This is a genomic window from Deinococcus depolymerans (genome assembly GCF_039522025.1).
In the GTDB taxonomy this organism is placed as follows: Bacteria; Deinococcota; Deinococci; order Deinococcales; family Deinococcaceae; genus Deinococcus; species Deinococcus depolymerans.
The window spans coordinates 57,473-112,441 of the sequence record NZ_BAAADB010000007.1; the positions used below are offsets into that span (position 1 = coordinate 57,473).

The 54,969-nt window shown below is 69.1% G+C and carries 52 protein-coding genes and 1 tRNA gene (1 of these 53 running past the window's edge); 17 read left to right on the forward strand and 36 right to left on the reverse strand.

What is annotated here, in order from left to right:
* The 5 genes from ABDZ66_RS04705 to rpsL form a co-directional block, all read right to left on the reverse strand.
* Window positions 1-534, reverse strand: a 534-nt coding sequence (locus ABDZ66_RS04705) for a GTP-binding protein (RefSeq protein ID WP_343756656.1), incomplete at its 3' end; no start/stop codon positions are given.
* A gap of 754 nt (window positions 535-1,288) precedes the next feature.
* Window positions 1,289-1,711, reverse strand: a complete 423-nt coding sequence (locus tag ABDZ66_RS04710) for a hypothetical protein (protein WP_343756658.1) — start codon at window positions 1,709-1,711, stop codon at window positions 1,289-1,291.
* 140 nt (window positions 1,712-1,851) lie between these two features.
* Window positions 1,852-3,945, reverse strand: a complete 2,094-nt coding sequence (gene fusA, locus ABDZ66_RS04715; protein WP_343756660.1) for an elongation factor G — start codon at window positions 3,943-3,945, stop codon at window positions 1,852-1,854.
* Window positions 3,946-4,103: 158 nt separating this feature from the next.
* Window positions 4,104-4,574, reverse strand: a complete 471-nt coding sequence (gene rpsG, locus ABDZ66_RS04720) for a 30S ribosomal protein S7 (protein ID WP_343756662.1) — start codon at window positions 4,572-4,574, stop codon at window positions 4,104-4,106.
* A gap of 169 nt (window positions 4,575-4,743) precedes the next feature.
* Window positions 4,744-5,148, reverse strand: a complete 405-nt coding sequence (gene rpsL / locus ABDZ66_RS04725) for a 30S ribosomal protein S12 (protein WP_055363465.1) — start codon at window positions 5,146-5,148, stop codon at window positions 4,744-4,746.
* Between the two features lie 372 nt (window positions 5,149-5,520).
* Between rpsL and ABDZ66_RS04730 the strand changes: the two genes are divergently transcribed.
* A tRNA-Ser gene (locus ABDZ66_RS04730) sits at window positions 5,521-5,610 on the forward strand.
* Window positions 5,611-5,634: 24 nt separating this feature from the next.
* Here ABDZ66_RS04730 and ABDZ66_RS04735 read toward each other — a convergent pair.
* A complete protein-coding gene (locus tag ABDZ66_RS04735) occupies window positions 5,635-6,126 on the reverse strand; it encodes a hypothetical protein (protein WP_343756664.1) in 492 nt (163 codons plus the stop codon).
* 261 nt (window positions 6,127-6,387) lie between these two features.
* Here ABDZ66_RS04735 and hflX point away from each other — a divergent pair, with 261 nt between their 5' ends.
* The 3 genes from hflX (at window position 6,388) to ABDZ66_RS04750 (ending at window position 9,444) form a co-directional block, all read left to right on the forward strand.
* Window positions 6,388-8,109: a GTPase HflX gene (hflX, locus tag ABDZ66_RS04740; protein ID WP_343756861.1), complete on the forward strand. Its 1,722-nt coding sequence runs from the start codon at window positions 6,388-6,390 to the stop codon at window positions 8,107-8,109.
* 122 nt (window positions 8,110-8,231) lie between these two features.
* Entirely contained in the window at window positions 8,232-9,158 is a 927-nt protein-coding gene (locus tag ABDZ66_RS04745; RefSeq protein ID WP_343756666.1) for an endonuclease/exonuclease/phosphatase family protein, read from the forward strand.
* A 79-nt stretch (window positions 9,159-9,237) separates the two neighbouring features.
* Window positions 9,238-9,444, forward strand: a complete 207-nt coding sequence (locus tag ABDZ66_RS04750; RefSeq protein ID WP_343756668.1) for a hypothetical protein — start codon at window positions 9,238-9,240, stop codon at window positions 9,442-9,444.
* Window positions 9,445-9,524: 80 nt separating this feature from the next.
* Here the strand turns inward: ABDZ66_RS04750 and ABDZ66_RS04755 are convergent, their stop codons facing one another.
* From ABDZ66_RS04755 to ABDZ66_RS04780, 6 genes are all read right to left on the reverse strand, one after another.
* Window positions 9,525-10,196, reverse strand: a complete 672-nt coding sequence (locus ABDZ66_RS04755) for a M48 family metallopeptidase (protein WP_343756670.1) — start codon at window positions 10,194-10,196, stop codon at window positions 9,525-9,527.
* A 120-nt stretch (window positions 10,197-10,316) separates the two neighbouring features.
* Complete coding sequence (ypfJ, locus tag ABDZ66_RS04760) at window positions 10,317-11,180, reverse strand: KPN_02809 family neutral zinc metallopeptidase (protein WP_343756672.1); 864 nt, start codon at window positions 11,178-11,180, stop codon at window positions 10,317-10,319.
* A gap of 158 nt (window positions 11,181-11,338) precedes the next feature.
* The gene (locus ABDZ66_RS04765) at window positions 11,339-12,388 is read right to left on the reverse strand and encodes an ABC transporter ATP-binding protein (RefSeq protein ID WP_343756674.1); all 1,050 of its coding nucleotides are present in this window, start codon (window positions 12,386-12,388) and stop codon (window positions 11,339-11,341) included.
* Window positions 12,385-14,076 carry an ABC transporter permease gene (locus ABDZ66_RS04770; protein WP_343756676.1) on the reverse strand — a complete coding sequence of 564 codons (1,692 nt, stop codon included), beginning with the start codon at window positions 14,074-14,076 and terminating at the stop codon, window positions 12,385-12,387. Before ABDZ66_RS04770 ends, ABDZ66_RS04765 begins: the two co-directional genes overlap by 4 nt.
* Window positions 14,077-14,203: 127 nt before the next feature.
* Window positions 14,204-15,199, reverse strand: a complete 996-nt coding sequence (locus ABDZ66_RS04775; protein ID WP_343756678.1) for an extracellular solute-binding protein — start codon at window positions 15,197-15,199, stop codon at window positions 14,204-14,206.
* Between the two features lie 70 nt (window positions 15,200-15,269).
* Window positions 15,270-16,289 carry a D-alanine--D-alanine ligase family protein gene (locus ABDZ66_RS04780; RefSeq protein WP_343756680.1) on the reverse strand — a complete coding sequence of 340 codons (1,020 nt, stop codon included), beginning with the start codon at window positions 16,287-16,289 and terminating at the stop codon, window positions 15,270-15,272.
* A 541-nt stretch (window positions 16,290-16,830) separates the two neighbouring features.
* Here ABDZ66_RS04780 and ABDZ66_RS04785 point away from each other — a divergent pair.
* The 3 genes from ABDZ66_RS04785 (at window position 16,831) to ABDZ66_RS04795 (ending at window position 20,916) form a co-directional block, all read left to right on the forward strand.
* Window positions 16,831-18,552, forward strand: coding sequence for an ABC transporter substrate-binding protein (locus tag ABDZ66_RS04785; RefSeq protein WP_343756682.1), 1,722 nt, complete (start codon window positions 16,831-16,833; stop codon window positions 18,550-18,552).
* Window positions 18,553-18,830: 278 nt separating this feature from the next.
* Window positions 18,831-19,853 carry an ABC transporter permease gene (locus ABDZ66_RS04790; RefSeq protein WP_343756684.1) on the forward strand — a complete coding sequence of 341 codons (1,023 nt, stop codon included), beginning with the start codon at window positions 18,831-18,833 and terminating at the stop codon, window positions 19,851-19,853.
* Between the two features lie 43 nt (window positions 19,854-19,896).
* The gene (locus ABDZ66_RS04795; protein ID WP_343756686.1) at window positions 19,897-20,916 is read left to right on the forward strand and encodes an ABC transporter permease; all 1,020 of its coding nucleotides are present in this window, start codon (window positions 19,897-19,899) and stop codon (window positions 20,914-20,916) included.
* Between the two features lie 326 nt (window positions 20,917-21,242).
* Here ABDZ66_RS04795 and ABDZ66_RS04800 read toward each other — a convergent pair whose 3' ends face one another.
* The 7 genes from ABDZ66_RS04800 to ABDZ66_RS04830 all read right to left on the reverse strand — a co-directional run bounded on the left by ABDZ66_RS04800 (window position 21,243) and on the right by ABDZ66_RS04830 (window position 27,119).
* Complete coding sequence (locus ABDZ66_RS04800) at window positions 21,243-21,686, reverse strand: hypothetical protein (protein ID WP_343756688.1); 444 nt, start codon at window positions 21,684-21,686, stop codon at window positions 21,243-21,245.
* Window positions 21,687-22,562: a CAF17-like 4Fe-4S cluster assembly/insertion protein YgfZ gene (gene ygfZ / locus ABDZ66_RS04805; RefSeq protein WP_343756690.1), complete on the reverse strand. Its 876-nt coding sequence runs from the start codon at window positions 22,560-22,562 to the stop codon at window positions 21,687-21,689. It abuts the gene before it with no gap.
* Window positions 22,563-22,825: 263 nt separating this feature from the next.
* Entirely contained in the window at window positions 22,826-23,923 is a 1,098-nt protein-coding gene (gene hemA, locus ABDZ66_RS04810) for a glutamyl-tRNA reductase (protein ID WP_343756692.1), read from the reverse strand.
* Window positions 23,920-24,480, reverse strand: a complete 561-nt coding sequence (locus ABDZ66_RS04815; RefSeq protein WP_343756694.1) for a precorrin-2 dehydrogenase/sirohydrochlorin ferrochelatase family protein — start codon at window positions 24,478-24,480, stop codon at window positions 23,920-23,922. The genes hemA and ABDZ66_RS04815 overlap by 4 nt, the downstream gene beginning before the upstream one ends.
* 85 nt (window positions 24,481-24,565) lie before the next feature.
* Window positions 24,566-26,089 (reverse strand): uroporphyrinogen-III C-methyltransferase, encoded by a 1,524-nt coding sequence (cobA, locus tag ABDZ66_RS04820; RefSeq protein ID WP_343756695.1) that lies wholly within the window; start codon window positions 26,087-26,089, stop codon window positions 24,566-24,568.
* Between the two features lie 9 nt (window positions 26,090-26,098).
* Window positions 26,099-26,755, reverse strand: coding sequence for a hypothetical protein (locus tag ABDZ66_RS04825; protein WP_343756696.1), 657 nt, complete (start codon window positions 26,753-26,755; stop codon window positions 26,099-26,101).
* Window positions 26,756-26,813: 58 nt separating this feature from the next.
* Window positions 26,814-27,119 carry a hypothetical protein gene (locus tag ABDZ66_RS04830; RefSeq protein WP_343756698.1) on the reverse strand — a complete coding sequence of 102 codons (306 nt, stop codon included), beginning with the start codon at window positions 27,117-27,119 and terminating at the stop codon, window positions 26,814-26,816.
* A 53-nt stretch (window positions 27,120-27,172) separates the two neighbouring features.
* Here ABDZ66_RS04830 and ABDZ66_RS04835 point away from each other — a divergent pair, with 53 nt between their 5' ends.
* Complete coding sequence (locus tag ABDZ66_RS04835; RefSeq protein ID WP_343756700.1) at window positions 27,173-27,973, forward strand: GNAT family N-acetyltransferase; 801 nt, start codon at window positions 27,173-27,175, stop codon at window positions 27,971-27,973.
* A 221-nt stretch (window positions 27,974-28,194) separates the two neighbouring features.
* On the opposite strand, the gene ABDZ66_RS04840 is transcribed toward ABDZ66_RS04835, so the two are convergent.
* The 5 genes from ABDZ66_RS04840 to ABDZ66_RS04860 form a co-directional block, all read right to left on the reverse strand.
* Entirely contained in the window at window positions 28,195-28,476 is a 282-nt protein-coding gene (locus ABDZ66_RS04840) for a hypothetical protein (protein ID WP_343756702.1), read from the reverse strand.
* Between the two features lie 103 nt (window positions 28,477-28,579).
* Entirely contained in the window at window positions 28,580-29,473 is an 894-nt protein-coding gene (locus tag ABDZ66_RS04845; protein ID WP_343756704.1) for a P1 family peptidase, read from the reverse strand.
* Window positions 29,474-29,580: 107 nt separating this feature from the next.
* Window positions 29,581-30,597 (reverse strand): TerC/Alx family metal homeostasis membrane protein, encoded by a 1,017-nt coding sequence (locus ABDZ66_RS04850; RefSeq protein ID WP_343756706.1) that lies wholly within the window; start codon window positions 30,595-30,597, stop codon window positions 29,581-29,583.
* Between the two features lie 296 nt (window positions 30,598-30,893).
* A complete protein-coding gene (locus tag ABDZ66_RS04855; RefSeq protein ID WP_088246968.1) occupies window positions 30,894-31,562 on the reverse strand; it encodes a response regulator transcription factor in 669 nt (222 codons plus the stop codon).
* Window positions 31,563-31,729: 167 nt separating this feature from the next.
* Window positions 31,730-32,059 carry a hypothetical protein gene (locus tag ABDZ66_RS04860; RefSeq protein WP_343756712.1) on the reverse strand — a complete coding sequence of 110 codons (330 nt, stop codon included), beginning with the start codon at window positions 32,057-32,059 and terminating at the stop codon, window positions 31,730-31,732.
* A gap of 177 nt (window positions 32,060-32,236) precedes the next feature.
* On the opposite strand from ABDZ66_RS04860, the gene ABDZ66_RS04865 reads away from it, so the two are divergent.
* The 4 genes from ABDZ66_RS04865 to ABDZ66_RS04880 all read left to right on the forward strand — a co-directional run bounded on the left by ABDZ66_RS04865 (window position 32,237) and on the right by ABDZ66_RS04880 (window position 35,557).
* The gene (locus ABDZ66_RS04865) at window positions 32,237-33,121 is read left to right on the forward strand and encodes an alpha/beta fold hydrolase (RefSeq protein ID WP_343756863.1); all 885 of its coding nucleotides are present in this window, start codon (window positions 32,237-32,239) and stop codon (window positions 33,119-33,121) included.
* Window positions 33,122-33,206: 85 nt separating this feature from the next.
* A complete protein-coding gene (locus tag ABDZ66_RS04870) occupies window positions 33,207-34,244 on the forward strand; it encodes a sugar phosphate nucleotidyltransferase (RefSeq protein ID WP_343756714.1) in 1,038 nt (345 codons plus the stop codon).
* Between the two features lie 134 nt (window positions 34,245-34,378).
* Window positions 34,379-34,579: a hypothetical protein gene (locus ABDZ66_RS04875; protein WP_343756716.1), complete on the forward strand. Its 201-nt coding sequence runs from the start codon at window positions 34,379-34,381 to the stop codon at window positions 34,577-34,579.
* A gap of 246 nt (window positions 34,580-34,825) precedes the next feature.
* On the forward strand, window positions 34,826-35,557 hold the full coding sequence (locus tag ABDZ66_RS04880) for a YebC/PmpR family DNA-binding transcriptional regulator (protein ID WP_343756718.1): 732 nt from the start codon (window positions 34,826-34,828) through the stop codon (window positions 35,555-35,557).
* A gap of 67 nt (window positions 35,558-35,624) precedes the next feature.
* On the opposite strand, the gene ABDZ66_RS04885 is transcribed toward ABDZ66_RS04880, so the two are convergent.
* Window positions 35,625-37,130: an amidohydrolase gene (locus ABDZ66_RS04885; protein WP_343756720.1), complete on the reverse strand. Its 1,506-nt coding sequence runs from the start codon at window positions 37,128-37,130 to the stop codon at window positions 35,625-35,627.
* 142 nt (window positions 37,131-37,272) lie between these two features.
* On the opposite strand from ABDZ66_RS04885, the gene ABDZ66_RS04890 reads away from it, so the two are divergent.
* The 3 genes from ABDZ66_RS04890 to alaS all read left to right on the forward strand — a co-directional run bounded on the left by ABDZ66_RS04890 (window position 37,273) and on the right by alaS (window position 44,083).
* Window positions 37,273-38,307 carry an AfsR/SARP family transcriptional regulator gene (locus ABDZ66_RS04890; RefSeq protein WP_343756722.1) on the forward strand — a complete coding sequence of 345 codons (1,035 nt, stop codon included), beginning with the start codon at window positions 37,273-37,275 and terminating at the stop codon, window positions 38,305-38,307.
* Window positions 38,308-38,545: 238 nt separating this feature from the next.
* Window positions 38,546-40,672 carry a hypothetical protein gene (locus ABDZ66_RS04895; RefSeq protein WP_343756724.1) on the forward strand — a complete coding sequence of 709 codons (2,127 nt, stop codon included), beginning with the start codon at window positions 38,546-38,548 and terminating at the stop codon, window positions 40,670-40,672.
* 735 nt (window positions 40,673-41,407) lie between these two features.
* Complete coding sequence (gene alaS / locus ABDZ66_RS04900) at window positions 41,408-44,083, forward strand: alanine--tRNA ligase (protein WP_343756726.1); 2,676 nt, start codon at window positions 41,408-41,410, stop codon at window positions 44,081-44,083.
* Window positions 44,084-44,153: 70 nt separating this feature from the next.
* Here the strand turns inward: alaS and ABDZ66_RS04905 are convergent, their stop codons facing one another.
* From ABDZ66_RS04905 to ABDZ66_RS04925, 5 genes are all read right to left on the reverse strand, one after another.
* On the reverse strand, window positions 44,154-44,654 hold the full coding sequence (locus ABDZ66_RS04905) for a MerR family transcriptional regulator (RefSeq protein ID WP_343756728.1): 501 nt from the start codon (window positions 44,652-44,654) through the stop codon (window positions 44,154-44,156).
* Between the two features lie 100 nt (window positions 44,655-44,754).
* The gene (locus ABDZ66_RS04910; RefSeq protein ID WP_343756730.1) at window positions 44,755-45,966 is read right to left on the reverse strand and encodes an MFS transporter; all 1,212 of its coding nucleotides are present in this window, start codon (window positions 45,964-45,966) and stop codon (window positions 44,755-44,757) included.
* Window positions 45,967-46,215: 249 nt separating this feature from the next.
* Window positions 46,216-46,779 carry a class I SAM-dependent methyltransferase gene (locus tag ABDZ66_RS04915; RefSeq protein ID WP_343756732.1) on the reverse strand — a complete coding sequence of 188 codons (564 nt, stop codon included), beginning with the start codon at window positions 46,777-46,779 and terminating at the stop codon, window positions 46,216-46,218.
* The gene (locus tag ABDZ66_RS04920; RefSeq protein WP_343756734.1) at window positions 46,779-47,144 is read right to left on the reverse strand and encodes an MmcQ/YjbR family DNA-binding protein; all 366 of its coding nucleotides are present in this window, start codon (window positions 47,142-47,144) and stop codon (window positions 46,779-46,781) included. The genes ABDZ66_RS04915 and ABDZ66_RS04920 overlap by 1 nt, the downstream gene beginning before the upstream one ends.
* Before the next feature lie 16 nt (window positions 47,145-47,160).
* The gene (locus ABDZ66_RS04925) at window positions 47,161-47,415 is read right to left on the reverse strand and encodes a hypothetical protein (RefSeq protein WP_343756736.1); all 255 of its coding nucleotides are present in this window, start codon (window positions 47,413-47,415) and stop codon (window positions 47,161-47,163) included.
* Between the two features lie 35 nt (window positions 47,416-47,450).
* On the opposite strand from ABDZ66_RS04925, the gene ABDZ66_RS04930 reads away from it, so the two are divergent.
* A complete protein-coding gene (locus ABDZ66_RS04930) occupies window positions 47,451-48,443 on the forward strand; it encodes a metallophosphoesterase family protein (RefSeq protein WP_343756738.1) in 993 nt (330 codons plus the stop codon).
* A 226-nt stretch (window positions 48,444-48,669) separates the two neighbouring features.
* Here ABDZ66_RS04930 and ABDZ66_RS04935 read toward each other — a convergent pair whose 3' ends face one another.
* Window positions 48,670-50,037: an alpha/beta hydrolase family protein gene (locus ABDZ66_RS04935; RefSeq protein ID WP_343756740.1), complete on the reverse strand. Its 1,368-nt coding sequence runs from the start codon at window positions 50,035-50,037 to the stop codon at window positions 48,670-48,672.
* Window positions 50,038-50,237: 200 nt separating this feature from the next.
* Complete coding sequence (locus ABDZ66_RS04940; RefSeq protein ID WP_343756742.1) at window positions 50,238-51,098, reverse strand: sulfurtransferase; 861 nt, start codon at window positions 51,096-51,098, stop codon at window positions 50,238-50,240.
* Window positions 51,099-51,241: 143 nt separating this feature from the next.
* On the opposite strand from ABDZ66_RS04940, the gene ABDZ66_RS04945 reads away from it, so the two are divergent.
* Window positions 51,242-51,691, forward strand: coding sequence for a SufE family protein (locus ABDZ66_RS04945; RefSeq protein ID WP_343756744.1), 450 nt, complete (start codon window positions 51,242-51,244; stop codon window positions 51,689-51,691).
* Window positions 51,692-51,739: 48 nt separating this feature from the next.
* On the opposite strand, the gene ABDZ66_RS04950 is transcribed toward ABDZ66_RS04945, so the two are convergent.
* From ABDZ66_RS04950 to ABDZ66_RS04965, 4 genes are all read right to left on the reverse strand, one after another.
* Window positions 51,740-52,306 (reverse strand): hypothetical protein, encoded by a 567-nt coding sequence (locus ABDZ66_RS04950; RefSeq protein WP_343756746.1) that lies wholly within the window; start codon window positions 52,304-52,306, stop codon window positions 51,740-51,742.
* A 96-nt stretch (window positions 52,307-52,402) separates the two neighbouring features.
* Entirely contained in the window at window positions 52,403-53,002 is a 600-nt protein-coding gene (gene rdgB, locus ABDZ66_RS04955) for an RdgB/HAM1 family non-canonical purine NTP pyrophosphatase (protein ID WP_425544403.1), read from the reverse strand.
* Between the two features lie 123 nt (window positions 53,003-53,125).
* Complete coding sequence (locus tag ABDZ66_RS04960) at window positions 53,126-54,619, reverse strand: D-alanyl-D-alanine carboxypeptidase (protein WP_343756750.1); 1,494 nt, start codon at window positions 54,617-54,619, stop codon at window positions 53,126-53,128.
* 190 nt (window positions 54,620-54,809) lie between these two features.
* A protein-coding gene (locus ABDZ66_RS04965; RefSeq protein ID WP_343756752.1) for a 4Fe-4S binding protein crosses the window boundary here: on the reverse strand, window positions 54,810-54,969 show its 3' portion. It continues 854 nt past the right edge of the window; the window shows 160 of its 1,014 coding nt (coding positions 855-1,014); the start codon falls outside the window, past its right edge; it ends in the stop codon at window positions 54,810-54,812.

The window sequence follows — 54,969 nt, forward strand, 5'->3', positions numbered from 1 at the left end:
CTGCAGGGCGCTGCCCTTGACGACGGGGAGGTCGTCGCCGGGGAACTCGTACTTGCTCAGGAGTTCACGGACTTCCATTTCGACGAGTTCGAGGAGTTCTTCGTCGTCGACCATGTCGACCTTGTTCATGAACACGACGATGTAGGGCACGCCGACCTGACGGGCGAGCAGGATGTGCTCGCGGGTCTGGGGCATGGGGCCGTCGGCGCTGCTGACCACCAGGATGGCGCCGTCCATCTGGGCGGCTCCGGTGATCATGTTCTTGACGTAGTCGGCGTGGCCGGGGCAGTCAACGTGGCTGTAGTGGCGGGTGGGGGTGTTGTACTCGACGTGGGCGGTGTTGATGGTGATACCGCGGGCTTTTTCCTCGGGGGCCTTGTCGATCTGGTCGTAGGCCAGTTTTTCGATGGTGGGGTCCGAGGCGGCGGCCGTGAAGGTGATGGCCGCGGTGAGGGTGGTCTTGCCGTGGTCGACGTGACCGATGGTGCCCACGTTCACGTGGGGTTTGGTGCGTTCAAACGTTCCCTTAGCCATGTTCTTACTCCCTCCAAGAGGTGGACACACGCAAAACCGGCCCTTTGATCGGGTTCCCCCCGCGCATCCCGCAGGGTTCTGGTGGCGTGACCCACATTGGGTTGAATCTCGCCAGGGCGGTGTCCCGCCAAGCTGGCACGCTGCACCGGAATCTTTCCGTTCCTTCGCGGCCCGGTAACCCGGACCACTGGACCCGTGAAAAACACGGCGCACCGAAGAGTCAGGGTACAGGATTCCTGCTCCGGGTACAAGTCCCTTGCCCCGCCCGCACGGCCTCATACGGACTGCCGTTTGTTTCGCCGACAATCCGGAAGTTCACCGGATTGCCAGCTCCACGTCCGGAGGGGCGTTTTTCTCCTGCTCTGCGGCGCAGCTCTCCGAGTCGCATCCGCTCGGATTGAACGGGCTTTGCAGCCCATTCAATCGGAGTCCGTATCAGTCGTCGGCGCAGCGGCACCCGGGCGGGGCGCCGGTGACCACTGGGCGCCCGCAGCGCACCTGACAGTGCCCGGGGCGCACTCCTCCGGCGGCGTTCCGCACCGCGGGACGCTCCCTGCCCCGTGACCCGCCACCCGGAAGCACACCGGCCAACGCCACACCACGCCGCGCTGCTCCCACGCTGCGGCGCCGCGCTCCGGATCCCGATCAGGAGGGACCGCTGCCGGGGAAAGGAACACCCTACCCCTTCCCCCGCGGAGGCATCTGGCTCCACAGGACAGGGCAGGGTGTGTGCGCCCGGGAGCGGCGTGGTCGTTCAGCGGGTGGTGTAGGCGACCACCTGCCGGTCGAACGCCCCGATCAGCATGAAGATCCCCAGCACCGGACCGAAGGGCAGGGCCAGCAGGCTCAGCACCCCGAGCACGATGGCCGACACGCGGCCCCAGGCGCGGCCCTCGATGACCGCGCGGCGGGTGAAGTACAGCCACAGGATCAACGCTGCGGTCAGAGCAAATGAGATCCACAGCACCAGGGACACCTGCGCGTCGTCCAGGCGGATCGGGGCACTCCCCTGCCCCATCATGTCCAGCATCTCGTTCAGGGTGGACCCCGCGAAGGGAATGGAGAGCAGCGAGAATCCGTTGTAGAACAGCGCGATCAGCAGCGGGACCGTGATGAAGGACAGCCGGGGTGGGGTCGGCAGCGGCTTCTGCGCGGCGGGATCAGTGGGCGTGGTCATCGCTCCCCAGAGTAACGCGCAGGACCAGGCGGCGGTTCGGGAGCCGGGGGGCCCCCGACAGCAGCAGGCGGACCCCCGCGAGGAGGTCCGCCTGCTGCCGGCGTGCCCACGCAGGGCCGCGCCGTCTTCCCGGGGGAAGGTTACTTCTTCATCAGGGCCTGGGCGATGTTGTTCGGCAGCTGGGTGTAGTGGTCGAAGAACATGGAGTAGCTGGCGCGGCCCTGGGTCTTGGAGCGCATGTCGGTCGCGTAACCGAACATCTCGCTCAGGGGCACGAAGGCCTTGACGATCTGCGCGTTCCCGCGGGCTTCCATGCCCTGGATCTGGCCGCGGCGGCTGTTCAGGTCGCCGATGATGTCACCCATGTACTCCTCGGGGGTGGTCACCTCGACGCGCATGACCGGCTCCAGGATGGCGGGGCCACCCTTCTGCACGGCTTCTTTCAGGCCCATGGAACCGGCGATCTTGAAGGCCATTTCCGAGGAGTCCACTTCGTGGTAGCTGCCGTCGTAGATGGTGACTTTCAGGTCGACCACGGGGAAGCCCAGCATGGGGCCGCTCTGCATGGCTTCCTCGACGCCCTTCTGGGCCGGCCCGATGTACTCCTTGGGCACGGTGCCGCCGACGACGGCGTTCTCGAAGATGAAGCCGGCGCCGGGCTCCAGGGGCTCCACGCGCAGCTTGACGTGACCGTACTGACCGCGACCACCGGACTGGCGGGCGAACTTGCTGTCCACCTCGACCTGCTTGGTGATGGTCTCACGGTAGGCCACCTGGGGCGCGCCGACGTTCGCGTCGACCTTGTACTCGCGCTTCAGGCGGTCCACCAGGATTTCCAGGTGCAGTTCGCCCATGCCGGCGATGGTGGTCTGACCGCTTTCCTGGTCGGATTCCACGCGGAAGGTGGGATCCTCTTCGGCCAGTTTCTGCAGGCCGATGCCCATCTTCTCCTGGTCGGCCTTCGTCTTGGGCTCGATGGCGAGCTTGATGACGGGCTCGGGCACGTCGATGCTCTCCAGCAGGACCTTGTCGTCGCCGTCGCCGATCAGGGTGTTGCCGGTCCCGGCGTCCTTCAGGCCGATGACGGCGCCGAGTTCGCCGGCCTTGAGTTCCGTGACTTCCTCGCGGCTGTTGGCGTGCATCTTCAGCAGGCGGCCCACGCGTTCACGCTTCTCTTTGGTGGCGTTGTACACGTAGCTGCCGGACTGCAGGGTGCCCGAGTAGATGCGCACGAAGGTCAGGCGGCCCACGTAGGGGTCGGCCATGATCTTGAAGGCCAGCGCGGCCAGTTTGCCTTCGGGGTCGGCGGGGAACTCCTGGGTGTCCTCGCTGTCCTCGATCTTGCCCTTGATCGCCGGGACTTCCAGCGGGCTGGGCAGGTAGTCGATGACGGCGTCGAGCAGCAGCTGCACGCCCTTGTTCTTCAGCGCGCTGCCGCACAGCACCGGGAAGATCTTCTTCTCGATGGTGCCCTTGCGGATGGCGGCCACGAGTTCCTCGACGGTGGGTTCCTCGCCTTCGAGGTACTTCATCATCAGGTCTTCGTCGACTTCGGCGGCGGCCTCGATCAGCTGGGCGCGGATCTCGGCGACCTTGTCGAGGTACTCGGCGGGAACGTCGGTCTCCTCGATGTCGGTGCCCAGGTCGTTGGTGTAGAAGTGGGCGCGCTGACGGACGACGTCAATGATGCCCTTGAACTCGTTCTCGGCGCCCATGGGGTACTGGATGGGGGCCGCGACGGCGCCGAGGCGCTCCTTGATGTCGTTCAGCACGAGCTCGAAGCTGGCGCCGGTCTTGTCCATCTTGTTGCTGAAGGCGATGCGGGGCACGCCGTAACGGTCGGCCTGACGCCACACGGTTTCACTCTGGGGTTCGACGCCCTGGCTGGAGTCGAACACGGCCACGGCGCCGTCGAGCACGCGCATGGAGCGTTCCACTTCGATGGTGAAGTCCACGTGACCGGGGGTGTCGATGATGTTGACGACGTACTCCTGGTCGGTGCCGCTGCGTTTCCACTTGGCGGTGGTGGCGGCGGCGGTGATGGTGATGCCGCGCTCGCGCTCCTGCTCCATCCAGTCCATGGTGGCGGCGCCGTCGTGCACTTCGCCGATGTTGTGGGTGCGTCCGGTGTAGTACAGGATGCGTTCGGTGGTGGTGGTCTTGCCGGCGTCGATGTGCGCGGCGATCCCGATGTTGCGGAAGTGATGCAGGTAGCTCTGGGCTTTGGTGGTCATAAGACTCCCTGATTCTGTCGGGTGACGTGTCTCGTCACCGTCAGCTCGGCACGAATGCCGTGTTGGGCGCGGGCCTCATGCGAAATGGACGGCGGGCGGGCCGCCGTCCGTCTCGCTTCCCTTCAGTGGCCCCCGGGGGTGGGGGCCGTGAAGCGGGATTACCAGCGGTAGTGCGCGTAGGCGCGGTTGGCTTCCGCCATGCGCTCCACGTCGTCTTTCTTCTTGATGGCGCCGCCACGGCCCTGCGCGGCGTCCATGATTTCACCGGCGAGACGCTCGATGGCGGTGCGCTCGGGGCGGCTCTCGACGGCGGCCATCATCCAGCGCAGCGTGAGGCTCTGCTGACGGCGGGCGCTGACCTCGACGGGCACCTGGTAGGTGCTGCCGCCGACGCGGCGGCTGCGGACTTCGACGCGGGGTTTGACGTTGTCGAAGGCCTGCTTGAAGATCTTCAGGGACTCCTGGCCGGTGCGTTCCTGCACGAGCTTCATGGCTCCGTAGAAGATGCGGCTGGCGAGGTTCTTCTTGCCATCCTGCATGATGCGGTTGATGGTCGCGCTCACCAGCACGTCCTGGTAGACCAGGTCGGGCTGAATGACGCGCACTTCTGCTTGGCGGCGACGTGCCATGTTGACTCCCTTTGGCCCCTTCCGGTCCACTGTTGACCGGGCGGGGATTGCGCGCTCAGGCGCGAATAACTTGCTTCACTGGCTGTCACCCCTGTGGGGGACGGAGCCGGTTCACGGCGAAGGTCACGCGGACGCGGGCAGCCTCTGGGGGCGGCCCGGTCGGGCGTGGTTACTTCTTCTTCGCGCCCGCGGCGGCGGCGCCGGCCTTGGGCTTCTTGGTGCCGTACTTGGAGCGGCTCTTGTTGCGGTCCTTGACGCCCTGGGTGTCGAGGCTGCCGCGCACGATGTGGTAACGCACACCGGGAAGGTCCTTCACACGGCCGCCGCGGATCAGCACGACGCTGTGCTCCTGCAGGTTGTGGCCTTCACCGGGGATGTACGCGGTGACTTCGAAGGCGCTGGACAGGCGCACGCGGGCGATCTTACGCAGCGCGGAGTTCGGCTTCTTGGGGGTGGTGGTCTTGACGACCGTGCACACGCCGCGGCGGAAGGGGCTGCCTTTGAGGGCAGGGACCTTGCTCTTCTTCTGGATCGTCTTGCGACCCTTACGGAGCAGTTGCTGGGTGGTAGGCAGGGTGAATCACTCCTAGGTTCTTAAGCAGTTGCTTGCGGGAGGGCGGGTCCGCCCACGCGTACGGGGCGGCACTGGGTTGCGGGTCCTGTCTGGAGGTGATCACTCACCGCCGGTTCTCGGGCCACCGGTCGCACCGGCCTTCCGCGTGCGGAGGGGGTCGGCGTGGGGGGCCTGTGGGAGACATCGAGCCGGGGTGGCATGCCGAAAAACCCCCCTGGTGCAACCCGGAAGCCGGGGCAGTTTTCAACCTTGGCAGGATACTCCCGGCACCCCCCTGCGCGCAAGGGCCGGCGGGGAACGGACGGGACTGTTGCGCTGGCCGGCAGCTGTGCTACACTCCCGGACGCCCGTTCAGGCAATCATCACAGGTGCGGAGAGGTGCCAGAGTGGTTGAATGGGTCGGTCTCGAAAACCGAAGTACGGGCAACTGTACCGTGGGTTCGAATCCCACCCTCTTCGCCAGCCAGGAACGCCGGACGTCCCCAATCAGGACGTCCGGCGTTCGCCCTGTTCCTGGCCGCCGGCCTCCCCGCCCGGCAGGGTGTCCCGGATGAAACGCAGCACGGCCGCCTCGCGCGCGGCCTGCACGACCGCGCCGTGGGCTTCGCGCAGCCCCCCGGCCTCCAGCGGCCGGTACAGGGCGTCGTACAACGCCTGCCCGGCCGCGGCCAGCGCCACGAGTTCTGCCCGCCACGCGGCGTCGTCGGCCGGAGCCCAGGTGTGGGGGTCGGTGGGATCGCTCAGCAGGGCGTGCGGGTCGCCGAGCGTCGCGGCCGTCAGTTGCAGCGTCTGGCGCAGGGCCATCACGCGCGCCGCCACGCTGGGCTGACCGGGCTGCGGCGCGCGGGCCTGCGCGGCCGTGAAGGCGTGCGCGGCGTGCAGCAGGCCCGCGCCGGGCCCGCTGAACAGGCCACGCAGACCGGCGGGGCCGTACAGCACTTCACGCAGGGTGTCGCGCAGGAGTTCACGGTGAGGCATGTTCCCGATGGTACGTCAGCTGGCGGATGCGTCCCGGCCGCCCCCTCCCCTACCGTGGGGGGACAATGCTCAAGACCTTCCGGTGAATGCACACGTTCCGCCCTGACCCCCTGCCGTAAACTGGGCTCAATGACGGAACCCAGGACCTCCTCGCTGCGCGGACGATGTCCGGGTGGCCTGGAATGCGTCCGCCCCGACCCCGCCCTGCACGCCCCCAGCCGACCCCCGTCGCGGGGCACCCCCACAAGGAAGTGACCGAAGATAGATAAAGTCCATGGCAACACCTCGGGCCTGCGGCCCGCACAACTGAAATCCCTGGGCAACCTGTACCGCCGCCGCATTGAGCCGGGGCGCGTGGGATCGCCGGAACTCGCGCGGAACCTCGCGGAACTCTCCAGCGACATCCGCCGCGAGGTGAGCGTGCTGATCGACCGGCGTGGCCGCGTGATCAGCGTCAGCGTCGCCGACGCCAAGGGCACGGAATTCCCGGACCTGCGCATGGGCGAGAACCGCCTGAGCGGCTTTCACCTGCTGCACACCCACCCGCGCGGCGGGGCGCTGAGCAAGGGCGACCTGTCCACGCTGTTCCTGCGTCGCCTGGACGCCGTGTCGGCCATCGAGGTCCGGAACGAGGGCCAGCCGGGGCTGGTGCACACCGCGCACCTGACGCCCCCTGGCACGGTCGGCGAGGAGGAGGACTGGCGCATCCTGCCGCCCGTCCCGCCCTTCCAGATCGACGAGTTCGACCTGGGCGCGCAGGTGCAGGCGCTGGAGGAGGAAATTGCCCGCGCCGCCCGCACCCGCGTCTCGAAGAAGGACCACGAGCGCGCCATCCTGGTGCAGATCGACCAGGGCGAATTCGACGCCGAGGAACGCCTGGACGAGCTGGCCGAACTGGCCCGCACGGCCGGCGCGGAGGTCGTTCACCGCGAACTGGTGTACCGCAAGAACCTGAAGGCCGGCACGCTGGTCGGGGCGGGCAAGCTGGAGGAACTCACCAGCCGCGCCTACCACCTGGACGCGGACCTGCTGATCTTCGGGCAGGAACTCGGCCCGGCCCAGGCCCGCGAGATCGAGGCCGCGACGGGTCTGAAGATCATCGACCGCACGCAGCTGATCCTGGACATCTTCGCGCTGCACGCGCAGGGCGTGGAATCGCGCCTGCAGGTGGAGCTCGCGCAGCTGCGCTACATGAAACCCCGCCTGCTGGGCGCGGGCGCGGCCCTGTCCCGCATCGGCGGGGGCGGCGGCAGCGCCGCCGGCGGCGCGATCGGTACGCGCGGCCCCGGCGAGACGAAACTGGAGCTGGACCGCCGCCGCATCAACGACCGGCTGTCCTTCCTTGAAAAGCAACTGGAGGGAGTCGCGCAGCGCCGCGAGGAACGCCGCAAGACCCGCGAACGCAACGCCGTGCCCGTGATCTCGATCGTTGGGTACACGAACGCCGGCAAGAGCACGCTGCTGAACGCCTTCACGCACGCCGCCGAGGAACCCCGGCGCGTGCTGGCCGAGAACAAACTGTTCGCCACGCTGCGCCCCACCAGCCGCCAGGGCTACCTGGAAGGCATCGGGCCGGTCGTACTGACCGACACCGTGGGCTTCATCCGCGACCTGCCCAGGGACCTGACCCGCGCCTTCCGCTCCACCCTGGAGGAAATCGGGGACGCGGACGTGCTGCTGCACGTCGTGGACGCCGCCAGCCCCGGCGCGGACACCCGCCTGGACGCCGTGAACCGCATCCTGGAGGACCTGGGCTTCCGGGACCTGCCGACCGTGGTGGCCCTGAACAAGGCCGACGCGGCCGACCCCGAGGCGCTGGAACGCCAGATCGAGCGTACGGACGGCGGCATTCCCGTCAGCGCCCTGCGGAACGTGGGCCTCGGCGACCTCAAGGACGCCCTGACCGACGCGGTCGCCCTGGTGCAACGCCAGGAACTCGCCGCGCGGGAAGAGGCGCGGGAACTGGCCGCCCAGTACCGCTGAACGGGGTACCGCCAGATAGTCAGGAACGACGGGGGGAGGGGCGAGGCAGCCTCTCCCCCTTTCCTTGGGTGGCTTTCTTTGGGTGGACGGCGCGCCCTGCCCGGTGCGGCAGACTGCGCCCCATGAAGTTCGCCTGGATGACCCTGCTGCTGGTGTGCCTGACCTGGGCGCTGGGGGAGTGGCCGGCCGAGCGGACGTTGCCCACGCTGCTGCTGGCGTACGCGCCGCCGCTGCTGTGGGTGCTGGCGACCCTGCCGGCCCTGGCCTGGGCACTGTGGCGACGGCAGGGGCGGCCGGTGGCGCTGGCGGCCCTGCTGCTGGCCGCCTGGGGCGCGGGATTGCTGCACTGGCGGGCCCACGCAACGGGAACCCAGCCAACGCTGCGGGTCGTGACTTTCAACGTGCTGGGCAGCGCGCGCACCACGCCGGACGAACTGGCGGGCCACCTGCGGTCCCTGAACGCGGACGTGCTGCTGCTTCAGGAATCGCGCTTCGTGCAGCCGGAGTTCCGGGCGGCGTTCCTGCGCGCCCTGCCGGGGTACGCGGTCGCGGAGGCAGGTGAGGTCATGACCCTGACGCGCCTGCCGCTGCTGGGCAGCCGTTCAGAATCCCTGCCGGGCAACCGCCGCGAACTGCTGGTCACGCGCCTGGAGTGGCGGGGCGAGCCGCTGACGGTCGTGAACGCGCACCTGGGAACCGTACAGGTCAGTTCGGTCCTGACGGGTGATCTGGCGCGGGTGCGGCGCACGCGGGACGCTCGCGCCGGGCAGGTGGAGCTGCTGCGGTCGGTCGCGGCCACGGTGCCGGGGCGGATGCTGCTGGGCGGCGACCTGAACACCCCACCGCGAGGGCAGGTGTACCGCGACCTGCGGACCGCATTCGGGCCGGACGCGCATGACCTCGCCGGGCGCGGGCCGGGCTGGACCTTTCCCGCGCTGCACCTGCGGATCGATCACCTGATGGGCCGGGGGCTGACCGCCGCGCGGGCGCAGGTGCTTCCGTGGGCCCTCAGCGACCACCGGCCGCTGCTGGCCGAGTACCGACCCTGAAGTTCACTTCATGCCGTTCAGGGTCCCCGCGCATCTGCACGCGCGAGACTGACCTTCATTCCCTTCAGGAGGTGCCCCGATGACTGGACCGTACGACCGTCCGCCCGCCCCCGCATCCGAACCGACCGACACGCCCCCCGCCCTGCCCGAGCAGATGCCCGGACGCGGCGACATCGGCGAGATCAGCGACCCGCCCGTGAACCCGGACACGCCCGGGATGCCCGAACCCCACCCCACGCCCAACCCGGACACGCCCGGAATGCCGGAACCGATGCCCGCGATGTAGAGCGCGGCTGGGTATTGAGGGTCGAAGCGTTCAAGGAACGGATCTTCCTGTACGTTTCGGCCCTCGCCCTGTTGCTCCCTTCAGAGCGTGTGCCCGTGCGTCCGCAGCCATGTGCGCGGCGTCTGCCAGTCGGGCATGTGGTGGGCGACGTGCGCCCAGTAGCGCGGCGAGTGGTTCATTTCCAGCAGGTGCGCGGCCTCGTGCAGCGCGACGTAGTGCAGGACCTCGGTGGGCGCACGGCTCAGGCGCCAGTGGAGGCGGATACTCCCGTCGGCCGAGCAGCTGCCCCAGCGGGTGCGGGTGTCGCTGACGTGCACGGCGCGCAGACGGTCGGACACGCCCAGCCTCGCGGCATGGTCCTGCATCAGCGTGCGGTAGGGGGCGGCGCAGGCGCGGCGCGTCCAGGCGGTCAGGTGCGCCTCGGCGCTCTGTGCCGGCAGGTGCAGGGTGTTCCCGACACGTTCCGGGCGGGTGCGGACCGCGTCCAGGTGCAGGGTCAGCTCCTGCCCCAGGAACGGGACACGCTGACCGTCCTGGGGGGCGGAACGTGCCGGGGAGCGCGCGGCGTACCCGGCCAGATGCCCGGCCACCCAGTCGCGGCGGGCGTCGAGGATTTCCAGGAGTTTCGTGTCTGGTACGCGGGCCGGGGCGTACAACGTGACCGCGCCCGGCGTGACCTGCACGGCCACCGTTCGCCGCCGCGCGCTGCGCCTGATCACGACGGGCACGCCCGCGACTTCCCATGCCGTCATGGGGACAGGAAAGCGCATGGCGCGTCCGGGCGTGGTGAGAGCCGTCACGTCAGGCGGGAAGGAGGGACGGGGCGCATCGGGTTTCTCCGATGACGCCCCGCCCCCTCCTCCCCGTCCCGTTCAGAGCCGGTTGTAATTGACGGCGAAGGTGTCGCACATGTTCGGGTCGCCGCTCTTGAAGCCGGTCATGAACCACCTGACGCGCTGCGCGGCGCTGCCGTGCGTGAAGGAATCCGGGGCGACGTAGCCCTGACCCTGCCGCTGAAGGTTGTCGTCCCCGATGGCCTCGGCGGTCGCGACGGCCTCCTGCACGTCCGCCTGCGTGATCTTGGCCTCCTGCTGGGTCTTGTTGCCCCACACGCCCGCGAAGCAGTCGGCCTGGAGTTCCAGGCGCACGCTGTAGCTGTTCGCCTCGGCCTCGGTGCGGGCACTGCGCTGCTTGCGTTCGACCTGATCGGCGATGCCGAGTTCGTTCTGCACGTGGTGGCCGACCTCGTGGGCGATCACGTAGGCGTAGGCGAAGTCACCGCCGCCGCCCAGCTGGCGGTCCATCTGCGTGAAGAAGCTGGTGTCGATGTAGATCTTCTGATCGGCGGGACAGTAGAACGGGCCGACCGCGCTGTTGGCCTGTCCGCAGCTGGTGCTCGTCCCACGCACGTACCGGACGAGGCGCGGGTCGTTGTAGGTGCGTCCGGCCTGCTGGAAGATGCCGTCCCAGACGAGATTGGTGTTGCGGTAGATCTGGTTGACGAACTGGTAGGCCTCGTCGTTGGCGGCGGGTTGCGTCTGAGCGCCCTGGCTCTGGGACTGACTGTCCTGCCCGCCTCCGAGGATGTCCCCGGGGTTGATGCCGAAGAACATGGCGATCAACGCGATGATCAGGCCGCCGACGCCGCCCACAGCGATGCCGCCGCCGGGCAGTCCGCCTCCACCCGCGCGATTTTCTGCGTTCCCACCACTGCCGGGAAGATTTTTCCAGTCCATACAGGCTCATGTCTCCTTTTCACGGCTGCCCTCACCTGCCGGTCCAGGCGGCGTGCGGGGTTGTGTGCAGCTCAGGACACAGTGTATGGGTGGCGACCCCGGGCTTGGCTGACCGTGCCTTTATGGATTCTGTGGTCAGGCCCTTTGCGGCGTGCGGGTCAGCCGGCCGGCGGGACGGCGCGGGCCGGTTGCGTGACGCTCACGCGGGCCTCGCTGCCCTCCGGGCGGACGGCGTCGCTGGGCGTGTGGACCAGCAGTTCCTGTCCGGCGGCGAGGCGCACGGTGTACGTGACGTCATGCCCCTTGAACTCGCGGGCGACGATGGTGACGGGCGTGCCCTGCGGGTCGTCCGTGAAGGTCAGGTGTTCCGGACGGACACTGACCAGCACCGGGCCGCTGGCGGCCTCCGTGAGCGGCAGGATGCCCAGGGCGGTGCGGGCCATGAAGCGGTCGGCGGTGCCGCCGAGCAGGTTGCTGCGGCCCAGGAAGTTCGCCACGAACGCCGTGCCGGGCCGGGCGTACACCTCGTGCGGGGGGCCGCTCTGCTCGACCCGGCCGCCCCGCATGACGACCAGCCGGTCACTGAAGGCCAGCGCTTCCTCCTGGTCGTGCGTGACCAGGATGGCGGTCGTGCCGGCGCGGCGCAGGATGGCGCGCACCTCCTGGCGGGTGGAGTGCCGCAGCTGCGCGTCGAGGTTACTGAACGGTTCGTCCAGCAGCAGCAGGCTGGGGCGGGGGGCCAGGGCGCGGGCCAGCGCGACGCGCTGCTGCTGCCCGCCGCTCAGCTGGTCCGGGCGGCGCGTCTCGAAGACGGTCAGGCCCACCAGGGACAGGGTCTCGCGGGCGCGGGGCAGCCGCTCGTGGCGCGGCAGGTGCCGCAGGCCGAACAGCACGTTGTCCAGGACGTTCAGGTGCGGGAACAGCGCGTAGTCCTGGAAGACCAGCCCCACGCCGCGCCGTTCCGGGGGCGTGAAGGGCGCGGTGACGCTGCGCCCCTCGATGCGGATGTCGCCGCTGTCCGGGCGTTCCAGGCCGGCGATCAACCGCAGGGTGGTGGTCTTGCCGCACCCGCTGGGGCCCAGCAGGGTCAGCAGTTCGCCGCGGTTCACGCTGAGGTTCAGGTCGTCCACGACCGGCGGCAGACCCGGCGCGTAGCGTTTGCCGAGGCCGAGCAGTTCCAGGGTGTGGGGGTCGGGGGTGCGGGTCATGCAGGGTCGTCCTTGGTCTCGGGCAGGGGGGTGGCAGGCAGGAGGGTGGGCGTGGGGGCCGGCCGGGCAGGGGGTGGGCGCGGCGCGCGGCGGTCCTCGCGGCGCAGGATCAGCAGGGTCAGCAGCGCGCCGCTGACGGCCAGCGCCAGCGCGTAGGGCGCGGCCGAGGCGTACTGCGCCTCCTCGGTGTACGCCCAGACGTTGCGGGAGAGCGTCTCGAAGCCGATGGGTGAGAGCAGCAGCGTGAGCGGCAGTTCCTTCAGGACGCTCAGGAACACGAAGGCCGCGCTGACCAGCAGACCCGGCCGGACCAGCGGCAGCGTCACGCGGCGCAGCGTCTGCGGGGCGCTCAGGCCCAGCAGCCGCCCGGCTTCCTCCAGGCGGGGCGTGGCCGTCTGGAGACTGGTGCGGACCGGGCCGACCGCCTCGGCCAGGAAGTGCAGGGTGTACGCGGCGATCAGCAGCGGGAAGGTCTGGTACAGCGGGGGCACCACCCGGAGCGTGAAGAACACCAGCGCCAGCGCGAACGCCAGCGGGGGCGTGGCGTACCCCAGGTACGCGGCCCGTTCGGTCAGCCGGGCCAGCGGGCCGCTGTGGCGGCTGCCGATGTACGCCAGCGGGAACGCCAGGGCGGTGGTGGTGACGGCGGCGATGGCGGCGGCCCCCAGGGCGCTCTGCAGGGCTTCCCACAGGCCGCTCCAGGCGAACGGGTTGGTTTCCAGCCGCAGCCAGTACCCGATGGTGCCCAGCGGCACGATCAGCGCCGCGCCGGCCAGCACCGCCAGGAACGCCCATGCGAGCGGCGCGGCGCGGCCCAGCGGTGTCCGGCTGGGGGGGCGCGTGCCGCCGGGTGAGACGCGCGACAGGCGCACGCCGCGCATCAGCCGGGCTTCCAGCAGCAGCGCGGCCCCGGTGACCAGCAGCAGGGCCAGCGCCAGCCACGCCGAGTACACCCGGTCGTACGCGGCGGTGTACTGCTGGTAGATGGCGGCGCTGAAGGTGGGAAAACGCATCAGGCTGACCACGCTGAAGTCACCCAGGACGTGCAGGGCGATCAGCAGCGCGCCGGACAGCCACGCGGGGCGCAGGTACGGCAGCGTGACCTCGCGGAAGGTCTGCGCCGGCGTGCGGCCCAGCAGGCGGGCGGCGTCTTCCAGGGCGGGGTCCTGGGTGCGCAGCGCGGCGTGCAGGTTCAGGAACAGGTACGGGAACGTGAACAGCGTCAGGACGCCCAGCGCGCCCCAGTACCCGCCGGGGCCGGGCCAGCGGATGCCGGTCAGGGCGTCGATGGTGCCGCCCGCGCCGCTCGCGGCGATCAGGGCGTACGCGCCCACGTACCCGGGTATGGCCAGGGGCAGCACGCCCAGCAGCATCAGCAGGCGGCGGGGGCGCAGGGTGGTGCGCGCCGCGAGGTACGCCAGGGGCAGGGCGATCAGGGTGGTGCCGCCCAGCACGCCCAGCGTGAGCAGCAGCGTGTTGGCCAGCAGTTCCAGGTTGCGGGTGCGGAAGACGATCTCGCGCAGTTCGCTGCCCTCGGCGCCCAGGGCGCGCAGGACCAGGTAGGCCAGTGGCAGCAGGACGCCCAGCACGGCCAGCAGGGCCGGGAGCAGCAGCAGGGGGTGGGGGCGGCGTGCGTGCATGGGTGGGGGGGGCCGGCGCGGCGAGGAGCGGCGCAGCCGGGTCACCATAGCAGACCGGATTGGTCAGGATTAGGGCGTGCGTCCCGGCGGTTCCCACGCCCGGTCCCGTCCATACACGCACGCCGCCCCCCCACGGGTCGTGGGTCGGGGCGGCGGTCAGGTGCCGGGCTTCAGGTCAGAGCAGGCCGGCGTCGCGCAGCAGTTTCTGCGCCTTGTCGATGTTCTTGGGCAGCACGGTGGGGTCGATGCGGGGGCTGCGTTTGCTCACGTCGCTGTAGGGCAGCATGGTGGTGGGCTGCAGGATGTTCCCGATCACCGGGTACTCGAAGTTGACGCTCAGGAAGAAGGTCTGGGCGTCCTTGGCGACCAGGGCGCTCAGGAACCGGGCGGCGCTGGCACCGTTCTTGCTGGTCTTCAGGATGGCGGCGCCGGTGGCGTTGCCCAGGTTGCCGATGTCGCCGTTCTTGAAGAAGTACGTGTCGATGGGGTAGCTCAGGCGGTTCACGCGCTGGATGTAGTAGTGGTTGGTGAGCGCCACGTCGATCTCACCGGCGCGCATGGCCTCGAGCATGCCCACGTTGCTGGTCTTGTAGTCCTTGGGTTGCAGGGCCTTCATGCCCTCGATCCACTGGCGGGTGGTGGCCTCGCCGTACTTGCTGATCATGGCGGCCAGGAAGTCCTGGAAGCTGGGGTAGCTGACGGTCCAGCCGATGCGGCCCTTGAGGCTGGTCATCTTGGGCAGGTCCAGGATGGAGTCGGGCAGCTGTTCGGGTTTGATCTTGCCCGTGTTGTACGCCAGGGTGCGGAAGCGGACGGTGGTGGGCAGCCAGGTGCGGTCGTCGGGCAGGTAGTCGCTGCTGACGTTGCGGGTCAGGGCGGCGCCCAGTTTGCTGAAGCGGCCCTCGGCGGCCAGTTCGCCGAGTGCGCCGACCGAGTTGCCCCAGTAGACGTCGGCGGGGCTCTTGCTGCCTTCCTCGCGCAGGGCGGCGACGAGCTGGGCGTCGGTGCCGTAGCGGACGTTGACCTTGATGCCGGTCTGCTTCTCGAACTGCTGCACGACCGGGTCCACGAAGGTCTTGGCGCGGCCGGAGTACACGGTCAGGGTCTTGGTCTGCGCGAGGCTGGTGCTGGCGAGCAGCAGGGCGGTGACGGTGAGGAGGGTACGCTTCATGTCCGTAATCCTAAGTAACCGGGTCGGATTAATAAGGTACAAACGTCCCAGTCTCCCCCCCACCGCCCCTTCAGCGTTCCTCGAGTGCCAGCGTCACCAGCCGCGTCACCAGCTCGCTGTAGCCCAGTCCCGCCGCCTCGAACAGCTTCGGGTACATGCTGGTCGTCGTGAAGCCCGGCATGGTGTTCACCTCGTTCAGCAGCAGTTCACCCGTCTCCTCGACATAGAAGAAGTCCACGCGGGCCAGCCCGGCGCAGTCCAGCGCCCGGAAGGCCGTCAGCGCCACCGACCGCACCCGCTCCGCGACCTCCGGCGGCAGCGGCGCCGGGATGTGCATGGTCGCGCGGCCCTCGGTGTACTTCGTCTCGTAATCGTAGAAATCCGCGGCAAAGCGCAGTTCCCCCACCGGACTGGCAATGGGCGCGTCGTTGCCCAGGATGCCCACCTCGACCTCGCGGGGCTTGTGGCTGGTCATGGCCTCCAGGATCACGCGGCGGTCCAGCCCGAACGCCAGGTTCAGCGCGGCGTCCAGTTCGTCCGGCGTGTTCACCTTGCTGATGCCCACGCTGGACCCCAGGTTCGCGGGTTTCACGAACAGCGGGAAGCCCAGTCCCGCCGCGCGGTCACGCACCGCGTCCGGCTGCTGCTGCCACTCGCGCCGCACGGCCAGCCGCCACGCCACCTGCGGAATCCCGGCCGATTCCAGCACCTGCTTGGTCATGACCTTGTCCATGCTGACCGCCGACCCCAGCACGCCGCTGCCCACGAAGGGAATCCCGGCCAGGGTCAGCAGGCCCTGCACGGTGCCGTCCTCGCCCATCGGGCCGTGCAGCAGCGGGAACACCGCGTCGTAGCCCTCGGCGCTCGCCACGCGGTGCAGCACGAGGTCCCCGCCGGTGGCGGCCTCGCCGCTGTCCAGGGCGCGCTGCGTCTCGGTGGGCGGCAGCCAGCGCCCCTGCTTGCTGATCACCACGGGTGTCACGTCGAACTGATCCTTGGGCAGGGCGTTCAGGACGCTCCGGGCACTCATGAGACTGACTTCGTGTTCACCGGACTGGCCCCCGGCCAGCAGCAGAATGCGCTTCTTCACGCGGCGCAGTATGCCACGGCCCCGCCGGGACGCCCGGAGACCACCGCCCGCGGGTCGCCACGACAGCCTGTCATACGGACTGCCGTTTGTTTCGTTCACAGATCGGAACACCACTGATCTGTCAACTCCACGTCCGGAACCCGGTTGTCTCCCACTCGCTTCGCTCGGATTGAACGGCTTTGTAAGCCATTCAATCGGAGTCCGTCTCATACGCACCCCGCTGGAACGGGCTCCTGAAAACCGTTCCCTCCCGGCGGACACGCCTCGGAGCAGGGCGGGTTCCGGACGCAAAACTGGCAACCCGGCGGTGTTGCGGATCGTCAACGAAACAGACGGAATCCGTATCGTACGGCAGGAAAAACCGGGCTCGAAGCTGCCGAACGCCAGGATGCCCGTCCAGCGGGACGGGAAGCACGACATCCTCACACCACACACCGTTCCCCTGAGATATGATGCCCCGCGATAACCCCCAGACAGCCCCGGCACGAGTTCAGCAGACGCTTGACCCGTGCCCTCTGTCGAACCATACCCAGGAGTTCGAATGAAGAAAATCGCTGCCCTCAGCACCCTGCTCATCCTCACCTCCGCGCTCGCCGTCGCTCCCAAGGACACCCTGGTCATCCAGGAATCCGCGGACATCCCCACCATGGACCCCGGCGTCACCTACGACACCGCCTCCGGCTCCATCACCGAGAACCTCTACGAGACCCTGCTGACCTACAGCGGCGCCAGCCTCACCAAGCTCGAGCCCCTGCTGTCCACCAAGTGGACCATCAGCAACGGCGGCAAGACCTACACCTTCGACCTGCGCAAGAACGTCAAGTTCCACAGCGGCAACGCCATGACCTGCGCCGACGCCGAGTACTCCTTCGAGCGCAACCTCGTGACCAACAGCGCCGAGTCCGGCAACTGGTTCATCGCCGAGAGCCTGCTGGGCACCGGCGCCAACGCCAACGACGACAAGACCATCACCTGGGCCCGCATCGACAAGGCCGTCGAGTGCAACGCAGCCGGCCAGCTGATCTTCAACCTGCCCGCCGTTGACCCCGCCTTCCTGGCGAAACTGGCCTACACCGGCCAGAGCGTCATCGACAGCAAGTACGCCATCAAGCTCGGCGAGTGGAGCGGCAAGGAAGCCGACTGGAAGAACTGGGTCGGCAAGGACCTGACCAACAGCGCCCTGAGCAAGGCCCCCAGCGGCACCGGCGCGTACAAGTTCGTCCGCAAGGACGCCAACGCCTTCCTGGCCACCGCCTTCGACGGTTACTGGGGCAAGAAACCCGCCATCAAGAACATCGTCATCCAGAAGGTGCCTGAACTCGCCGCCCGCCAGCAGGCCTTCCTGCGCGGCGACGCCGACATGATCGAAGGGGCCGGCCGCGCCGTCGACGAGGAACAGATCAAGGGCAAGCCCGGCGTCATGTGGGTCGACAACCTCCCCAACACCGTCGCCAGCGCGTTCTTCATGAACGAGAACATCAAGTCCACCGGCCTGCTCGGCAGCGGCAAACTGGACGGCAAGGGCATCCCCGCCAACTTCTTCAAGGACAGCAACGTCCGCCGCGCCTTCAGCTACGCCTTCAACTACGAGCAGTACATCCAGGACGTCCAGAAGGGCAAGGGCAAACAGCGCACCATGCTGCTGCCCGACACCTTCCCCGGCTACGACGCCAAGGTCGGCACGTACTCCTTCGACAAGGCCAAAGCCACCCAGTACTTCCAGCGCGCCTGGGGCGGCCAGGTCTGGAAGAACGGCTTCGTCATGACCGCCAACTACCGCGCGGGCGCCGTGGCCAGCCAGACGGCCATGGAAATCCTGAAGAAGAACATCGAATCCATCAACCCCAAGTTCCGCGTGAACATCCAGGCCAAACCCTGGAGCGAAATGCTCGCCGCCTCCAAGAAGGGCGAGGAAGCCATGATCATCATCGGCTGGGCGCCCGACTACGCCGACCCTGACAACTTCATGTACACCTTCTACTCCAGCAACGGGTACTACTTCCCCCGCAACAACTGGAAAGACGCCCAGGTCGACAAGTGGCTCGAGCAGGCCCGCAACACCGTCAACACCGCCGAGCGCAACCGCCTGTACAGCCTCGTGGGCAAGAAGGCCTACGAGCAGGCCCCCTACATCCTGATGCCCGCCGGCGTGAACTACCTGTTCACCCGCGACAACATCACGGGCGTCAGCGCCTCGAACTACAACCCCATGATCTCCTTCGCCTACACCGGCACCTTCTGGAAGGAACTGGGCAAGAAGTAAGGACCGCCGGGATTCCGAGCTTCACACAACCCGGGCAGTGAGGGCGGGGCCGCCCTGAACAGGTGGCCCCGCCCTCACTGCTGCACGCCGTTGGGCACGCCCGGTTCCCCTGAGCGGGACATCAGCCCGCTTGACTTTGCGTCCGGGGTCTGTTTTCGTCTAGGCTGAACGATGGCCTGCATTCCAGTCCATACAACCCGTCAGTCCACATCCTGAGCTTCTCTCCCTCCACCGACTGCGCCGCAGTCCACCGTGGAGGCTTTCCCTCCGAGGCCCACATGCTTAATTTCATCGTGCGGCGACTCATCCAGATTCCCGTGGTGATGCTCGTCCTTTCCCTGATGATCGTCGGCATCACGCAGCTGCTCACGCCCGAGCAGCGCGCCGCGCCGTACATCCGCAGCGAGCAGCAGGCTGCCCGACTGGAACAGATCATCGAACAGCGCGGCCTGCGCGACCCCTTCCCGGTCCAGTACGGCCGCTGGCTGTCCGCCACCCTGAAAGGCGACCTGGGTTACTCCAAGGCCAGCAGTCAGGACGTGATCACGACCATCCAGGAGCGCCTGCCGCGCACCCTCGAACTGACCTTCGTGACCGCCATCCCGATCCTGCTGCTGAGCATCTGGCTGGGCACCCTCAGCGCCCTGCACAAGGACAAGCTGATCGACCAGATCCTGCGCGTCTTCGTGGTGCTCGGCTACAGTCTGCCCAGCTTCGTGGTGGGCATCCTGCTGCTGGCCGTGTTCTACGCCTACCTGGGCTGGCTGCCCGGGGCCGGGCAGGTCAGCGTGCTGAACACCTTCGCGCTGGGGGAACTGCAGCGTTACACCGGCCTGCTGACCGTCGACGCCGCCCTGAACGGCCGCTGGGACATCGCCTGGGACGCCCTGCAACACCTGATCCTGCCCGCCATGACCCTGCTGATCGTCCTGAGCGCCAGCATCATCAAGGTCATGCGCAACAACATGCTCGAGGCGCTCACCAGCGACTACGTGCGCACCGCCCGCGCCAAGGGCCTGTCCAGCCGCGTGGTGAACAACAAGCACGCCCGCCGCAACGCCCTGCTGAGCATCGTGACGCTGGGCGGCTTCCTGATCATCGGCCTGCTGAGCGGCTCGCTGATCACCGAGACGATCTTCGCGTACCCCGGCGTGGGCCAGTGGGTCGTGCAGGCCGCCGTGGGCGTGGACCTCGCGGCCGTGCTGGGCTTCGCCATGCTGACCGCCGTGATCGTGGTCGTCGTGAGCACCATCGTGGACATCCTGTACGGCGTGATCGACCCCCGCGTGAGGTTCGACTGATGCCCGCCCAGCCCCACACCCACGCCATCCGGAGGGACCCCCGATGACCACCGTGCCCGTCAAGGTCGAGCAGCGCAGCAACTGGCAGCTGTTCTGGACCAGCCCCGCCATGCGCAAGATGCGCCGCAACCCGCTGGCCATCACCGGCCTGATCATCACGCTGCTGTTCGGCCTGATCGCGCTGTTCGCGCCGCTGATCGCCAAACCCAGCGGCAACTGCCTGCGCGACCTGAACATCACCCAGGCCAGCGAGGTCTACAACCCCCTGCAAGCCCCGTTCTGGCAGGCGACCCTGGCCCCCCCCAAGAGCTGCTACCTGACCGAACGGCTCGGCTTCCAGCAGCAGCCCAGCCCGCCCAGCGCCGAGGCCCCCTTCGGGACCGTGAACGGCTACAACATCTTCTACGGCCTGGTGTGGGGCACCCGCACCGCCCTGAAACTGTCGTTCATCATCGTCGCCATCACCCTCACCACCGGCATCATCATCGGCGCGATCAGCGGCTACTACGGCGGCTGGATCGACAACCTGATCCAGCGCTTCATTGACGTGCTGTTCTCGCTGCCGCCCCTGATCCTGACCGTGGTGATCCTGACCATCCTGCGCGCCCGCCTGATGGGCGGCGGGGCCGACTACGACCCGACCGTCCCGATGATCGTGGCGTTCTGCGTGACCGGCTGGGCCGGCTACGCCCGCCTGATCCGCGGTGAGGTGCTGCGCACCCGCCAGCTGGAGTACGTGGACGCCGCCCGCAGCCTCGGCGCGCGCGACATGCGCCTGATCCTCAAGCACGTGGTGCCCAACAGCGTGGCCGCCGTGTTCACGACCGCCGTGCTGGACCTCGCCACGACCCCCCTGAGCATCGCGGGCCTGTCCTTCCTGGGCCTGGGCTTCGAACCCGGGTACTCCGAATGGGGTCAGCTGGTCGACTTCGCCCGCGCGTGGCTGAAACCCGACTACTGGTACGTGCTGGTGTACCCGGCGGTGTTCATCGTGCTGTTCAGCCTCGCCTTCAACCTGTTCGGTGACGGCCTGCGCGACGCGCTGGACCCCAAGTCCCGCTGAGGCGCACCACACCCGAGATCCACAGGAGCGTCCCCCACCTGCACAGCGCGGTGGGGGACGCTCCTGTCATACGGACTCCGATTGAATGGCTTATAAAGCCATTCAATCCGAGCGGATGCGAGTAGGAGAGAAACGGGTTCCGGACGTGGAGTTGACGACCCGGTGCCGTTCCGGGTTGTCAACGAAACAAACGGAGTCCGTATCATACGGACTCCGATTGAACGGGCGGCAAAGCCCGCTGGGTCCGAGCGGCTGCGACTCGGAGAGCTGCGCCGCAGAGAAGGAGAGAAACGCCCCTCCGGACGTGGCGCTGGCGACCGGGCTGATCAGGCCGCCGGGGCCCGCAGCCAGCCGGGCAGCTGCCACCACACCAGCGCGTGCGCCACGAGCGCCACGCCCCACAGTGGCAGCAGGGCCGCGCCGGACCCCAGGAACGCGCAGCCGATCAGGAACGGCACGCCGGGCGCGGTGGCTGCCTGAATCGCGCCGGTCAGGGCCGCCTGGGGCGCACTCAGGTCCGGGTCCCGCGCCGAGCGGCGCGCCAGGTACGCCGCCACGCCCGCCAGGACGGCGGCCAGCAGGACCGCTCCCAGCACCCCGTTCAGGCCACCCGGGGAGAGGGGGCGCAGCGCGGCCAGCAGCAGGCCCAGCGGCAGTCCCGGCACGGCCAGGGCCGCCAGGGCCAGCAGGTACGCGCGGCGGCAGGCGCGCAGCAGGCCCGCGCGGTCACCGCCGCGCAGGTCGCGGGTCAGGGAATCCAGCGCGCCCACTCAGGTCACCGGGGCGGCCAGCACGACCCGGGCAGGCACGCCGCCCACCAGGACGTCCGCACCGTCCACCAGTTCCCTGCGAAGCCGCGCCACGCTGCCCCCCGCCGCGTACAGGCCCGCCTGCCCAACGACCTTCCCGTCCGCGGTCACCTCGGCCCCGGCCGGCCACGCCCGCTCCCCGCTCAGCCGCGCGAGGTGATGCCGGGCATTCCCGCGCGCCTCCAGCCGCGCCATGATCTCCTGGCCCACGTAACAGCCCTTGCGGTAACTGATGGCGGGCAGTGGGCCACCCACGTCCAGGCCGATCTCGGGCGGCAGGGTGCCGGTCAGGGCGTCCCGGATCACGTCCGGAATGCCGGCACGCACGCGCGCGGCGTCCAGGTCCGCCAGCGGCACCTCCGGGCCGGTCAGGGCCGGGAGGACCGCCGCCTCGTGCCGCGCGAGGTAATGCAGGTCCACGCCCGCCGTGCCCGTGCGGTTCACGCGGCCTCCCAGGACCGCCCCGCCGCCCAGCTCGAAGGTCTGCGCCGCGCCGCCCGACACGTCCCAGCCGGGCAGCGTCCCCTCGTGCCAGACGTGCACGGTCCGCAGCTCCTCACTGACGTCCTGGATCTCGACCTGGTCGAAGATCACGTAGCGTTTCAGGCGGGCCTCCAGTGCCGGGGCCTGCCCGGCGTCCAGGTGCAGGTACACGTCGTCGGCGCGGCGGTACGCGCGGGCGAACTGCTCGATCTGCCCGCGCACGTTCAGGAACGCGCAGGCGACCACGCCCGGCGTCGGCGCGCCCCGCAGGTCGTTGGTCATCTGCCCATGCACGAAATCAACGCGGTCCGCGCCGGTCACGCGCAGGCTGCTGGAAGGAATCCGGGTCCACATGCCGCCCAGCGTACGGGAAAGCCGGGTGGGCGTGTGGAACGCGGGTCGCCAAGCGGCGCGGGCCGGTCATGCGGACCCGGAGAGCTGCGCCGCGGAGTGGGAGCCCAGAGGCCTGCCGGGCGTGGCGCGGACAACCCGGAAGTTCACCGGATTGCCAGCTCCACGTCCGGAGGGGCGTTTTTCTCCTGCTCTGCGGAGCAGCTCTTCGAGTCGCATCCGCTCGGATTGAACGGGCTTTGCAGCCCATTCAATCGGAGTCCGTATCAGTCGCTGGCGAGGGCCAGGTCACGCTGACGCTGCCGGGCCTGACGGGTCAGGTGCCAGCGGCTCAGGTCGGCGGCGGCGTCGCGGACGATGGCGTTCGCCTGCGGCAGCGCGGCGCGGCGGCTGTCCATGTTGCGGGCGACGATGCCGGTCAGGTCGTCGAGGTTGTGCAGGTGCGCGCCGGGCACGCCCGCGATGTCCGGGTCGAGGATGCGCGGCACGCTGATGTCGATCAGGAACATCGGGCGGCCCGGACGCTGCCGCAGGGCCTCGGCGACACCCTCGCCGTGCAGGACGTAGTGGGGGGCGCCGCTGCTGGCGATCAGCACGTCCGCCTCGGGCAGGACCTCGTGCAGGTACTCGGCGGCGCAGGGGCGGCCCCCGAGTTTCTCGGCGAGGTGCCGGGCGCGTTCCACGGTGCGGTTGACGACGATGATGTCCTCGACCCCGGCGGCGCGCAGGTGCGTGAGGGTCAGTTCTGCCGTCTCCCCCGCCCCGATGATCAGGGCGGTCCGTCCGGCGAGGCCGCCGAGCGCGGCCTGCGCGAGTTCCACGGCGGCGCTGGAGACCGACACGACGTGATCGCTCATGCCGGTCTCGAAGCGCACGCGTTTCCCGGCAGCCAGGGCGCCCTGCGCGACCTTGTTCAGCAGCGTGCCGGTCAGGCCGCGTTCGCGGGCGTCCATCCAGGCGCGTTTGACCTGACCCTGGATCTGCGTCTCGCCGATCACGAGGCTGTCGAGGCCCGCCGCGACGCGGTACAGGTGCGTGACGGCCGCCTCGCCCTGGTGGAAGTACAGGTGCCCGCCCAGCGCGTGCCCCCAGGCGCCCTCGAAGGCGGCGAGGGGGTCGCCGGTCAGGCCCGCCATGTAGACCTCGGTGCGGTTGCAGGTGGACAGCAGCATGACCTCCTGCGCGTGGCGGGCGAGGTGGTCCAGCAGCGCGCCTTCCTCGCCGGCGCGGACGGCGGCGCGTTCGCGGACCTCGACGGGCGCGGTCTGGTGGTTCAGGCCGACGACCGCCACGTCGAGCGTGCCGGGTGCGGGGGCGCCACTCACGGCGAGGAACGCGCGGGCGGTGGGGCAGGCCAGGGTCACGCGCCGACCCCCATGGCGCGGCGGATCTCGTCGCGCAGCGTGCCGAGCGCGGAACTGCGCTGCGGTTCCGGGCAGGTCAGGGCCGCCTCGCGCCGGGCACTCCAGTCGTCCAGTTGCGTCTCGCTGGGCAGCAGGGCCGTGATGCGTTCCGCCAGCGCCTGCGAGAACATCGGCAGTTCACGGCCGGAACTGACCGCGACCTGCACGCCGGCCTGCGCGGCGGTGGCCGCGAAGCGCAGCGTGCCGCGCGTGGCGTCACTGGCGTCGTTGACGGGGATGCCCAGGGCGCGGGCGTCCCCGACGACCTGCCCGTTCACGTCCGCGAGGCTGGTGGCGGCGACGGCCAGGGCCGCGCCGTTCAGGTCGCCGGGACGGTACGGGCGGCGCTGCACCTGGACGGGCAGGGCCGCGAGGTCCGGGTGCAGGTCCGGCGCGATGACCTGGACCTGCGCGCCGCTGCCGAGCAGGGTGCGGGTGCGGCGCAGGGCCACCGGGCCGCCGCCGACCACGACAGTCCGGGCGCCGCGCAGGTCGAGGAAGGCAGGCAGCAGGCTCACAGGGGGCAGCATAGCGCGGGCCGGGCGGGGCAGCCGTCCCCGACCGATCGGTCGGGAAGGCGACTGGGACGTCATGGAACGTGCCTCAGCCGGTAACAGTCCTGGCCGACGCGACCGCCTGTTCGGCCGCGTCGGCCAGGGCGTCCAGGCTGGCGGTGCGGGCGACGGTGATGTCCGTGAAGCCCGCCTCGCGCGCCGCGTCGGCCGTCTGGGGGCCCATGGCCGCCACCCGCAGGTCCGTGCCGACCAGCGCCGCGAGGTGCCGGGCCGCGCTGCCGGACGCCAGGGTCACGACCGCCGCGCCGCGCAGGCGGTCCATGGACAGGCTGTCGGGCCGGGCGGGTTCCGTGCGGTACAGCTCGGCGCGGTCGTAGGTCAGGCCGCGCGCCTCCAGGGCACGTTGCAGGTCGGCTTCCGCGAGTTGCGAGGTCAGGTGCAGCAGCGTCTCGCCGGGCGCGGCAGGCAGTTCGGCGCCCAGGTGGCGGGCGCCGGGCGTGGCGGGCACGAAGTCGGCGCGCAGGCCCACCGCTTCCAGGCTGCGGGCGGTGCTGGGGCCGACCGCGGCGAGTTTCACGCCGGCGAGGTGGCGGGTGTCCAGGCCCAGGGCGTGCAGGTGCCCGATCAGGGTGGTCACCGCGTGGTTGCTGGTCAAGAGCAGCCAGCTCACGCCGCCCAGGTCGCGCAGGCGCCCGCGCAGCGCGTCGGGCTGCGCGGTGGGCGCGAATTCGATCAGCGGGACTTCCAGCACGCCCGCGCCGCGCGCACGCAGCAGGTCACCCAGACCGCTGGCACCGCCGCGCGTGCGGGTCACGGCGACCGTCTGCCCAGCCAGCGGACCGCCGAAGCCGGGGCGGGTGTCGAACCATTGCAGGCTGTCGCGCAGGCGCACGACCTCACCCACGACCGTGACGGCCGGGGCTTCCAGGCCAGCCTCGCGGACCACGTCGGCAATGGTGGCCAGGGTGCCGGTCACGGTCCGCTGGCGGGGCGTGCTGCCCCACTGGATGGTCGCGGCCGGCGTCTGCGGGTCGCGTCCGGCCGCGATCAGGTCGGCGGCGATCTGGTGCAGGTTGCGCACGCCCATCAGCAGGACCAGGGTGTCCACGCCGGACAGCCGCTCGTAGTGCGCGCCGCCCTCCTGGGTGTTGCCGGTCAGGACCGCGAAGGACCGGGCGACCTCGCGGTGCGTGACGGGAATCCCGGCGTAGGCGGGCGCGGCGATGGCGCTGCTCACGCCGGGCACGATCTCGAACGGCACGCCGGCCAGGGCGCAGGCCTCGGCCTCCTCGCCGCCCCGCCCGAACACGAACACGTCGCCGCCCTTCAGCCGGGCGACGCGCTGCCCGCCGTTCGCCTGCGCCTGCTCCACGATCAGCGCGTTGATCTGCTCCTGGCTGATGTACTCGGAAAAGCCCTTCTTGCCCACGTAGATGGTGTGCGCGTCCGGCGCGTAGCGCAGCAGGTCCGGGTTGGCGAGGTAGTCGAACAGCACCACGTCCGCCTCCATGAGCGCCTTCATGCCGCGCACGGTCAGCAGACCCGGGTCGCCGGGGCCCGCCCCGATCAGGGACACGAAGGCGCGCGGGCTGGCAGAGGAAACGTCGGTCATGCCTACAGGCTAGCGGGCGGCAGGCGGGACATATGCGTACTCGCGGGTGCGGTGCCCCCGCCCGGCGATCTGCCCGCCGCTCAGGCGGGCCGCGCCGGTCAGGACCGCCTCCCAGTTCAGGCGCTGGAACAGGTGCGCGGCCAGCAGGTACGCGGCCCGGTCCGGCCAGCTCGCGGCCCGCACGACCGACTCGACCTCCAGCCGCAGCCGGCCGGGGCCGGTGTCCAGCGCGCGGAACGTGACCGTCCCGGCGTCGGCGTGCAGCCGCAGCGTCCGCAGGCACACGCGGGTGGCGTCCATGACCTGCACCTGCACGCGCGCCCGGCGGGTGAAGGTCATCAGGATCCGCAGCCGGGTGCCGGGCCGGATGGGCGGCCCGCCCTGTGAGGGGAGCGGTGCGTCCAGCCCCCGGAACCACGCGGTGCCCTTCGGCGCGAGGTCCGGCAGGCGCTGCCCGACGAGCGCCGTCACGGCCACCGCGTCCAGCGCGGCGCCCTGCACCTCGGCCCAGTAGCGGCGGTGCGTGACCGGCCCCACCCCGTCCGGCAGGTCGGTGGGCCGCAGCGGATCACGGGGATTCTGGAGGTACGCGGTGTACCCCAGGACCGCGACGACCAGGAGCAGCGGGCGCGGCGGGCGGAACGCGACACGGACAGGGTCTCGCATGGCGGGCAGTATTCACCGGCAGCGGCGGAGCGCAGCCTTCAGGCAGCTGAACACGTCTTCATGCGGACTCCACGGCGTGTTCAGACGCGCCTGACCGGGAGAGCGGCAGGTGGTGGGCGGCCGTGTCGTGCAGGCCCGCGAAGCGCAGGTGACGCTGGCAGATGAACCACAGCTCGTCGCGGTCGTTCGGCAGGATGAAGTACGCGTCCGAGGTCTCCGAGGGGTTGTACATGCCCACCACCCGGTACGCGCGGTCCTCGCTGAACCCGCTCGACAGCGGGCGGGGCATGGGCGCACGCGGGCCGTCGAGCTCGACAATCCGCACGAACAGCTGGGGATGAAAGGCGAGCATGGGTACCGTCATTCTGAATCACGCGCCGGCCCCCGGCGTGGGCCGCGCGGACTTACACTTCCTTCATGCCTCTCCCCCTGCCGCCGGTCCCGTCCACGTCCGGGCTGTCCGGCCTGCCCCGGCTGGCGCAGGCGGAAGCTGCCGCGCACACCCGCTACGGCCAGCATCCCGGCGGGTCCGTGGAGCTCTTCGGGCCGCTGGTGGCCGTCCACGACGCGCCGGACTCACCGCTGAACAGCGCGTGGCACGACGGCACCCGCCCGCCCACCCCGCAGGAACTGACGGACTTCGGGACGTACTGCGCCGCGCACGGGCAGCGGCCCACCCTGCACCTGCTGTCCCACGCCGCGCCGACCCTGCTGCCCCTGCTCGGCGAACGCGGGTACACGCTGACGTCCGTGCTGCACGCCTACCTGCACGACCTGCTGGCGCGGCCCGCCCAGCCCCTGCCCGTGCAGGAGACGACCGACGCGCCTGCCTGGGCGGCCGTGTGCGCCGCGGGCTTCGGGCCGGGCAGCGAGGCCATCATGCGGCGGGTGGCGCAGACACCCGGCACGCGCCTGTTCCTGGCCGGCCCGCCCGACGGGCCGGGCCTGGGCGCGGCCGCCCTGTCCGTCACCACGTTCGGCGCGGCGCCACCCGACGGCCGGGCAGGCGTGGCCGCCGCGCTGCACGGGACCTCCACCCGGCCGGAACACCGGGGGCAGGGTGCGCAGACGGCGCTGCTGGCCGCCCGCCTGAATGCCGCCGCGCAGGCCGGGGCGGACCTGACAGGCGTGTTCGTGACGCCAGGCACGCCCAGCGAACGCAACGTCGTCCGGGCCGGGTTCCGGCTGGCGGGCCTGCGGCTGACCTTCAGCGCCTGACACGGACTCCGATGGAATGGTTCTGGCCGACCATTCGATCCGAGCGGAGCGACCCGGAGAGCTGCTCCGCGGAGTCCGTATCAGCTCGGCCGGGGCCGCCTGGAGCAGTTGCCGAACAGAGGCAGTCTGTCTGGCCGCGCGGACCTGGAACGCCCCGCAGGAGAGCGGGTGAATGTGGACGGAGCGGACGGACTGGCACAACTGCTGAGCAGAGAACGGCGCTAATCGGCGGCGGTGGCGTGCAGGTCCGGCAGGTCCAGGTGGTGGGCGGCCGTGTCGTGCAGGCCCGCGAAGCGCAGGTGACGCTGGCAGATGAACCACAGCTCGTCACGGTCGTTCGGCAGGATGAAGTACGCGTCCGACGATTCCGAGGGGTTGTACACGCCCACCACCCGGTACGCGCGGTCCTCGCTGAACCCGCTGGCAAGAGGAAGGGGCTGCGGGGCGCGGGGGCCGCCGAGTTCAACGATTCGCACGAACAGGTGAGGGTGAAAGGCGATCATGCCCCAGCGTGACCCGCCGCGCACGCACGGGAACGGGTGACGGCACACAAGGTCAAGGTTGAGCCAAGCCCGGATGGTGACGCCCTCAAGGGTCCGGCCCGGTTCAGGCATTCCGGGCGGCGCGCACGGCGTCCCGGACGGCGGCACACACGGCCTCCTGCACGAGCGCCACCAGCAGCAGCGGGTCCGCCGGGGGCAGGGTCGCGGCGCTGAGGACGAAGGCGCTGTCGCCGTCCCAGGGCGTGTGGCTGGGGTGGATGACGCGGGCCAGCGCGGCCTGCGCGGCGTCCGCGAGGCGGCGGCACTCGGTCTTGCTCAGGCTGTGTTCGGTGGCCACGGCAATCAGGGTGGTGTTCTGCACGTCGCCCGGCGTGAAGGCCGCCGCGCCCGGCCCGACGCCTGGGCCGGCCAGCACGCCGCCCCGTTCGTCCAGCACGTCCCCGATGGGATTCACGACCGCCAGCGCGCCCACGCGCACACCGTGCCGTTCGATCAGGACGCTGCCCAGACCGCCCGGCACGCCGCCGCCCAGGTACTTTCCGGCGGTCGCGCCGGTCCCGGCCCCGACCAGACCGCGCGGCACCGGGTCGGCGCTGGCGGCGCGGGCGGCGTGTTCGCCCTGCGCCTCGCCGGGGCGGAGGTCCGCGCGGCCCACGCCCAGGTCGTAGATCACGGCGGCCGGGACGAGCGGCACGCGCGCCCAGGGCGTCGGGTGTCCCACGCCGCGTTCCTCCAGCACCCGGACCACGCCGCCCGCCGCACTCAGCCCGAAGGCGCTGCCGCCGGTCAGCAGCAGCGCGTGGACGCGTTCGATCTTCTTGTCCGGCGAGAGCAGCACGCCCTCGCGCGTGCCGGGGCTGGGGCCCAGGAACGATGCGGACGCCACGGCACCCTCCGGGGGGCACAGGATCACGGTGCAGCCGGTGCGGGCCTCGGCGTGGGTCCAGTGGCCCACCTGGAAGCCCGGAATGCCGGTCAGGGTCAGGTTCTCGCTCATGCGTTCCAGCAGAGCACAGGACTCCCGGAAACGACACACCAGAAAAGACACAGTGGCGCCCCGTGAACCGGGGTCACGGGGCGCCTGCTGGCGGGTGGGGTGTGCGGTCAGCCCGCGTCGGGGGTGGGGTCGTGGCGGGTGCGCCACAGGCTCAGCAGGACGCCGCCGCCGAGGATGCCGAGCGTGACGGTCAGGCTGATGGCCGGGTCGACCTTGCCGTAGAACTGCGCGTAGAAGATCTTCGCGCCGATAAACACCAGCACCAGCGCCAGCGCGGGCTTGAGGGCCTCGAAACGGTGGACCATGGCGGCCAGCGCGAAGTACAGGGCGCGCAGTCCCAGGATGGCGAAGATGTTGCTGGTGTACACGATGAACGGGTCCTGCGTGATGGCGAAGATGGCGGGAATGCTGTCCACGGCGAAGATCACGTCCGCAAATTCCACGACCAGCAGCGCCAGCAGCAGCGGCGTGGCGTGCAGGCGCAGGCGGCCACGGGCGTCGGGCAGGCGGGTCAGGAACTTCTGGCCTTCCAGGGTGGGGCTGATGGGCAGGAAGCGGCGCAGGAAGCGCACGACCGGGTGGGCCTGCATGTCCGGGGTCTCGTCGTCGCCGCCGCGCAGCAGTTTGATACCGGTCAGCAGCAGGAACGCGCCGAAGATCCACATGATCCAGTCGAACTGCGTGACGAGCGCGGTGCCCAGGCCGATCATCAGGCCGCGCAGGATGATCACGCCCAGAATCCCCCAGAACAGCACGCGGTGCTGCAGGTGGCGGGGAATGGCGAAGGACGCGAAGATCACGCTGATCACGAACACGTTATCGAGTGCCAGGGCCTTTTCCAGCGCGAAGCCCGTCAGGTACGCCATGCCGCTGGCGGGTCCCAGCGTGGCCCACACCCACCCCCCGAAGGCCAACGCCACGGCGATGTAGAAGGCACTGAGTTTGAGGCTGCTGCCGATGCCGATCACCTGATCCTCGGCCGCCACGCCGGCCGCGTCGGCGCGGCGGCGGCGCAGGCGGTCCAGCACGCCGAGGTCGAAGGCCAGCAGGGCGCCAACGAGGGTGATGAAGACCAGCCACATCCAGGTGGGCTGTCCGAGCCAGGGGGTCATGAGTGCGTCCACGGTGTTCCTCCGGTGGGCGCGGCGCGACTGGGGGGTGACTGGCGGGAGCGACGTGCCGGGAAGACACGAAAACGCCCGGCAGAAACCACGGTTCGCACCGCGTTCCTGCCGGGTCTCTGCCTTTGCTGCTCCTGACCGGGAAACCCTTGGTTTCCGTACTGACGATCAGACGCTCCCTGCCGAGGGGCAGGGCGGCTTACTCCCCCGGATTGACCTTCAGTATCCCGGACGGCTGCGCCACGCGGGTGAGAAGCACGTGAACCCCGCCCCGGGCGGGGCACGTCCCGACAGGCGGGTCAGGGCGTCTTGAGGGCGTACCCGATACCGCGCACCGTGCGGATGATCCCGTACCCGTCGAGGTCGCGCAGCTTGGCGCGCATGTTCGCCATGTGCACGTCCACGACGTTGCTGTTGCTGGGCAGCTCGCCGTTCCAGACCTCGCGCTCTATCTCCTGGCGGGAGTACACGCGGCCCGGCTGGCGGGCCAGGAAGGTCAGCAGGTCGAACTCCTTGGGCGACAGGCGCACCTCGTGCCCGTTGTAGTGGCACAGGCGCTTCTGCGGGTGGATCTCCAGCGGCCCGATCGAGATGACCTCGCCGTGCTGCTGGTGCCGCAGCTGCACCTTCACGCGCGCCACGAGTTCCTCCGGGTGGAAGGGCTTGGTCATGTAATCGTCCGCGCCGGCCTCCAGCAGGTTCACCTTGCGGTCCACGGCGTCCATGGCGGTCAGGATGATGATCGGCACGCTGCTGGTCTTGCGCAGGCGGCGGGCGATCTCCGCGCCGTCGAAGTCCGGCAGCCCCAGATCCAGGATCACCAGGTCGGGGTTGCTCTCGCGGGCGCTGGTCAGGCCGGTCACGCCGTCCGGCGCGGCCAGGACCCGGTACCCGGCCTGCTCGAGTTCGTACTGCACGACGCGGGTGATGTCCGGGTTGTCTTCAATAAGTAGGATGCGTTGCTCCATAGCTGCCTTTTCGTCTCCTCATCCCTGGGGTGTTGCGCGGTCCGGCCGAGCAGGGTCCGTGCGGACCATTGACGGGAACGATCCCGTGCGGATGCAGGTGCACCTGGTTCCGGCCCATCGTAGGGTTCAGACGCGCTCCGTGGGGCCGGAGTGCGGTTTAGGGTCCCTTAACAGCCGGCCGGCGCGTCCCCGCTCCGGCCCGGCACGACAACGTCATCCACCTGCACGTCGTAGCGCAGCAGCAGCGTTTTCAGGCGCTGCGCCGCCCCCAGGGCCAGTTCACGGTCCGCCGGGCGGAACACCAGCGTCAGGCGGGCCGCCACGCCGGGCCGGGGTTCCTGCGCCTGCACCTGAAGCGGCCGCCGGAAGGCCGGATCGTGCATCAGGTCCCGCAGGACCCGCGTGAAGGTCAGTTCGTCCACGCCGCTCAGCGTGAACGCGATGCCCAGCGGCGCCGGTTCCCCGGAAGCCGCCCCAGCCGACGACGGGTCAGTCATGCGCGGCAGCGTAGCGCACCGCCGGGACAGCCGGTCAACCGTGCCGGCCACCGCTGCGAGCCGCAGTGACCGCCGACTAGAATGCCCGGCATGACTGACCTGCCGCCATCCGACGCCGCACCCGACGACCATGCCTTCCCGGACGATTTCGACCTGGACGGTGGCGAGCAGGTGTACATGGAGCACCTGAACGGCGCGGACCTGTACTTCGAGGTGACGGGCGACCCCACCGGCCCCGACGCCCCGGTGGTGTTCCTGCACGGCGGCCCCGGCTACAACAGCTACTCGTTCCAGACGGCGTTCGGGGACCGCCTGCCGCGCGCGGCCGTGTTCCTCGACCAGCGTGGCTGCGGGCGCAGCGGGCCGCTGGAGGACACCGAACAGGGCGCCGACACCCTGGACCTCGACACGCTCGTCGGCGATCTGGAGGCCGTGCGCGACTTCCTGGGCGCCGAACGGATCGTGCCGCTCGGGCACGGCTTCGGGGCGCTGATCGCGCTGGAGTACGCCCGCCGCCACCCCACCCGCACCGCCCGCGTGATCGTCGTGAACCCCTGGGTGCACTACCCGGACCTGGCGCGCACCCTGCTGGAGGAGGCCAGTGCGCGGCGCGGCACGCCCCTGGACGACCCGGCCGCGCGCGTGCGGGCCGGGACGCCCGAGGGGCAGCACGCCCCGGTGGGCGCGGCGCGGATCGAGGCGGCCTTCGAGCTGCTGAACGCCCGCGACCTGCTGAACGCCCTGCAGTTCCGGGACGCCCCCACCCGCATGCGCCTGGAATTCATGGACGCCGAGGGGCAACTCGTGGGCGGCGGCGAGGTCCAGGAGGCACTCGTGAACCAGGGCCTGTGGGAGTTCGAGTACCCGCCGTTCCTGGCGGAGATCCGCCGGCCGGTGTTCGTGATCTCCGGCGCGCACGACCGCACCAGCTACCCCGAGCAGGTGCAGTGGGTCGCGGACCTCGCGGACGGCGACGTGACCGTGCTGGACGCCGCGCACTACCCCTGGCTGGACGACGAGGACGCCTTCGCGCAGGCGCTCGAAGACGCCCTGACCCGCTGAGCGTCCGGGCCTCCGCCCGGCGGCGCGTTCCGTCCGGATTCTCAGACGCGCGCCCGGGCCGGCCCGTATACTCGCGTGTGATGTCATGAAGGGTCTGATTCTTGCCGCCGGGCGCGGCAGCCGCCTGCTGCCCATCAGCGCGACGCGCGCCAAACACGCCGTGTCCGTGGCTGGCGTGTCCATCATCGCGAGGGCCGTGCAGTCCCTGCGGGACGCCGGCATTGACGACATCGGCATCGTGTGCAGCCCGTCAAGCGAGACGGACCTGCGCGACGCCACGCAACAGAGCGGTCACCTGACCTTCATCCGGCAGCGCGAGGCGCTCGGCACCGGGCACGCCGTCCTGAGCGCCCGCGCCTTCCTGGAACACCAACCCACCCTGCTGTACCTGGGCGACAACCTCTTCGAGGACCGCCTGACCCCCCTGATCGGCACGCTGCGCGACGCGGACGCCGTGATCGGCGTGAAACAGGTCCCGAACCCGCAGGCGTACGGCGTGGCCATCGTCAAGAACGGCCGCCTGATCCGCCTGGTCGAGAAACCCCGCAAACCCGAGAGTAACCTCGCCGCGTGCGGCGTGTTCAGCTTCCGGCCCGCGCTGCTCGACCACGTGCAGGACCTGCTGCCCAGCGACCGGGGGGAGATCGAGTTCCCGCAGGCCCTGAGCGCCCTGATGGCGGCCGGCGGGCAGGTCCGCGCCGTGGAATTCACGGGCTTCTGGAGCGACGCCGGCACCCCGGACGACCTGCTGAGCGCCAACACGCACTTCCTGACGCACCTGCAGACCCGCATCGAGGGCCGCGTGGACCGCAGCGTCGTGACCGGACCGGTCGTGATCGAGGCCGGCGCGGCCGTCGAGGACAGCGTCATCACGGGACCCGTCTGGATCGGCCCGCACGCACTGGTACGCGGCGCGACCATCGGCCCGGGCGTCAGCATCGGCGCGCACGCCCGCGTGGACAGCGCCCGCGTGCACGCCAGCCTGATCGACGACTTCGCGCGGGTGCTGCACCCCACCCAGCCGATCTTCCGCAGTCTGATCGGCCGCCACGCCCTCGTCACCGCGCCCAGCGACACCGGCCTGCAGATGGTCATCGGGGACCGCAGCGTCATGCGAATGTAGCGCCGCCCGGCCAGCCGATCGCGCCGGGCAGGAAGCGGGGTGCACGGCACGAACGGCCCGCGCCCACCGATCCTCAACCTTCCCCCATCCGGCCCACACCTGCCAGCCGCGCCACCCGGCGTACGCTGGGCAGCATGACGCAACGTGACGGGCAGGGCGGCGCACCGATCCCCGACACCGCACCGGCGACCCCCGCCGGACGGGGCGAGGTGTTGATCAGCGGTCTGGACACCGGCCCACTCAGCCGGGACCGTGAGAACCTCTCCCCCACCAGCGCCCAGGCCCGCTTCCAGCCACGGCACCCCAGCGAGGAACCCACCGACGAGGACGGCTGATACGGATTCCGTTTGTTTCGTTAACAGATCGGAACACCACCGATCTGTCAACTCCACGTCCGGAACCCGTTTTGCTCCTTCTCTGCGGCGCAGCTCTACGAGTCGCATCCGCTCGGATTGAATGGCCTTGTAAGCCATTCAATCCGAGTCCGTATGAAGCGTCACCGTGCGCTAGAATGCTCCCTGCACGCGCCCCCGACCCCCAGGGACCCGGTGGGCGCAGTTTTCACGTAAGGAGTGTTCAACATGGCCGGTCACAGCAAATGGTCGCAGATCAAGCGCAAGAAAGGCGCGAACGACAAGAAACGCAGCGCGATGTACTCCAAGCACATCCGCGCCATTCAGGCCGCCGTCCGTTCCGGCGGCAGCGGCGACCCCAGCGGCAACCTCAGCCTGAAAAACGCCATCGCCGCCGCCAAGAGCGACACCGTGCCGGTCGACAACATCGAGAACGCCATCAAACGCGCCGTCGGGGCCGGTGAAGGCGCCGCCGAATTCAAGGAAGTCACGTACGAAGGCTACGGCCCCGGCGGGACCGCCATCCTGATCGAGGCACTGACCGACAACGTGAACCGCACCGTCGCCGACATCCGCGCCGTGTTCAACAAACGCGGCGGCAGCCTCGGCACCAGCGGCTCCGTGGCGTGGCAGTTCGAGAAGAAAGGCGTCATCCTCCTGACCGACACCAGCGAACAGGCGCAGGAAACCGCCATCGAACACGGCGCCGAAGACATCCAGGAATCCGAGGAAGGCCTCGCCATCAGCACCGGCCCCAACGACCTGTACGCCGTGCAGGACGCCCTGACCGCCGCCGGGTTCAGCATCGAGAACGCCCAGGTGGACATGGTCCCCAGCAACACCGTCGCCGTCGCCGGTGACGACGCGAAGAAACTGCTCGTCCTGATCGACGCCCTCGAGGAACTCGACGACGTGCAGAACGTCTACAGCAACGCCGACCTCCCCGACGACGAGGAATAAAGGTCGATCGTTGAAAGTTGATGGTTGATGGAGGACACACCCTCTATCAACCATCAACTTTCGACCATCAACCCTCCAGCACCAGGGCCTGGGCGTTGCCGCCGAGGCGGTCCCAGAGGGTGAAGGCGGCGCGGGCGCCGGGGCGGATGATGCCCTCGTCGTCCCAGCCGGCGGCGAGGGCGGGGCCGCGCGTGTGGGCGTGCAGGACGTCGAGTTCGCTCAGCGCCTCGCCGGGCGCGAGGCGAACGCCGCTGTCGTCCACGCGGGTGATCGCGGCGGCGAAGTTCGCGCGGTACTCGGGCGGGGCGACCGGGGCGTCGCTGCCGAACGCGAGGACCGCCCCGGCGTCCCGCAGGGACCGGAAGGCGTAACTGAGGCCCTCCAGGTGCGGCATGAGTTCCCGGATCATGGGGCCGTCCGCCTGGAGGTGGATGGGCTGCACGCTGGCGGTCAGGCCCCGGAAGCGCGGGAGGTCCTCGGCGCGCAGGTGCTGGGCGTGCTCGACGCGCAGGCGGATGCCGCGCGCCCCGGCGTGGGGGCGCAGGCGGTCGTAGGCGTTCAGGACCTCGGTGTTCGCGCGGTCCCCGATGGCGTGCGTGACGGGCGTCAGGCCCAGTTCGATCGCCTCGCGGCCCAGGTCCGCGATGAGGTCCGGCGGGTCCAGCGGCATGCCGGTGCCGGAGCCGTCCGCGAAGCCGGGCGCGTGCAGCCACGCGGTGCGGCTGCCGAGCGCGCCGTCCGCGAAGAACTTCACCCCGCCCCACTGGAACAGGCCGCCGGGCGCGCGGCTCAGGCCCAGCGCGCGGGCGTGCCCCAGGCGCTCGTGCGGCAGGCACGCCCACACCCGCAGGGGCAGTTCACCCCGCTGCGCGAGGGTCTGCAGCGCCCGGGGCGCCTCGACCGGCTCGAAGGCCATGGTGTGCGCGCTCACGTACCCGCGCGCGGCCAGATCGTCCGCCCCCGCGCGGGCCGCCGCGAGGTACTGCGCCTCGGTCGGGACCGGAATGGCCCGCGCGACCAGATCCGACGCGTGCTCCAGCAGGCACCCGAGCGGCCGCACGATCCGCCCGCCCTCCGGGTCCGGCGTGCCCTCGTGAATCCCGGCCAGTCGCAGCGCCGCACTGTTCGCCCAGCTCAGGTGCAGGTCCCGCGAGTACAGCAGCACCGGGTGGTGCGGGCTGACCTCGTCCAGCAGCGCCGCCGACGGGTACCCACTCAGACCCAGTTCCGACAGCAGGAAGCCCCCACCGCGAATCCAGGTGCCGGGCGGCGTGTTCATCACCCGCTGCGCCACCCGCGCCTGAACCTCCGCGACACTCCGCGCCCCGTGCAGACTCACCTCCGAGAGCGAGAATCCGTACGTGACCAGATGAATGTGCGCCTCCGCCAGCCCCGGCGTCAGCAGCAGGTCCCGGTGATCGAGCACCTGCGCGTGCGGCGCCAGCGCCCCCACCTCCTCCCGCGACCCGGCCGCCAGGACGCGGCCACCCCCGACCAGCACGGCCTGCACCTCCGGCCGGGCGTCGTCGAGCGTCAGGGTGCGGGCGTGAATCACGGTCAGCGGCTGCGTCATGCCCGACAGCCTACGGCACCCACCCCCGCACCCACGGAACGCCGCGCCAGAGCGTCCATCCAGTCAAAACACCCACCCTGATGGGTGCAGCTCCGCCAGTCTGCGCCCTCAGGTGGCCCGCCGTCCTGTTAAACTGGGCGCCATGCCCCGCATCCTCGTGGTGGACGACGACTCTGCCATCCTCAAACTCGTCAGCGTGATCCTCTCCCGCGCCGGGCACGAGGTGCGCACCAGCACCCACCCCGTCGAAGCCCTCGACCTGCTGAAAGTCTTCACGCCGGACCTCGTCATCAGCGACGTGGTCATGCCGTACATGACCGGCCTGGAATTCCTGGAGAAACTCCGCGCGCACGAGCAGCTGTCCGCCATTCCGTTCATGCTGCTCTCCAGCCACGCCGAGCGCGGTGACGTGCGGCGCGGCATGAACCTCGGCGCGGACGACTACCTGCCCAAACCCTTCACGCCGCAGGACCTGACCACCGCCATCGACGCCCGCTTACGCCGCGCCGGCCTGACCCTCCAGGGCGAGAGCGGCATGCAGGCCAAAGGCCTGGGCACCGCGCAGGTCGTCTGGAAAGGCAACGCCGTCTCCTGGGTCAGCCGCAAGGCCCTCGAACTGTTCTTCTACCTGCTGGAACACAAGGAAGTCACCAGCTGGGAGGCCGCCGAGGCCCTCTGGCCCGAAAAGGACGAGGCGCGCGCCAGCAGCCTGTTCCACACCACCCTGCACCGCCTGCGCCGCAGCCTGAGCAACGAGGCCGTCGTCAGCGCCAACCGCCGCTACGCGCTGGCCAGCGACCTGAACCCCGAATACGACGTGCAACGCTTCGAACTGCTCGCCGCGCAGGCCGAACAGGGCAGCCTGGGCCTCGAGGAACTCCGCGAACTCGTCACGCAGTACGGCCACTACCTCCCCGGCACCGACAGCCCCTGGGCCGACGACGTCCGCGCCCGCCTCGAACAGAAGCAACTCAGCCTGCTCGGCGTGGCCGCCCGCGCCGCCACCGAAGCCGGCCGCGACCGCGACGCCGCGCAGTTCCACCAGCGCGCCCTGGCCATCGACCCCATGAGCGAACCCGACTGGCAGGGCCTCGCCCGCGCCCTCGACACCATCGGCGACCCCCGCGCCCGCCTCGCCGCGCAACGAGAAGCGTGGTGGGCCGTCGACCTCGACTGATACGGACTCCGATTGAATGGGCTGTAAAGCCCGTTCAATCCGAGCGAAGCGAGTGGAAGAAAAACGGGTTCCGGACGTGGAGCCGGCAATCCGGTGAAGTTCCGGATTGTTGGCGAAACAAACGGAATCCGTATGACACACCCCAGAGAACAAGCCCGGCCGCCCACGCGCCGGGCCTGCCTCATTTGCGCCCCGCCACCCCTGGACCACCCGGTACGCTAGGTGAACCGGAGGTCACATGTTCGATACCAGAGAGCCAAAGACCGGCCCAGGCCCATCACCCAAGCCCAAAACCCCCACTCCCACCACACCACCCCGCCCACTCAAAGCCAACCAGCAACGCTGGGAACGCACGTTCCGGGGCGCGGCCAAAGGTGTCACCTTCCAGCTGCGCATCATCCGCCGACCCGACGGGCACCTCAGCGCCCGCTACCAGGCCACCCCCGGCAAAGGCAGCGGCTGGCACCTCGAAGGGCAACTCCGCGAAGACAACACCTTCACGCTGAAAGGCACCGAGAACAACGCCGAATTTCAGGGGTCATTAAATGGTTCAGGAGAGTTAATTACCGCCAAATTCAAAAACGAAAAGGACGGAAAGATATTTAGCGTCTCAAGCTTGAAACTTACCCGCATCCTAAGGCCAACAGTTCAAAAAACTAAAATTCCCATTGCTCCGGATGAGATATCCGCGACATCCGTCAGTACAGATATGCCCGCAAAAAATTCCACCGATAGTTCAGGTCCATCCAGCGAGCTTGGCTACGTCTATTCAGCCAATAAAACAGGATTAAAAGGCTTTGACGGAAATGTCGAGATCCAGAGGGCGATCTTGTGGGGGGCCAGCAAACTGTCGATAGATCCAAATGATCTGGCTGCCGTAATTGGCTATGAAACAATGGGCACTTTTTCCCCCCAAGTCGAAAACGCCAAAGCGAAAGCAGAAGGCAGAGAAGGGGCAGTTGGTTTAATTCAGTTTACCAAATCGGATGGAATACCAGCCATCAATCAATTCCTCAAGACTAAGTCTGGAGCCAGCCTGGCACAAGATTTGGAAATAACCATAACTCCAGTTTCCAGAGCAGATCTACTAAAAATGTCACCAATGGAGCAAATGAAGTATGTAGTACTTTACTTCAATATTGAGCTAAACAAGATTAAACCTGGGGAGAATTATGCAGGCCTATATCAAGAAATTCTGGCCCCAGCCCGAGAATCAGAAATCTGGTACGACTCTAGTAAAGCATCAGATAAAGTAAAATACGAAGCGAATCAGCAGTTTGACAATCTACCTAAAGACGGGAAAATCACTCAATTTGAGGCAGCGGGTGAAATTAGACGACAAGGATACGCCGTCAATTATTTCAATAGTACAACCAAATCTCAAAAAAACGCAAGTAAACTCACAGAAAGCAATAGTGGCACCTTAAGCAGTATCAACTCCACAAAAACAAATAGGCCGCAAGAAAATCAAATACCGCAAACCTCCTCAATCGATTCGACAGAAGATAAAATATCAGCATCTATTACAAAGATTTTAAATGATTTTAATTTCACCACTGTGGTAGACTGGACAGAGAATGGCTCCAAAAAGGAGAGGGTTCTCAGGATTAGAACACCGTACTTCATTAATATAGGCGATATGCTTACAATAGTCAAGAAAAATAGATCCCAGATGTCACAATTAGATCGTAAAGCGTTTAGCTTTGCCGATTTTGCAATGCTAGCCGGCAAGGCTAGCCCAGATGACATGAAAGCTTTCACGGATAATCTAGTAAAAGTTAATCCATTCGGTAAACATCCAAAAAACATCACAGCGAGTGACATAACTTCATGGCTCAAGAGGTACGGAATTGGAGTGGATTGCTCCGGATTCGTCACTCAGGCTTTGGACAATGCCACCACAACCCTTACTGGCGTCGACCCAAAGATTGGCAATGAGAACGTCAGAGTCAACACTGGATCAGGTGCTCTGAAAGGAGGACAGGGGGTTTTTGGGAGAGTAATGTCACCCAAGAGCGTCAAAGCTGGAGACACCATGTGGCTTTCTGGACATATCCGCATTGTTATTAAAAGTGGCCCAGCCCCTGACGGCAAAGGCATCCAAATGTTGATTGCAGAGTCCACACCAAATGAGCAGATGCCGGCATCGGCAGCAACTGGTGGAGTTTATCGTATTGGAGTGGATGCATCGATCTGGTATTTTCCAAATCCCGACTCATTCACAAGGAGTGGCGTGAAGAAAAAGATCAATAACTACAATTGGGAGTCAAGCTCCGATGACAAATGGGTGCAACCCAATACTCTGAACATAGAGCAGTTTGTTTTTGGAAGATATAAGCCTTTGGATAAGGCGAGACAGAAATGAGACGGATCACTTGTATTATTTTAATAGCCTTTTCCATCTGTGGCGCCAGTCCATTTACAGATAATCTCAATGCAACTGGATCGAAAACAAAAACACTAAGCAATTCCCAGATCATAATTGGAGATCTGGTCGTTTTAAAAACCAGCATCTTAGTTAATGGTATTTTTAGAGTAAAATACGCGGAAGCAACCCCAAAATACGGCGGGGTCGGGTCGACATATACCGTTGCGCGAATCGCATACTCCATTTCCAACAATAGGCTGGTAGATTTGGTTAATAATTCAGTAAAATTCATTTTTCCGGATCCACAATCACCGAGAATCTCAGATAAAAATATTTCCGAGTGCAGTAAAATACTTGAAAAAAACAATAGTTATTCGAATTCAATTTTATGGATTTCGGGAACAGATTCAATATTAAAAGTCAATTGTGGTGTCAACAGTACCTCATATTTTATAGACGTAATAAGGTACTCTAAATATATAAATGAATCAATTACCGCAGAGACATATACAAAACTAAAAAGCCACATAGCTTTATACCTAATCAAATGATAAATGCACACTGAACCGCGTTGATTTAATCACATATGGTTGATATTGCTTAGAATACTGTTGCAATAGTTATCTTGAGTATCCAGGCAACGAAAGGTGCCTGGGTAGTCCACTCGGCGTGCGCGTGTGCCGTCTGTGTGGCGGGGTGTGTGGTCTGGGTGGGCGCGCTAGACTTTGCGGTATGACTGGTCCGCTTTCTACCGCACAGATTCGCGAGAAGTACCTGCAGTTCTTCGAGAGTAAGGGGCATCTGCGTCTGCCGAGTTACAGCACGGTCGCGCCGGATCCGACGACGCTGTTCACGGTGGCGGGCATGCAGCCGTTCAAGGAGCAGTTCATGGGTGCGCCGGCCGTGTTCGACGGCGTGGCGAACAGGCGTGTGACGACGGCGCAGAAGTGCCTGCGGATCGGGGATATCGAGAACGTGGGGCGGACGCTGCGGCACTGCTCGCTGCTGGAGATGCTGGGGAACTTCTCCTTCGGGGATTACTTCAAGCAGGAGTCGCTGACGTGGGCGTGGGAGTTTCTGACCAGCCCGGAGTGGCTGGGTCTGGACCGGGCGCGGCTGTACGTGACGATCTACGAGGAGGACGAGGAGGCGTTCCGCATCTGGACCGAGGTGAACGGGCTGCCGGCCGATCACATCCTGCGGTTCGGGGCGGATGAGAACTTCTGGCCGGCGGACGCGCCGAAGGAGGGTCCGAACGGGCCGTGCGGGCCGTGCAGCGAGATCTTCTATGACCGCGGGCCGAAGTACGGGAACGACACCTGGGCGGAGTACGCCGAGACCCGTGAGAGCGCGCGGTTCCTGGAGATCTGGAACAACGTGTTCCCGCAGTTCGACCGTCAGGATCCGCTGCCGGACGGCACGCCGGTCCTGAAGGACCTGCCCTTCAAGAACATCGATACCGGCATGGGTCTGGAGCGCATCGCGACTGTGGTGCAGGACGTGTACGATTTCTACAGCAACGACGTGTTCGCGCCGATCGTGGCGAGGGTCGCCGAGATGAGCGGGCAGCCGTACGAGGGGCCGCAGAGTGTGTCTCACCGCGTGGTGGCCGAGCACATCCGCAGCGTGAGCATGGTGATCGCGGACGGCAGCGTGCCCAGCAACACGGGGCGCGGGTACGTGGTGCGCAAGATCCTGCGCCGCGCGTGCCGTCACGCGTACCTGCTGGGCCTGCGTGAGCCGAGCCTGTTCAAGCTCGTGCCGATCGTGGTGGACCGCATGGGCGACGCGTACCCGGAACTGCGGGAGAATCAGGCGAAGGTCGAGGCGACCGTGCGGGCCGAGGAGGAGAGCTTCCTGCGGACGCTGGAGGGCGGCATTCAGCGCCTGGGCAGGCTGCTGAGCGGCATGGAGAGGGGCGCGACGCTGTCCGGCAACGACGCGTTCGTGCTGTACGACACGTACGGGTTCCCGGTGGACCTGACGAAGGAGATCGCCGAGGAGTACGGGATCACGGTGGACGAGGCCGGGTACGCGGAGAGCCTGGAGAACGCGCAGAACCTCGCGCGGGCGGGCAGCAAGTACGGGAAGAGCGAACTGTTCGGCGGGAATATGGAGGCGCTGGACGGCCTCTCCCCCACTGTGTTCGTCGGGTATGACGACCTGCAGGCGGACGGCGAGGTCGTGGCGCTGGTCGGGGCGGGCGAGCGCCTGAAGCACCTGCCGGCCGGGTCGGAGGCGACGGTGGTGCTGTCCCGCACGCCGTTCTACGCCGAGGGTGGCGGCGAGGTGGGTGACACCGGACGCCTCGAGTGGGACGGGGGCGCCGGCGTGGTGCGGGACACCCGCAAGACGCCGCAGGGCGTGTTCCTGCATGACGTGCTGGTCGAGTCCGGCGAGCTGAGGGAGGGCGTGAGTGTGCGCGCGGTCGTGTCGGGCGAGCGGCTGGCCATCCAGCGGCACCACACGGCCACGCACCTGCTGCAGTCGGCGCTGCGGGCCGTGCTGGGGAGCGGCGTGCAGCAGAAGGGGTCGCTGGTGGCGGCCGACCGGCTGCGCTTCGACTTCTCGCACGGCGCGGCCCTGAGTGCCGATGAGATCGCGGCGGTCGAGGCCCTGGTGAGCCGCTGGGTGAGCGCGAACTTCGCGGTCACGTGGCAGGAGATGCCCATTGCGGACGCGAAGGCGGCGGGCGCGACCGCGCTGTTCGGCGAGAAGTACGGCGAGACGGTGCGGGTCGTGCGCGTGGGCGGCAGCGTGGAGTACGCGGGGCAGACCGTCAGCTCCATGGAACTGTGCGGCGGCGCGCACGTGACCCGCACCGGCGACATCGGCGCGTTCGTGATCCTGAGTGACGAGAACGTGGCGGCCGGGGTGCGCCGCGTGGAAGCCCTGGCGGGCGAGCAGGCCACCGCGTGGGTGCGCGAGCGCCTGAACGCTGCCGCGCGGGCCGCCGCGCTGCTGAACACCAGCCCCGATGGTCTGGAGGCCCGCGTGACCGGCCTGCAGACGCAGCTGAAGGCCGCCGAGAAGGAAACCGTGACCGTCCGCCGTCAGCTGGCCGAGGCGCAGATGGGCGGCGGCGCCGGCGGGGCCGCGCAGACCCGCGAGCTGGGCGGGTTCAGGGTCGCCGCGCTGAAACTCTCGGGCATCGAGGGCAACGAGCTGCGCGGCGCGGCCGACAAACTGCTCGACCAGAGCGGCGCGGACATGGTCGTCCTGGCGGGCGACAAGGGCCTGGTCGTGAAGGCCACCAGGGACGCCGTGACGCGCGGCGCGCACGCCGGGCAGCTGATCGGCAAGCTCGCCGCGGCGGGCGGAGGCAGGGGCGGCGGCCGCCCCGACATGGCCCAGGCGGGCGTGACGGATGCCGACGCGGCGCTGGGGGCGCTGGACACGGCGTTCTGAGGCCATGAAGCGGAAGGTGGGGCGTCCTGACCGGCACGCCCCACCTTCCGCTCTGTGTGGTCGGGGAGTGTCAATCCTGTTCCTGTCCGCTGTTCCCGAGGAGTTCCCCGACGCGCACGCCGCCCAGGCGTTTCTCGACGTAGGCGAGGTCGCGTTGAAGGTCGCGGCGCAGGGCGCGGGCATCCTTCAGTTCGCGTTCGGCAGTGGTGATGCGGGCGCTGAGCACGTCCAGCTGTCCGCTGAGGTCGCGGCGCAGGTCGTTCAGGGCTCCTTCGGTGAGGACCTGACGGCCGTCCGGGTCGAGTTCGAGCGGCTGGCTGAACGTGGCCCCGATGGTGCCGAGGCTCAGGCCCAGGGCGCGCATGCGGCGGATGCGTTCCAGCCGCGCGACGTCCGCCTCGCTGTACAGGCGGTAGCGGCTGTCCGTGCGCTGCGGGGTCACGAGGCCCAGTTCCTCGTAGTACTTCAGGGTGCGCAGGGTCAGGCCCAGGCGGGCGGCGACCTCGCCCACGCGGTGGCGGGGCGTGTCGTCCGGGGTGGGTGGCGGGGTGGGTGCGGCGGGGTCGGTCACGGGTGCCTCCAGGGGGTGCCTCCAGGGTAAGGGGTGGCGGCCGCCCCGAGGGGGCGGGTTCCCGCGCGGGCAGGAACTCGCCCCCCTCCCGGGGTGAGGCTCAGTGAACGTGTGGGTCGGTGGCGCGGCCGGTGTCGATGCGGCGGCCCATGACGGCGACCAGCAGGGCGGCGATGGCGACGGCGGCGGCCCCGACGGCGTAGGGGACGGGCGCGCCGAGGTGTTCGGCGATCAGGCCGCTGCTGACGGGCGCGGCGGCCGCGCCGAGCCAGCGCAGGAAGTTGTACGCGCTGATGCTGACGGCGCGGGGCAGGTGGCCGACCTCGACGCTGAGGGTGGTGAGGGTGGCGTTCATCAGGCCGAACAGCGTGCCGCTGACGACGACCAGGGCGACCTTGACGCCCACGGAGAAGGGCGCGAAGCCCAGCAGCGCGAACAGGACGGTCAGGCCGAGCAGGGAGGCCAGGACGATGTGGCTGGCCCGGCGGGTGTGCAGCAGGTGTCCGGCGATCCTGGTGCTGCCCAGGCCGAGCAGCAGGCCCCAGCCGAAGAAGGTCAGGCCCAGGCCCAGGGTGTTCAGGTGCAGGAACAGTGGGGTGTAGCCCAGCAGCAGGAAGAACCCGAAGTAGTACAGCAGACCGGTGACGCCCACGGCGAGGAAGGCGGGGTTGGTGTACGCGCGGAACACGTCGCTGATGGGGCGGGCGGGGTCGCGGGTTTCGGGAACGCGGACCAGGGTGGCGACGGCGATCAGGGCGAGGATCATCAGGCCGGCCGCACCGAAGAACGGGTAGCGCCACGAGTGGCTGCCCAGCACGCCGCCCAGCAGCGGTCCCATGCTCATGCCCAGGCCGATGGCGGCCTCGTAGCGCATGATGGCCCGCTCGGCGTGGCCGATCAGGGCGAGCAGCAGCACCAGGGCGGTGGGGGTGAACAGGGCGCTGCCCAGGCCCCACCCGCCCCGGAAGACGGCCAGCGCGGGGATGCTGCCGCTGAGTCCGCAGGCGAGGGCGAACGCGGCGATCAGGGCGAGGCCGATCAGGGCGACGCGGCGGCGGCCGAGGCGGGCGCCGATGTTCCCGGCGAACAGGGTCATGACGGCCATGACGCCCAGGTAGGTGGTGAACAGCAGTTCGACCTGGGTGGGGGTCGCGCCGAGCTGGTGGCCGATCTCGGGGAGGATCGGGTCGACGACGCCGATGCCCATGAAGGCGATCAGGCAGGCGGCGGTGATGGCCCATCCGGCGAGGGTGCGGCGGGCGTCCAGCGATTCTGTGCTGGTGGCAGGGCGAGGAAGCGAAGGGGTTGACATAAACCTGAACGTATACGTACAGGTTGTGGCCGTGTGTGATCCGGACTGCCTGTTGTCACTTCCACCGGAACGCCCCCCGTCCTCACCGCCGTCCGGCGAGCGCCTTCCACAGGTCCGCCTCCCACTCGCGGGCCAGGACCGGGAACACGCCCGCTCACGCGCCGCCGGTCGGGAAGGCCGCCAGCCACAGGGCGGTGACGCCCAGTCGTCGCAGCGCGCGTCGTCGGTGGACCCGGCGGTCCGGCGCCGTCACGGGCTGTCCGGGGGCCGGAGGCAGTCGAGGATCAGGCTGGTGAATCCCGGTACGCCCACACCCGCCCGGAACGCCGCGTTGCGGTGATCCAGGTGACGGCTGCGGTAGATGGGGCCATCCCGCACATCCCAGTCCGCGCCGTGGAAGGCGTGGGCAGCGTCCCACCATTCCAGGGGCTGCACGTCGAAACCCGCCTGCGTGAACACGGGCGTCAGGGTCTCCAGCGTGTACAGCACCCGGTGGTCGTGCGCGGGGCCGGGGCCGTTCACGGCGACCACCCGCTGGTACGCCGGGTCCGGGTGATTCCCGTCCGGCACGGCGACGCGCAGCCGGCCGCCGGGCTTCAGGTACGCGTGGACCAGCCGCGCGGCGCGCTCGCCCTCCTCCACCGTCAGGTGCTCCCAGACGTGCTCGCACAGGAACGCGTCGGCCTGCCGGTCCCCGAAGTACGCGGCGAAGGTGGCAGGCTCCAGCAGGTCAAGGTCGGTCTGCTGGGCGGGTGTCCAGCCGTCCCAGCGCTGCTCTCCGGCCCCGATCATGACCCGCAGCGGCGCGGGCATCACAGATTCAGCTCTGTGCGCTGCGCCCGCGTCATGCCACGCACGACGAGCGCGTGACTGCCCACGATCAGTTCGTGCAGCAGCCCGTCCGGCACGCGGCCGTCCAGGGTGACGGTGATCCAGTGGCGTTTGTTCAGGTGGTAACCGGGGGTGATCGCCGGGAACGCGGCGCGCAGTTCCTCGCCGCGTTCCGGCGTGACCTTCAGGGACACCGTGACCGGGTCGCCCTGCACGTCGGTCAGGGCGTACATCTTCGCGCCCGCCCCGCCCACCTTGAACACCAGGGTGGTCGGGTCGAACGGGAAGGTCTCGTGCGAGTGCGGCAGCGCGGCGCACGCCGCCCGGAGTTCCGTGATGGAGTGCATGACCGCAGGATACCGGTCAGCTTTCCGTGTCCGGGTCGAGTCCCTCGGCGGTGTCCAGCGCCATGTTCGCCTCGGTCATGCTGGCGTCCGCGCCGCCGATCAGCGCCTCGACCTCACGGGCGCTCAGGGCGTCCCCGGACGGTGCCGGCACGGCCGGGGCGGGCGGCAGGTCCGCCGGGGCGGGGCCCTGATCGGCCGGGCGGTGTTCCGGCGCGGGGGTCGGGTGGGGGGCCAGGGCGGGGTTCAGGCCGGGCGCGTCGTCGGGGGTCATGCCCCAGGGTGCGCCCCGCGTGGCGGGAACGGCTGATGATCTCCTCAAGGAACCGTGATGAACTGCCGGGCGTGCGCTTCCCTGCCCTGCCCCTGCTGCTTCCGCTCCTGCTCTCGGCCGCCCCTGTTTCGCCGGCCCTGCCCGGCCCCGTCCGCGTGGCGATCCTCAGCGATTTCAACGGACCGTACGGCAGCACCACGTACCCGCCGGCGCTGGGCCGCAGCGTGGCACGCATCGTGAACGACTGGCGGCCCGACGCGGTCCTGTCGGCCGGTGACGTGATCGCCGGGCAGAAGGCGTCCCTGACGGACGCGCAGGTGCGGGCCATGTGGGCGGCGTTCGACCGGGACGTGCGCGCGCCGCTGAGCCGCGCCGGGATTCCGTTCGCGTTCACGCCCGGCAACCACGACGCCTCGCTGCCCCGCGACCGCCGCGAGGCGCGCAGGTACTGGCAGGCGCACCCGCCCGCGCTGACGTTCGTGGACCGCGCGGACTTCCCGTTTCGCGGCAGTTTCACGCTGGGGGGCGGGACGGTGTTCGTGGCGACCCTGGACGCGGCGGGGCCGGTCGTGGACGCCGGGCAGCGGGCGTGGCTGGCCGCGCAGCTCGCCTCGGCCCCCGCCCGCGCCGCCGGCATCCGGCTGGTCGTGGGGCACCTGCCGCTCGCGGGCGTCAGTGAGGGCAAGAACCGCGCGGGCGAGGTCATCCGGGACGCCGGGCCCCTGCGGCAGGTCATGCAGCGGGGGCAGGTGCTGGCGTACGTCAGCGGGCATCACGCGGCGTACTACCCCGCACAGCTCGGCGGCCTGAACGTCCTCGCCAGCGGCGGCATCGGCGGGCGCGACTACGTGGGACACCCCGGCACCGCCCGCAGCGCCGTCACCCTGCTGACCCTGCACCCCGCCACGGGCCGAGCGACCTTCCAGACGGTGGACGCGGACACCGGCCAGTCCATTCAGGCCAGCAGCCTGCCCGCCCGCCTGGACGGCCTGGGCGGCCCGCTGAACCGCGTGAACGACTTCCGGTGAGGCAGGCGGCACGAGAACACCGCCCGCCTCCACCCGGTCAGGGCAGGGGCGGCCGGTCGGCGGGCGTGCTTATACGGATTCCGTTTATTTCGTTGACAACCCGGGAGGGCGCCGGGTTGCCAACTCCACGTCCGGAACCCGCTTTGCTCCTACTCGCTCTGCTGCGCAGCTCTACGAGTCCGCTCGGATTGAACGGTCTTTGCAGCCCATTCAATCGGAGGCCGTATTACTGTTTGGGCATCAGGTGGTACAGCTCCAGGCCGCGCGCGGTGCGGTCCTTGAAGCCTTTCCAGTAGGTGTCGTCGGCCCTGGGGGTGCCGTCGGCGTTGCGGCTGTACTTCGCGTTGTTGGAGACGGGGACCGGCACGTTCAGGTACTCGGCGGCGCTCTGGTCGCCCTTGAGTTTCAGGTTCAGGAACGCCGTCACGAAGTGCTGGTTGATGTTGTTCAGGCGGGCGCTGTCCCAGGCGGGTTCGGCGTAGTGCATGTAATCACCGAAGGAGGCGAAGGATTCGGCGGGCGCGGGGTTCGGCGCGACGTTGTGCAGGGCGTTCTGGTACACCAGCATGTAGCGTTCGGCGTTCACGGCGTTCTCGAACAGGGGTTTGACACCGCCCTCGTAGTGGGACACGTCGTCGCGGTCGCCCACGACGAACAGGGTGGGCACCTTGAGGTTCTGCAGGCCGGCGTCCTCCCAGAAGCCGTACTTGCCGCCGAAGTTCACGCCGATGCCGCGCACGGCGGCGTCCCCGCCCCAGGGAGCGAAGGCGACGACGGCCTTGATGCGCGGGTCCACCTGGTAGTTCCCGGCCTGACGCGCGGCGAAGCCCTTGCCGGGAACCAGGGGCGCCATCTGCGGGCCGTACCCGGCGCCGGCGGCGTTCAGGGCGCCGTACCCGCCCATGGAGTACCCGACGATGGCGGTCCGGTCGGCGTCCACGACGCCGCTGAGGGGCGAGCCGCTGCCCGCCGCGCCCAGGCGGGCCATCTCGCTGATGACGAAGTTGTCGTCCAGCGCGCGGTTCAGCAGGGTGCTGGCGAAGGCGGCGCGGTTGCCGTGGGTGCTGTCGGTGTGGTCGATGGCCACCACGACGTAGCCCTTGCTGGCGAGGTTCTCGGCGAGGTAGGTCATCAGGACGCGGCTGCCGGCGTACCCGTGCGAGAGGATCACGAGCGGGAAGGCCTCTCCCTTCAGGGGGGGGGCGGCGCGGTTGGCGCGGCCGCGCGTCAGGAAGGGTTTGTCGGGGGCGCTGCCCAGCACGTCGCTGTAGGTGGTCAGGCCGCTGCCGCTGCGGCCGGCGGTGGGGTACCAGACTTCGACGGTCAGGGGGCGGTCGTAGGTGGGCACGACGCCGTCCCTGGCATTCACGATGTCCTGCTGGCCGGGGTTGACGAGGTTCAGGGTGCGCACGCCCACGGCGTACTGGCCGCGCGCGGCAAGTTCGGGCGCGTCGGGGCGCAGGTCACCGGGAACCGTCAGGGAGGTGCTGAGCGGCGCGGGCAGCGGCGAGGCGGGCGGGGCCGGGGTGGTCTGGGCGTGCGCGGCGGGCAGGGTCAGCAGGGCAAGGGACAGGAGCAGGCGGGGTGGGTTCATGGTTGCAGCCTCCACAGGCAGTCCGGGCCGCGCAGGCAAGGCGCCCGGTGCGGAAGGGACCGTCCACTGGTTTGTGATTCAAAGCGCAGCATACTCTGTTCCTGATTCGTCAGCGGTCCGTCAGGGGGCCGGTCGGTGCAGGCACGTCCAGACAACAGAAAAACCCCCGCGCGGGGCGGGGGTGGGGCGCGGAGTGCGGGTCAGCTTTCGCTGTAGGTCTTCTCGATGGGCATGCCCACGGCGTTGCCCCACTCGGTCCAGCTGCCGTCGTAGTTGCGCACGTTCGGGTAGCCCAGCAGTTCGCGCAGCACGAACCAGCTGTGGCTGCTGCGTTCGGCGATGCGGCAGTACGCGATGACTTCCTTGTCGGCGGTGACGCCCTCCCCCTCGTACAGGGCCTTGAGTTCGTCGGCGCTCTTGAAGGTGCCGTCCTCGTTGGTGGCTTTCGCCCAGGGAATGGAGCGCGCGCCGGGAATGTGGCCGCCGCGCAGCACGCCTTCTTGCGGGTAGTTGGCCATGTGCGTGACCTTGCCGCTGAACTCGTCGGGGCTGCGCACGTCGACCAGGGCGCCCTTGCCGTCCTGCACGGCTTTCAGGTGGGCCTTGACCTCGTCGCGGTAGGCGCGGAGGCTGTCGTCGCGGGTCAGGGCGGGGTACTCGCTGGGCTGCACGGGGGTGACGTCGGTGGTGGTCTCGCGGCCCTCGGCCATCCACTTCTGGCGGCCGCCGTTCATGAGTTTCAGGTTCTTCACGCCGCTGTAGCTCAGGAACCAGTAGGCGTAGCTGGCCCACCAGTTGCTCTTGTCGCCGTACAGGATGATCTGGTCGTCGGCTCGGATGCCCAGGCGGCCCAGCAGTTCGCTGACCTTGTCGGGCGTGATGAAGTCACGTTCGACCGGGTGCCACAGGTCGGTCTGCCAGTCGAGTTTCACGGCGCCGGGGATGTGGCCGGTGTCGTACAGCAGGATGTCCTCGTCGACCTCGATCAGGCGGATGCCGTCCTTGTTCAGGTTCTGCGCGACCCAGTCGGTGCTGACCAGTACGTCTTTTGCGTATTCCATGTGGGGTGCCTCCTGTGGCGGGTATGGGGGGTGACGCTCGGGTTTGCCCACCGATTGTACCCCCCGCCAGCATCAATTGACAAAAGAGGTCAACTGGACAGGGCCACCCAATCCCGCCCCCCGGCCAGCGCTACAGTACCCGCATGAGCGACAGCGCCCCCGCCCCCCTGCCCGAGAAGCTCCAGAGCATCGTCAGCATGTTCCGCAGCGCCCCCAAGGCCCTGCGCCTCCAGGCCCTGCTGGAATACAGCAAGAAACTGCCGGGCCTGCCCGAGAAGTACGTCGAGCACCCGGAATTCCTGCAACCCGTCCCGGAATGCACCAGCCCCTTCTTCCTGGTCACCGAACGCGACGACGCGGGCGGCGTGAACCTGTACTTCAAGGTGCCGGAGGAAGCCCCCACCGTGCGCGGCTACGCCGGCATCCTGCACGAGGCCCTCAGCGGCGCCACGCCCGACGAGATCCTGAGCGTCCCCGACCAGTTCTACATGGACATGGGCCTGACCGAACTGATCACCCCCATGCGCCTGCGCGGCATGGGCGCCATCCTGATGCGCCTGAAGAACGACGTGCGCGAACACGCCCAGGCGTAAACCAAAGACCCACCCCGCAACGGCTCCCAGCCGGTGCGCCGGCCCCGTTCAGTCCCCGGGCAGCGCGGCGTCCAGCAGCAGGACGCTCAGACCCAACCCCAGGCCGTAGGCGACGTGCGCGCCGAGGCGGTTGGCATGCCCGCGCGCCGGACTGCCGGCCGGGCCGTCCTGCAGGCCCAGCAGCGGCACGAGCCCCTCGTCGATCAGCGCCCACAGGCCCACGCCGAACGCCGCGCCTTTCAGGGGATTGCCGCGCCCGGCCAGCGCGCCGTACAGGCCGCCGCTGACCGCGCCCATGCCCCAGTGGACGGCCTCGCTGAGGGCCGCGCGGGTCTGCCTGCCCGGCGCGTGCCCGGCCACGCCCTCGTAGGCGAGGCGGCCCAGGGCGGCGGTGCTGCTCTCGCCGGGTTCGTGCACCTGCCCGAGCGGGGCGATGGAGTGCGCGTCGGGTTTCGGTTTCTGATCCTGGCCGCCCCCGTCGCTTTCATCCCCTTCGCTGCTGCCCTCGACCAGCGGCGCGGCGCGGGTCCAGTACTGGCCCATGGCGAGGGTCCCGGCGGCGCCGCCGACAAGGCCGATCAGAATGCTGCGGTAGGTGCTGTGACGGTGACTCATGCCGCCCACCGTACGCAGTGGGGGGCCGCGCGACTGCCGCGCGGCCCCCAGAGTGAAGGTTTCCCCGCTGTTGTCCCAGCGGTCCCTGAACGCGGGTCAGCCCAGCTGACTGACTTCCCGTTCCGGCAGGCCGGCGTGGTGGGCGGCCCGCAGCGCCGCGAGCGCCTGTCCGCGGTGGCTGATGGCGCGTTTCTCGGCGACGGTCATCTCGGCCAGGGTGCGGGTGTCGCCGTCCGGCACGAACAGCGGGTCGTACCCGAAGCCGTTCTCGCCGCGCGGCCCCTCGAGGAGCGTGCCGGGCAGTTCGCCGCGGTACGTCTCGAGGTGCCCGTCCGGGTACGCCAGGATGATCACGGACACGAACTTCGCGCGGCGGTTCTTCTGTCCGCGCAGACGCTCGAGCAGGAACACGTTGCGTTCCGTGTCGCTGTCCACGTTGCCGTAGCGGGCGCTGTACACGCCGGGTTCCCCGCCGAGCGCCTCGACCTCGATGCCGCTGTCGTCGGCCAGGGCCGGCAGGTTCAGCATGTGCGCGGCGGCGCAGGCTTTCAGGGCGGCGTTCTCCTCGTAGGTCGAGCCGGTCTCCTCGGGCAGGGGCAGGCCGCCCAGGTCCTGCAGCGCCCACCCGAGCCCGCCGAGCGCCTCCTCGATCTCCCGGACCTTGCCCTTGTTCCCGGTCGCCACGACCACCCGCATCCCTGCCCCGTCACTCATCACGCCCGCAAGTCTAGAGGATTCCTCTCACACCCGCGTGAACATCCCCACCGGCAGGAGCGGCGTGACTGGCCGGCCACCCCCCCCCGGGCGGGGGCGTGCGGATCAGTGGGCGCCGGCCATGGCGGCGACCAGCCGGTCCTGCGCGGCCCGCAGGGTCAGGATGGACGTGTCCTCGGGGCCGTTCATCAGGACCGCGAAGGCCAGGGTGCGGCCGCTGTGGCCCGTCACGTACCCGGCCAGGGCGCTGACGCCGGGCAGCGTGCCGGTCTTGGCGCGCACGTCCAGGTTCAGGCCGCGCATCCGCAGCGCCAGCGTGCCGCCGCGGCCGTCGTGCGCGGGCACGGCCTCCCCCGTTCCGGCCTGCGGGAGCGCCTCGATGAACGCGTTGCCCCGGCTGCGGTACAGCGCGGCGGGCAGCAGCGCGCCCGGTCCGGCGCGGCGGGCGGCGATCTGCGCGGCGGGTGTGGGGAACGGCAGGTCGTGCATGACGGTCAGCAGGGTAACCAGCGTGCGGGGGCTCAGGCGGGACTCGCGGCTCAGGCCGCTGCCGTCCGCGAGGCGCAGGCCGCCGAGGTCCACGCCGATCTGCCGCAGGAACGCCCGTTCGCGGGCCAGGGCGCCGCGCAGGGTGCCGTTCCCGCCGGGCGGGTGCGCCAGGGTGGCGAGCAGTTCCTCGGCCAGCAGGTTGTCGCTGGGACGCAGCGTGCGGGCCAGCACCGTGAACGGTGAGCCGCTGCGGACACTGGCGATTCCCTGTTCCGGACGGCGACCGACCGGCACGGGCGGAGCGGGTTGGGTCGGGGCGTCGGCCGTGGAGGGCGGCAGGTAGGGAGTGAACGGCGCGGCGGCGCCCGGCGTGTCCGACTGCACCGTCACGCCCGCCAGGCGTAGCTGCGCGATCAGCGCCGCGCCCAGGCGGGCCCGGGCGGCGGCCGCGTCCACCGGGGGGCGGTCATGCCAGTCGGCCAGGCGCAGGGCGGTCACGGGGACGCCCAGCGGCAGGGACGCGAAACCCGCGGAGGTCAGGGTCGCGTCGTCCAGGCGCACCTCGCCCACCGAGCGCAGCCCACGCGCCCGCGCCTGCTGCGCCAGCGCCCTCAGGCTGTACGGGCCGCGGTCCACGCTGAGCAGCGGGTCGCCGCTGCCGCGCAGCGTGAGGGCCTTCACGGCCGGGCGGCCCACCTGCGCGGCCGGGACGGTCAGTTCGGCCGTCCATTCGCCGTCCGCGCCGCCCCGCTCGGTCAGGACGGCCGCCGCCGTGATCAGCTTGGTGGTGCTGGCCGGAATGAACGGCTCGTCGGCCGCCTGCGCTTCGAGGACCGGGCCGCCGCCCACCTCGCGCAGCAGCACGCCCACGCGCACCCCGGCCGGCAGGTCCCGCAGCGCGGCGCGTGAGGGCCCGCTCAGGCCCGGTTCGCGGGTCATGTGCAGCGCCGGCTGCGCCCCACGGGTCCGTACCGCTGCGGCCGGCGCGGGCGGGACCGGCGCGGCTGGCGTCTGCAGCGCTGGCGTCTGCACGGAGGCAGCCTGCGGGGAGGCGGCCTGCGGGACCTGCGCGCTGGCCGGGAGCAGCAGGAGGAGCAGCAGGCGGCGCATGACCGGCAGGATAGCGGCCCGGGCGGGGCGGATGGTACCGGCCGGCGCGGCCCGCCCATACGGACGGCCGTCTGTTTCGCCCTCAGCCCGGAATCACACCGGGTTGCGAACGCCACGCCCGGCAGTCCGCTCTGCGCCTCCCTGCATCCGCTCGGGTGGAACGGTTCTCGCCACCCGACCGGAGTCCGGATCACATCACGCTGTCACTCTCGCGCAGCAGGATGGGCGCCTCGAAGGCGGCGGGCAGCCACGCCTCCTGCGCGTGAATCGCCTGGGGCGGGCAGGAGCGCAGGCAGGCCATGCACCCCGTGCAGGCCGCGAGGTTCAGCAGCAGCCGCACGCCCCCGTCG

What these genes read in the sequence shown, in the direction of transcription:
- ABDZ66_RS04845 (WP_343756704.1), bottom strand. Translation starts at nt 29,473, where the DNA reads ATGAGCGAGAACCTGACCCTGACCGGCATTCCGGGCTTCCAGGTGGGC.
- ABDZ66_RS04945 (WP_343756744.1), top strand. Translation starts at nt 51,242, where the DNA reads ATGAGCGACAGCGCCCCCGCCCCCCTGCCCGAGAAGCTCCAGAGCATC.
- ABDZ66_RS04775 (WP_343756678.1), bottom strand. Translation starts at nt 15,199, where the DNA reads ATGAAGCGTACCCTCCTCACCGTCACCGCCCTGCTGCTCGCCAGCACC.
- ABDZ66_RS04865 (WP_343756863.1), top strand. Translation starts at nt 32,237, where the DNA reads ATGGAGCACCTGAACGGCGCGGACCTGTACTTCGAGGTGACGGGCGAC.
- ypfJ (WP_343756672.1), bottom strand. Translation starts at nt 11,180, where the DNA reads ATGGACTGGAAAAATCTTCCCGGCAGTGGTGGGAACGCAGAAAATCGC.
- ABDZ66_RS04915 (WP_343756732.1), bottom strand. Translation starts at nt 46,779, where the DNA reads ATGCCCGCGCCGCTGCGGGTCATGATCGGGGCCGGAGAGCAGCGCTGG.
- ABDZ66_RS04935 (WP_343756740.1), bottom strand. Translation starts at nt 50,037, where the DNA reads ATGAACCCACCCCGCCTGCTCCTGTCCCTTGCCCTGCTGACCCTGCCC.
- fusA (WP_343756660.1), bottom strand. Translation starts at nt 3,945, where the DNA reads ATGACCACCAAAGCCCAGAGCTACCTGCATCACTTCCGCAACATCGGG.
- ABDZ66_RS04795 (WP_343756686.1), top strand. Translation starts at nt 19,897, where the DNA reads ATGACCACCGTGCCCGTCAAGGTCGAGCAGCGCAGCAACTGGCAGCTG.
- ABDZ66_RS04745 (WP_343756666.1), top strand. Translation starts at nt 8,232, where the DNA reads ATGAAGTTCGCCTGGATGACCCTGCTGCTGGTGTGCCTGACCTGGGCG.
- ABDZ66_RS04855 (WP_088246968.1), bottom strand. Translation starts at nt 31,562, where the DNA reads ATGGAGCAACGCATCCTACTTATTGAAGACAACCCGGACATCACCCGC.
- ABDZ66_RS04785 (WP_343756682.1), top strand. Translation starts at nt 16,831, where the DNA reads ATGAAGAAAATCGCTGCCCTCAGCACCCTGCTCATCCTCACCTCCGCG.
- alaS (WP_343756726.1), top strand. Translation starts at nt 41,408, where the DNA reads ATGACTGGTCCGCTTTCTACCGCACAGATTCGCGAGAAGTACCTGCAG.
- ABDZ66_RS04925 (WP_343756736.1), bottom strand. Translation starts at nt 47,415, where the DNA reads ATGACCCCCGACGACGCGCCCGGCCTGAACCCCGCCCTGGCCCCCCAC.
- ABDZ66_RS04790 (WP_343756684.1), top strand. Translation starts at nt 18,831, where the DNA reads ATGCTTAATTTCATCGTGCGGCGACTCATCCAGATTCCCGTGGTGATG.
- ABDZ66_RS04880 (WP_343756718.1), top strand. Translation starts at nt 34,826, where the DNA reads ATGGCCGGTCACAGCAAATGGTCGCAGATCAAGCGCAAGAAAGGCGCG.
- ABDZ66_RS04870 (WP_343756714.1), top strand. Translation starts at nt 33,207, where the DNA reads ATGAAGGGTCTGATTCTTGCCGCCGGGCGCGGCAGCCGCCTGCTGCCC.
- ABDZ66_RS04755 (WP_343756670.1), bottom strand. Translation starts at nt 10,196, where the DNA reads ATGACGGCATGGGAAGTCGCGGGCGTGCCCGTCGTGATCAGGCGCAGC.
- rpsG (WP_343756662.1), bottom strand. Translation starts at nt 4,574, where the DNA reads ATGGCACGTCGCCGCCAAGCAGAAGTGCGCGTCATTCAGCCCGACCTG.
- ABDZ66_RS04750 (WP_343756668.1), top strand. Translation starts at nt 9,238, where the DNA reads ATGACTGGACCGTACGACCGTCCGCCCGCCCCCGCATCCGAACCGACC.
- ABDZ66_RS04890 (WP_343756722.1), top strand. Translation starts at nt 37,273, where the DNA reads ATGCCCCGCATCCTCGTGGTGGACGACGACTCTGCCATCCTCAAACTC.
- ABDZ66_RS04770 (WP_343756676.1), bottom strand. Translation starts at nt 14,076, where the DNA reads ATGGTGACCCGGCTGCGCCGCTCCTCGCCGCGCCGGCCCCCCCCACCC.
- ABDZ66_RS04910 (WP_343756730.1), bottom strand. Translation starts at nt 45,966, where the DNA reads ATGTCAACCCCTTCGCTTCCTCGCCCTGCCACCAGCACAGAATCGCTG.
- ABDZ66_RS04840 (WP_343756702.1), bottom strand. Translation starts at nt 28,476, where the DNA reads ATGATCGCCTTTCACCCTCACCTGTTCGTGCGAATCGTTGAACTCGGC.
- ABDZ66_RS04920 (WP_343756734.1), bottom strand. Translation starts at nt 47,144, where the DNA reads ATGCACTCCATCACGGAACTCCGGGCGGCGTGCGCCGCGCTGCCGCAC.
- ABDZ66_RS04885 (WP_343756720.1), bottom strand. Translation starts at nt 37,130, where the DNA reads ATGACGCAGCCGCTGACCGTGATTCACGCCCGCACCCTGACGCTCGAC.
- ABDZ66_RS04735 (WP_343756664.1), bottom strand. Translation starts at nt 6,126, where the DNA reads ATGCCTCACCGTGAACTCCTGCGCGACACCCTGCGTGAAGTGCTGTAC.
- ABDZ66_RS04950 (WP_343756746.1), bottom strand. Translation starts at nt 52,306, where the DNA reads ATGAGTCACCGTCACAGCACCTACCGCAGCATTCTGATCGGCCTTGTC.
- cobA (WP_343756695.1), bottom strand. Translation starts at nt 26,089, where the DNA reads ATGACCGACGTTTCCTCTGCCAGCCCGCGCGCCTTCGTGTCCCTGATC.
- ABDZ66_RS04960 (WP_343756750.1), bottom strand. Translation starts at nt 54,619, where the DNA reads ATGCGCCGCCTGCTGCTCCTCCTGCTGCTCCCGGCCAGCGCGCAGGTC.
- ABDZ66_RS04830 (WP_343756698.1), bottom strand. Translation starts at nt 27,119, where the DNA reads ATGACGGTACCCATGCTCGCCTTTCATCCCCAGCTGTTCGTGCGGATT.
- ABDZ66_RS04895 (WP_343756724.1), top strand. Translation starts at nt 38,546, where the DNA reads ATGTTCGATACCAGAGAGCCAAAGACCGGCCCAGGCCCATCACCCAAG.
- ABDZ66_RS04835 (WP_343756700.1), top strand. Translation starts at nt 27,173, where the DNA reads ATGCCTCTCCCCCTGCCGCCGGTCCCGTCCACGTCCGGGCTGTCCGGC.
- ABDZ66_RS04940 (WP_343756742.1), bottom strand. Translation starts at nt 51,098, where the DNA reads ATGGAATACGCAAAAGACGTACTGGTCAGCACCGACTGGGTCGCGCAG.
- ABDZ66_RS04930 (WP_343756738.1), top strand. Translation starts at nt 47,451, where the DNA reads ATGATCTCCTCAAGGAACCGTGATGAACTGCCGGGCGTGCGCTTCCCT.
- ABDZ66_RS04860 (WP_343756712.1), bottom strand. Translation starts at nt 32,059, where the DNA reads ATGACTGACCCGTCGTCGGCTGGGGCGGCTTCCGGGGAACCGGCGCCG.
- ABDZ66_RS04825 (WP_343756696.1), bottom strand. Translation starts at nt 26,755, where the DNA reads ATGCGAGACCCTGTCCGTGTCGCGTTCCGCCCGCCGCGCCCGCTGCTC.
- ABDZ66_RS04765 (WP_343756674.1), bottom strand. Translation starts at nt 12,388, where the DNA reads ATGACCCGCACCCCCGACCCCCACACCCTGGAACTGCTCGGCCTCGGC.
- rdgB (WP_425544403.1), bottom strand. Translation starts at nt 53,002, where the DNA reads ATGCGGGTGGTCGTGGCGACCGGGAACAAGGGCAAGGTCCGGGAGATC.
- ABDZ66_RS04710 (WP_343756658.1), bottom strand. Translation starts at nt 1,711, where the DNA reads ATGACCACGCCCACTGATCCCGCCGCGCAGAAGCCGCTGCCGACCCCA.
- ygfZ (WP_343756690.1), bottom strand. Translation starts at nt 22,562, where the DNA reads ATGTGGACCCGGATTCCTTCCAGCAGCCTGCGCGTGACCGGCGCGGAC.
- ABDZ66_RS04875 (WP_343756716.1), top strand. Translation starts at nt 34,379, where the DNA reads ATGACGCAACGTGACGGGCAGGGCGGCGCACCGATCCCCGACACCGCA.